Consider the following 56447-nt stretch of genomic DNA (forward strand, 5'->3'; position numbering starts at 1 on the left):
GGGTGATCGGCTGCGGGATGGCGACGGCATCCGGGCGCGAATGGATCTCCGGTTCGATCTGGAAGAACGAGAACAGATCGTCCAGGTACAGCGCTTGCCCGGCGACCTGCGAAAAGCCGATCAGCAGCCCTTCGAGCAGCTGGCGCAGGCGCAGGAAACTGCCGGCCAGGAACGTGAGGTCACCGATCGAGAAATCACCGCGTACCGTGCGCCAGGCGATGTAGGCATACGCCGCGTAGTAGCCCAGCGTCCCGAGTGCGGCCAGCAGCGTGCCCCAGATCGCGCGCTTGCGCGCGAGGGCGCGGTTGGCGAGGTAGAACTTCTCGGCCAGCCGTTTGTATCGGTCGATCAGGAAGCGATGGAGGTTGAAGATCTTCACCTCCTTCGCGGTTTCCACGCTGGCCCCGATCTGGCGCAGGTACTCCAGCTGCCGACGCTCGGGCGTCCACTGGAAATTGAGGCTGTAGCCGGCAGCGTTGAAATGCGATTCGCCGATGAACGCCGGGATCAGCGCCACCGCGAGCAGCAGGATCAGCCACGGCGCGTAGACAATCAGGCCGACTGCAAGGCTGGCCACGGTGATGCTGTCCTGCACCTGGCCGAACAGCTGGCTCATCAGGTTCATGCGGCCCATGGTCTGGCGGCGTGCGCGGTCCAGTTTGTCCTGCAGGTCAGGATCCTCGAAATCCTCCAGATCCAGCTCGGCGGCGTGTTCCATCAGGCGCACGCTGGTGACGTTGGTGAACAGCTCCGACAGCAACGTATCGGCGTAGCTGACCATGCGGCCGAGCAGGTCCGAGGCCATCGCAAGGCCGAATTCGAGTGCAAGCAGCCCGAGCAGCGGGTTGAGCAGCCCGCTGGAGAGCGCCTCGCCAAACGGCGGGAAGCCCACATCATGCTGGCTGAGCAGTACCGCCGCATCGATGATCAACTTGCCGACATACAGCATCGCCACCGGCAGCAACGCACGGATCACGCGCAGGCCGAGGCTGACCAGGGTCAGCCCCGGGCTGGTCTGCCAGACCTGGCGCAGGAATGGGGGCAGGTTGCGCATCGCATTGACGCGCTCACGCAGGCTGGGATTCTTCTGGCCGGGTGCGCCGGCAGCGGGGGAGGCGGGCATGGGCGGTATTGTGCGCGCCGTGACCGTGGTTGATGCATGAATTCAGTGCACGCGCAGACTGCGGGCGCTTACGGCAGGGGCGGCAGCAAGCCGGCGCCGAGGCGGTTCCAGGCGTTGATCACCGCGATGCCCATGCTCAGATCGCTGATGCCCTTCTCATCGAAATGCGGGGCCAGTGCGTCGTAGGCCGCATCGGACGGCGTTGCGCTGCTCAGCCGGGTCAGTGCCTCGGCCCAGCCCAGCGCGGCACGCTCGCGCGCATCGAAGAAGCGGCTCTCGTGCCAGGCCGGCAGCGTATCGAGCTTGCGCGGTTCGATCCCCCCCTTGCGCAGGGTGGTGCCGTGCATGTCCATGCAGTAGCCACAGCCATTGATCTGCGAGACGCGCAGGAACACCAGCTCCATCAACACAGGATCGATGGAGCTGTCGTGGACGGCCTTGCTGGTGGCCAGCAGGCCCTTGAAGGCCTCGGCGGCCAGACGGGTGTACGGAACGCGGGGCGAAGCGGACATGTGGGTACTCCATGACGGCCGCAATGGCCGTCTTCATCAGGAGGACGCGCCAGCCTCGCGCGCTGTGACACGCGCAGTGAGTTTTTCCGGATTGAGCACGCTGAGCACACGCACGATGCGCCCCCCATCGACCGTGATCATCGTGACCGAGTGCAGTTGGTCGCCGGCAAAGCGCAGGATCGCCGGCTCGCCGTTGACCTGGCCGAGCTGGGCTGGATGCTGGCCGTTGCGGCGCGCGATCGCCCAGTACAGCTGCGCGATGCGCTCGGCACCCAGCAGGGGGCGGATCGCCGCGGTCACGCGGCCGCCACCGTCGGAGATCATCTCGGCATTGGCATCGAGCAGCGAGCGGATCGCCGCCAGGTCGCCCTGCTGCGATGCATTCATGAAGCGCTCCAGCAGATCGCGGTGCTGCGCCGGCGAGACCGCGAAGCGCGGGGCCCCGGTCTGCAGCCGCTGCCGCGCCCGATGGACCAGCTGCCGGCAGTTGGCCGGGGCGTGCTCCAGCAGCGGGGCGATGTCCGGGTAGTCATAGTCGAACACGTCCTTGAGCAGGAAGGCGGCACGCTCGTCCGGCGTGAGCTGTTCCAGCAGCGCCAGGAACGCCACGGACACCTCGTCGGCCAGCGCGTGACGCTGGGCCGGGTCCTGCAGCGGGTCCGGGTCCAGGGTGATCTCCAGCGGCTCGGGCAGCCACGGCCCCACGTACTCCAGGCGCGCGCTGCGCCGGGCGCGCAGCCGGTCCAGCCCCAGCCGCGTGGTGGCGGTGACCAGCCAGCCCTCCGGGTCGCGGATCGCGGCAGTGTCGGCGCCCTGCCAGCGCAGCCAGGCGTCCTGGACGATGTCCTCGGCGTCGCTGCGGCTGCCCAGCAGGCGGTAGGCCAGGGCGAACAGGCGGGGGCGGTGGGTCTGGAAGGTATCGGTCGGGGTCATGCCGGGAGGACGCGGCAGGGCGGGCCGCTGTGACAAGGCTGGGCGGCCACTGTGCACCAAACGCCGCGGCCGCGAGCGATTCTCAACGCCGCGGGGCGGTAGTTGTTAAAATCGGCGGCTCAACCCCCGCCAGCCTCCAGCAAGCGAGCAAGTCGTGACATCGATCAAGCAGGAAGACCTCATCCAGTCCATCGCCGACGCGCTGCAGTACATCTCGTACTACCACCCGGTCGATTACATCAAGAGCCTCAACGCTGCTTACGAGCGCGAAGAGTCGCCGGCCGCGAAGGAGGCGATGGCCCAGATCCTGATCAACTCGCGCATGTGTGCCGAAGGCCACCGGCCGATCTGCCAGGACACCGGCATCGTCACCGTGTTCCTGGAAATCGGCATGAACGTGCGCTGGGACGACGCCACGATGGGCGTGGAGGACATGGCCAACGAAGGCGTGCGCCGTGCCTACAACTACCCGGACAACAAGCTGCGCGCCTCGGTGCTGGCCGATCCGGCCGGCAAGCGCATCAACACCAAGGACAACACCCCGGGCGTGGTCAACGTCAAGGTGGTGCCGGGTGACACCGTCGAGGTGATCGTCGCGGCCAAGGGCGGCGGTTCGGAAGCCAAGTCCAAGTTCGCCATGCTCAACCCGTCCGATTCGATCGTGGACTGGGTGCTCAAGACCGTGCCGACCATGGGCGCTGGCTGGTGCCCGCCGGGCATGCTCGGCATCGGCATTGGCGGCACCGCCGAGAAGGCGATGCTGCTGGCCAAGGAGTCGCTGATGGAGCCGATCGACATCAACGAGCTCAAGGCCCGTGGCGCCTCCAACCGTGCCGAAGAACTGCGCCTGGAACTGTTCGACAAGGTCAACGCGCTGGGCATCGGCGCGCAGGGCCTGGGCGGCCTGACCACCGTGCTGGACATCAAGGTCAAGGACTTCCCGACCCACGCGGCCAACCTGCCGGTGGCGATGATCCCGAACTGCGCGGCCACCCGCCATGCGCACTTCACCCTGGATGGCAGTGGCCCGGTAATGCTCGATCCGCCGTCGCTGGAAGACTGGCCGCAGATCACCTATGACGCTTCCAAGGGCACCCGTGTCGATCTGGACACGATCACCCCGGAAGACGTCGCCAGCTGGAAGCCGGGCCAGACCCTGCTGCTCAACGGCAAGCTGCTGACCGGCCGCGACGCCGCGCACAAGCGCATGGTGGAGATGCTGGACAAGGGCGAGCCGCTGCCGGTCGACCTCAAGGGCCGCTTCATCTATTACGTCGGCCCGGTCGATCCGGTGCGCGACGAAGTCGTGGGCCCGGCCGGCCCGACCACGGCGACCCGCATGGACAAGTTCACCCGCCAGGTGCTGGAACAGACCGGCCTGCTGGGCATGGTCGGCAAGGCCGAGCGCGGCCCGGCGGCGATCGAAGCGATCCGTGACAACAAGTCGGCCTACCTGATGGCGGTCGGCGGCTCGGCGTACCTGGTCTCCAAGGCGATCAAGGCGGCCAAGGTGGTGGGCTTCGCGGATCTGGGCATGGAAGCGATCTACGAGTTCACCGTGCAGGACATGCCGGTGACCGTGGCGGTGGATTCCACCGGCGAGTCCGTGCACCAGACCGGCCCGCGCGAATGGCAGGCCCGCATCGGCAAGATTCCGGTTGTGGTGGTCTGAGCATGCGCACCACGCTGTATGGATCGCCGAGTACCGCCGCCCTGGTCGTCCATTGGCTGTTGCTGGAGCTGCAGATCGAGCACGATCTGGTGCTGCTGGATTTCGACAAGCGCGAGCACAAGGATGCAGCGTATCTCGCCTTGAATCCCGCGGGCCTGGTGCCGACGCTGGTGCTGGACGGGCAGGTATTGACCGAAGCGGCAGCGATCGCGCTGCATCTGGCAGACCGCCATCCGGAAGCGGCCCTGCTGCCAGCCCCGGGGACTGCCGACCGCGCCGAGGCGTACCGCTGGATGTTCTGGTGCGCCAACACCGTGCAACCGGCGTATCGGGCGTGGTTCTACCCGCACGAAATGGCGGGCCCCGAGCACGTGGACGCGACCCGCCAGCGTGCGCGCGAGCGGTTGGAAGGCGCCTGGCAGCATCTGGCGGAGCATCTGTCCACGCGCGGCCCCTATGTGCTGGGCGAGTCGTTGAGCGTGGTCGATTTCATGCTGGTGATGCTGATGCGCTGGTCGCGCAACATGCCCACGCCCAGTGACACCTGGCCGGCATTGAAGGCCTACGCCGATCGTCTGAAAGCACGGCCGGCGTTCGCCGAGGTCTACCGGCGCGAGGGCATCACCGACTGGCGCTGAGTGGGGTCAGTCGACGTACTCGTCGAAGGTCCGTCGTGCACGGAATGGCATCAGGTGCTGGTTGAGCAGCCCCTTGGGCACGGTCTCCAGTTTCATGACGCCGTATTCCTGCGGCCATTCGCGCTGATCCCGGGGCAGTTTGAAGGTGCCCATCAGCATGTCCACCAGCGGCAGGTGGATGGCGTAGTTGACGTCGACGTACTCCTGCTGCCGCGCGTGATGCCAGTGGTGGTAGCGCGGCAGCACCAGCAGGTACTCCAGCCACCCGAAACGGATGCCCAGGTTGGCGTGGGCCAACACCGCCTGCAGACCCACCAGGATCACGTAGGCGTTGATCGCCGGGGTCGAGAAGCCGAGCACCAGCAGTGGCAGCAGCACGCAGCTGCGGGTCATGACGATTTCGACGAAATGGATGCGCGAGCCGGCCAGCCAATCCATGTGCCGGCTGGAGTGGTGCACGGCGTGGAAGCGCCAGAGCCACGGGGTGTTGTGATACGCGCGGTGCAGAAGTGCCTGGGCCATGTCCGCGACGAATACCGCGATCAGGAACTGCAGCCACACCGGCATCGACTGGATCAGCGTCTTGAGCGCAGGAAACGCGGCCAGTCCGGCGATGGTCGAGGTCGAGGCGGTCACCAGGATCAGGATGAACTGCACCAGCACGTGGCTCATGAAGAAATAGCCGACATCGGTACGCCAGCCCGGCCGTAGCGGCGAGAGTACGTGTTTGCCGAGGTAGCGCTCCAGCGGCACGAATACCAGTGCCGAGAAGAACAGCGACAGCACGAACCAGTCCAGACCCAGCGAGTAGGGTGTCTGCCCGATCGCATCGAACTGCACGTTCGTACCCCCCAGCAGCACCGCCAGGGTGGCGCTGCCGACGCCGATCGTGGCGATCCGCTTGTTGCGGTCGCGCAGTATCGCCAGGGTGCCCATGATGAAGGCGGCGGCCAGCCCGACCAGCAGCAGGTGGCGGGCGAACTGTTCGTTGTAGACCGCGCGGAACTCGCGGCTGGTCAGCAGGTCCGGAAAGTGGAAGCAGGCCACGCCCATCAGACTGAGCAGTCCCAGCAGAGCCGAGGCGTAGGCAAAGAACGAGCGTCGTGGTCGGGCCATCCGCTGGCATCCAGGTGAAAGGGCGGGGCTATTGTGAGCGTCGGAGCCGGCGTAACGGAAGAGGCAGTTGCGGCTGCGCTGGCAGCCCGGGTATTAATTCGGAAAACAAGCAGTGCTACATTCCGGGCATGCACACATGCCGGCCACGGCCGGATGCTTTCCACACGGAGCACGACGATGCCACGGATGCTTTTCGCCCTGCTGTTGATCCTGCTGGTCAGCGCCTGCAGCAGTGATGGCGATTTCCACGCCGCCCCGCCCAGCCTGCGCGAGGTCACCGCTGCCAACCAATGCATGCAGCAGTGCCAGCGCCAGTACGACGGTTGCATGACCAGCCGTACCGGGTTTGGCAGCGGCGACAGCTGTGGTGCCGGGGTGGCGACCCAGCGCGACGCGAAGTGCGACAGGATCGACAACCCGGACCTGCGTAAATCATGCCAGGCCAGCAGCGACTACTGCCGCAACCGGCTGCCCGCGCTGACCTGTGGCGAGGATATCAACCGGTGTACCAGCCGCTGCGGAGGCAGCTGAGGCGCGGTTTTACGCCGGCAGGATCTCCAGCACCGTCTCCGGCGGCCGGCACAGCCGTGCCCCACGCGGGGTCTCCACGATCGGGCGGTTGATCAGTTCCGGGTGGGCGACCATCGCCTCGATCAGCGCGGCATCGGAGAGGGCGGAGTCGTCCAACCCTAGCGAACCATAGGCCGGCTCCTTGCTGCGCAGCAACTCACGCGGAGCGATACTCATGCGCGTGATCAACGCAGCCAGCGTCGGGCGGTCCGGCGGCGTCTTCAGGTATTCGACCACCACTGGCTCGATGCCGTGCTCACGCAGAATCTCCAGCGCCCCGCGCGAGTTGCTGCAGCGCGGGTTGTGCCAGATCGTCACCGCCATCAATACCACTCCAGCAGCGATACACCCAGGCCGACATACGTGGCCTTGTGGTTGTAGTCGATCATGCTCTCGCCGTAGCCATCGAAGATCTGCACGTGGCCGCGCAGCAGGTTGCTGATCGGGAAGCCGTAATCGAGCTGCAGCGCACCGTGCGAGCGGTCGCCGCCGCGCAGCGAGTGACGCGCCATCAGCGAGACCTCGTGACCGTTCTTGTTCCAGGTCAGGGTGGCGTCACCGCGGCCCATGTAATCGGAGATGTCCGGGTTGTTGTCGTCCTTGCGGTCTTCCGGGATGCGATACCACGGGCGCAGTACCAGCGCCCAGTTTTCGCGGTCCAGGCCGACGGTGGCGATCACCCGGTTCCAGCTGCGCGACAGCGGGTCGGCGCGGCCGTTGGACATGTGGTTCACGCCGATCCCGCTCATGCGCCCGCGCCAGCCGCCGATCGAGTAGCCGTTGCGGAACATCATCATCACTTCCGGCTCGTAATTGGTCTCACGGAACGGACGCGAGTTGTCGGCGTTGTAGGCCTGCCAGCGCGAGCTCTGCGTGTAGCCGGCCCAGATGTCGCCGTTGTCGCCGAACAGGTTCTCCACGACCTTGGTCTTGAAGCTGAGCTGGAACTTCAGTTCCGCGCTGTCCAGCTGCTGCGAGGTGGTGACCGTGTTGACCGGATTGGGCGACTGCGGCATCTGGTTCTTGTCGCTGGTCCAGAACGCGGGCAGCAGGTAGACCGGCTTGTAGGCGCGCAGCTGGAAGGCGCCCAGCTTGGAGTCCTGCGCCAGTTCCCAGCGGCTGTCCAGCAGCGAACCCTTGCCGGCATTGGCCAGCGCGTCTTCATGGCCGTCGTTCTTGAACACTTCACCGAGGCGCTGCTTGACCCGTTGCGTCGCGGGCGCGTCGGCGTCGGCACTGCGGGAGGCCTGACGTTCTTCCCGGCGCTCCTGCTTGGCGGCGGTGGCAGCGGCATCGGCGGCCAGGGTGACCTCGGGCGTACGCCCGAACAGCGTGTCGTAGCAGGCCAGCCGCGCTGCGTCAGTGTCCACCAGGGCGCAGGCCTCCGGTGACGCCGGTTTCGGTGCCGCCTCCTGTGCTGCAGCGGGCAGGGCGGTGCCGGCCAGGGCCAGGGCAGTGAACAGGGCGGAACGGGAATAGGGCAGGGTCATGGGAGCAGGGCCGCGTGACAAAAATGAATGGGTCTGATCGCACAGTGTCGCCGCTGCCCGGCATTCCTGCCAGCACGCAACGCCATCGATCTGATCGGGTTTATGCCGGTCAGTGGTGTGGTCGGGGTGTGAAAGTGCGCGTGCCGTGGGGGATCAGAAGAACCACGCGAAGGCGAACAGCCCCAGCATCGCGATCACCAGCGCCAGCTTCAGGGCAAAGCCGAGCAGAATCCCCAGCCAGGTGGCAAGGCCCACTTTGGTGGACCGGCCCAGTTCGCGGGTGTGCCAGTACTCGCCCAGCAGCGCCCCGGCGAGCGGGCCGACGAACAGGCCGATCGGCATGAAGAACACCCCGACGATGCTGCCCAGGAAGGTTCCCCACAGGGCCTTGCGGCTGGCACCTACCCGCTGCGCGCCGACCACCGTGGCCAGGATGTCCACGGCGAAGGACAGCAGGGTCAACAGGCCCAGGACCGTCAGCGGCAGCCAGCCCACATGCACGAAATCGTCGGCCCATGCCGCCAGCACCAGCCCGGCGAACACCAGCGGGATGCCGGGCAGGGCGGGAAGGATCACGCCGGCGATGCCGACGAGCACCAGAACAGCGGCTAGCAGGTAGAAGATGAATGAATGGTCCATGCTGTCGAGTATGGTTCCTGAAATGGGGTTGACATCCGAAAGTTTTGACTAGTTGCTTTTTCGTTTTGCTCGGGTTAAGTTGCAGGCGCTGAGCTTGGCAAGGTCACCGTGGATCGTGGCCTGATGATGGTAGATCTTCCAGATCCGCTGCATCGTTGCACCCCGCTTCCCCCTTGCTGTCAGCCGCCTGTTCGGGTGTATCCAACAACAAGACAGTTAGGGAGTAGCTGAGATGGCTGAGAAGGGCACCGTCAAGTGGTTCAATGACGCGAAGGGTTTCGGGTTCATCAGCCGTGAGAGCGGCGAAGATGTGTTCGTGCACTTCCGCGCGATCGAGTCCCAGGGCTTCAAGAGCCTGAAGGAAGGTCAAGCGGTCGAGTTCGAAGTGGTCACTGGCCAGAAGGGCCTGCAGGCCGACAAGGTCAAGCCGCTCTGAGCGCAGACCGGGTCCTGCCTGGTTGAAACACGAAAAGCAAAAGGGCCCGCTTGCGCGGGCCCTTTTTTGTCGCGTGCAGGGCGGCTGCGCCAATCAGCGCAGGATCACCTTGCCGTTGACCACGCGGACGTAGGTGTTCTCGCGGATGCCGCCCAGATCGCGCTGGTTGACGACGACGGTGCGGCCGTCATCCATGCGCACGGTGATGTCGAACGTATCGCTGGTCACGTTCTTCTGGATCTGGTTGCCGGCCAGCGCGCCACCGACTGCGCCTGCGGCGGCAGCGATGTTCTTGTTGCCACGGCTGCCACCGGTGTGGTCGGAGATCTCATGGCCGGCGACCGCGCCGACGATGCCACCCAGCACCGCGCCGGTCGCGCTCGGTGCGCTGCGGCCCGACGCGACCTGGTTGATACGGGTCACGATGCCGCAATCGGCGCAGCGGTTGGTGTTGTAGTTGCCGCCGGCATTGCCGTAACCGTTGTTGTAGCCACTGCTGCCGTACCCCGGCGAGGTGGTGGCACAGCCAGCCAGGGCGACGGTGGCAACGGCAGCAGCGGCAATCAGTTGAATCTTCATGGTGTATCTCCTGGCCAGAGGGGTGGTCGAATGCGTCTGGTGCGCATGGAGCAGATCGTGTCCTGTGCTGCGTGAACAGCGTGCCAATCCGGGGGCGCCAGGGTGGCTGGAAGATGAATCAGCGGAAATCCTGGTGGCAGGCCTTGCAGTCCGCTTGGATCTTCTCGACCAGCGTGGCCATGCCCGGGCAGTCGGTCGGCGGTGCGGCCAGGGCCTCGTTGAGGGTGGCGCGCAGGGCGCTGGCGTGCTGCTGGAAGCCTTGGCTGTCCTTCAGGCCGGGAAAGGCCAGGTCCAGATCATTGGAGAGCGAGCGCAGCGTCTGCAGCCGCGGCACGGTGTCGGCCAAGCTGCAGCGATTCTGCGCCTGCGCCGCCTGAAGCAGTTCCACCTGGCGGTTCATCACGTGCATGAGCGAATCCGGGAAGGGGTCCTGGCGGGCCTGGATCGCCCGCGAGACCATCACCGTGGCGATCAGGCCGATCACCAGGCCAAGCAGGCCGACGAACAGATAGCGGTACGCGGCGGACGGGCGGCGCTGCGGGGTCACGGGGTCGTTCATGGTGAGGGCTTCGGTAAGGGTGGCTGCGGCGATGGTACGACGCGTCCTGTCCACGGCGCGTCCCGACCGGGCCTGCGCGCATTAAAATAGGCGCATGAACGACGTACTGCGCGAACGATTTGCCGGCATCGACCGGTTGTATGGAGTGGGCACCGTGGATCTGCTTGCCAGCCGCCGAGTGGCGGTGGTGGGCATGGGGGGCGTCGGCTCGTGGGTGGTCGAGGCGCTGGCGCGCACGGCGGTCGGGCACTTGACCCTGATCGATGCTGACGACATCTGCGTGTCCAACACCAACCGCCAGCTGCCGGCGCTGGCCGGGCAATACGGCCGCAACAAGGCCGAAGCGATGGCCGAGCGCTGCCGCGCGATCAACCCGGACATCAGCGTCGATGCGGTTGCCTCGTTCCTGACCGTGTCCAACATGGTCGAACTGCTGGACCGCGATTTCGATCTGGTGATCGATGCCTGCGACAGCTTCCGGGTCAAGGTCGAGACCATCGCATGGTGCCGCCGCCGCAAGCTGCCGATCCTGACCGTGGGCGCGGCCGGCGGTCGTACCGATCCCACCCTGGTGCGGATCCGTGATGTCTCGCGCACCGAACATGACGCGATGATGGCGCTGATCCGCAAGAAGCTGCGCAGCGATTTCAACTTCCCCAAGAACGCCTCGCGTTACTTCGGTGTGCCGGCGGTCTACTCACTGGAAAACGTGAAGTACCCGCAGGCCGACGGTACCGTGTGTGGCATCCGCCCGAACCTCGGCGCGGATGCGGCGCTGAAGCTGGACTGCGGCGCCGGGCTGGGCGCGGCGACGCATATCACCGGCGCGTTCGCGTTCGCGGCGGTGGGCAAGGCGCTGGAGATGTTGATGAAGCCGAAGAAGGGTGTGGTGCCCGTCGAGGCTTGATCCCGGCGGATCCAGCTGCCGCTCTCTGGTAGAGCCGACCATTGGTCGGCTGCTGTGGGCGACGTGTGGAGTTGCAGGCAACGCCGCGAAATGACATGGTCCATGCCATTGATACCGGCGCAGTCGCATGGATTTTCTCAAGACGCTCTTCAAGTCGTTCAAACGACGGCACATGCCCCTGCGTGGCGCTCCGGCGGACCCGCCCGCAAGCGCGAATGTTGATACGGAGGCGGTGACCCAGGCCAGCACGGAGGGTGATGCAGCCGATGAGGCAGCGCGACGTGCAACGAGCGATTGCCTCGACCGTCACTGGCAGTCCGTGGGCGCCGTCGAGCAGGACGTTCTGGGCCATGCCATCAGTCCCAGCTTCCTTGGCGGGCCCGATTGGCCTTCGACGCGGCAGGCCTATCGCATCGTGCGTCGGGGAGATTCCGTCATTATCGCTACGGACGGATTGTCGGATCCATTCGACAGTGCGCCTGAGCTGGGCAATGGTTTCGAGATGGAGCTCTTTCTCGAAACCGGGGATCTTGCCGAAGGGACTCGCGGCGCAGTCGGTGACGTAAGTCCGTTGATGCGCAGCTGGGCTTTCGATGTAGTGCGTACGGTTGCTTCGACCGTTGCCAATGCGGGTGGCATCCGGCACCAGCTGGAAACCTACAGGATGCTGTCACTGGAGTTGCCCGGTGCCAGCCAGGCGCCTCACCTCACCGACCAGATACCCGCGCGATTCGTCACCGAGGACGACTGCGTAGGTGTGCTGGTAGGTGCGCCGATACCGGATTTCGCGACACGGCTTGAAGACATGCCGCTTTCCCCGGTTACGTTGGTGCCCGTGGTGCTGATCACCGCAGCAGAACTTGAACACGTGCGCGTGGGAGGCCGGAAAGCCAGGGAAGCGCTGGTGGAGCAATTGACTGCCGCAGGGCATGGACACCGAAGTCGGTTGGACCGGCCAGATCTGGTCTGACGCGGCGCAGCGGGGATCGGCGAGGGCAACGGACGACGAGCCGGTCCAAACGTGCTGCTGCCATAGCCGGCCCCGGTCGCCGCTAGGACAACGCAAACAGGCGTCGCGCATTGGCCGTGGTCTGCGCGGCGATCGCCTCGGCCGGCTCCCCGCGCAGGCGCGCCACCGCCTCCAGGATCACCGGCAACCGTGCCGGCTCATTACGCTCACCACGAATCCCGGCATCGGGTTGGTCGGGCGCGTCGGTTTCCAGCAGCAGCTGCTCCAGGGGCATGCGGGCCACCAGCCGCTGCAGGCGCTGGGCGCGGTCATAGGTCAACGGGCCGCCCAGCCCGATCAGGAAGCCCTGCTTGTGCAGCTGCGCCGCCTGCTCTGGACTACCCGGGAAGCTGTGCACCACGCCACGCAGCCCGCCGATCTGCTTGATCGCCGCGATCACCGCATCCACCGCACGGCGCGCATGCACGATCACCGGCAGGTCGAAGTCGCGCGCCAGCCGCAGCTGGCCGAGGAAGTAGTGCTGCTGGGCGTCCGGGTCCAGCCCCTCGACGAAGAAATCCAGCCCGCACTCGCCCACTGCGCAGGGGCGCTCGCGTTCGAGCCACGCGCGCAGTTCCTCCAGGTGTTCGGGGCGGTGCTGGTCCAGAAACATCGGGTGCAGCCCGTAGGCCGGGTGCAGCCCGTCGGCCAGCCGGCACGCATCGCGCAGGCCGGGCCAACTGGCGGCAGTGACGGCGGGAACGACCTGGGCCATGACCCCGGCCGCGCGTGCGCGCGCGATCACCTCAGGGCGATCCGCATCGAACTCCCCCGCATCCAGGTGGCAGTGGCTGTCGATCAACCTCACGCGCGGCGCTTGGTCGGCAACGGCGGCGGAAGCTTGTCGCCGCGTCGCTTCCAGTTGGCCAGCAGCAGCGTGCCCAGGCCGAACAGGATTTCATCCACGAACGGCAGCGGGTCGGGAATCACCAGCGTCACCGCGAACAGCGCGGCGGTGATCTTGAACAGGGTGGGGTAGCGCAGCCGACGCGCCCATTCCAGCACCGGCAACAGTATGGGATTGGACATGAGGCACTCCTGGGCAGATGCTGTAAACGCTATCACGACCCCAAGGCTCACCGAACCTGAATGGGCGGCAGGATGTTCACGATCCGTGGAGATTCCGTTCAGGGTGGCCGTGCTGGAATTCACTCAAGAACGTTGCGGATCGTCCGCAAGGAGCCGGTTATGAAAAGTACAACTACTACTGCGTTGGTCGCTGCGGGTGCGTTGCTGGTTGGCGGTATCGCCACCGCTGCCTTCATGAAGGGCGGCAGTTCCTCGCCCGATGCGGTGACCGCTGCTCAGACCCGGCCCACTCTGGACACCACGCCACTCGCCGACGATGGCGCGCGCACCGACCAGCTGGCCATTGAAGACAAGGCCGGCAAGCTCGAGTACGCCGACATCGTCAAGGTCGATCCGCTGACCAAGAAGGAAAAGGCCTACGCCACCGTGATCGGCACCGAGCCGGTGCGCGAGACGTCCAGCACGCAGACGCCGCATGAAGTCTGCCAGGACGTGGTGGTGCAGGAACGCCTGCCCGAACGCGACGGCAACGTTGGCGGTACCGTCGCCGGTGCGGTCATCGGTGGCCTGCTGGGTAACCAGGTCGGTGGCGGCAATGGCCGCAAGGCAGCCACGGCCGCCGGTGCCGTTGCCGGCGGCATGATCGGCAACCAGGTGGACAAGCGCCATGTGGGTGGCCGCGTGGTCAACCGTACCGAGCGCCAGTGCCATACCGAAACCGCGACCTCCGAGTCGACCCGCGTGACCGGCTACAACGTCACCTACCGCAATGAAGACGGCACCACCGGCACCATGCGCATGGCCAGCAAGCCGGGCAACCGCATCCCGATGGGCACCACCAACGCGGTCACCGGTTACAACGTGACCTACCGTTACGACGGCGCCGAGAAGACCGTGAAGATGGACAACAAGCCGAGCAGCGATCGCCTGCCGGTGATCGACGGCCAGCTGGTCACCCAGACCGCTGCACTGGATGCGAACAGGCAGTAAGTTCCTGCCCCGTCAATGCACCACCAGCACGCCGGCATCTGCCGGCGTGCTGCGTTTTGGGGCGAGCCGCACGGCATGCCGATCAGTGCATCTGCGATCATGCCGGCACGCATGCGACACATGAGGACGCCATGAGCATTTTCGACCTCCAGCTGGAGACCGACCGTCTGATCCTGCGCCCACCGCGCGCCGAGGATTTCGATGCCTTCCTGCGCTTCTGCTCGGACCCGGAGGTGATGCAGCACCTGGGTGGCGTGCAGGCCCCGTCGCAGGCATGGCGCAGCTTCAGTTGCCTGGTCGGCAGCTGGCATCTGTACGGATTTTCGATGTTCTCGGTGATCGAAAAAAGCAGCGGTGAATGGGTCGGCCGCATGGGTCCGTGGCAGCCGCTGGACTGGCCGGGCACCGAGGTCGGCTGGAGCATCCGCCGCGAGAGCTGGGGCAGGGGCTATGCGCCCGAAGCGGCGGTGGCCAGCATGGACTGGGCGTTCGACACGCTGGGCTGGGAAGAGATCATCCACACCATCGATGCCGCCAACGAAAATTCCAAGGTCGTCGCGCGCAAGCTGGGCAGTTCGCTGTTGCGGATGGGCGAGCTGCCGCCACCGCATGCCGGCAAGCCGATCGAGATCTGGGGCCAGTCGCGCCAGCAATGGCAGCAGCGCCGCGCCACGCAGCGGTGATGCTGCACCCGCGCTTGGCAAAGGCGAGGCGGTGAGGCCAGACTCGGCATGGCGGGCAGGCCGCCCGCGATACATGGCCAAGAGGGTGCGATGACGTCGTTGCGGGCTCCATTGACGGTGTACGGCATGTCCGTGTCGGGCAACTGCCACAAGGTGCGGATGCTGCTGGAGCAGCTGGGGACGCGCTACCACTGGGTCGAGGTCGACAGTGCGCACGGCCAGACCCACACGCCGGATTTCCTGGCGATGAATCCCAACGCCAAAGTGCCGCTGGTGCAGCGCGACGACGGGCGCGTGCTGCCTGAATCCAACGCGATCCTGTACTGGCTGGCCGAGGGCACGCCGTACCTGACCACCGATGGCTGGGAGCGCGCGCAGACGCTGCGCTGGATGTTCTTCGAGCAGTACAGTCACGAGCCTTGCCTGGCGGTCGCACGTTTCATCAGCGGCTGGACACCCTTGGACTCGCCGCGCCGCAGCGAGCTGCCGCGCCTGCGCGAGCGCTCGGCACAGGCCCTGGCGGTGATGGAAGAGCACCTGGTCACGTCGCCTTGGTTCAGTGGCCGGGCCTACGGTATCGCCGATATCGCGTTGTTCGCCTACACCGATGTCGCGGCGGACGGCGGCGTCGCGCTGTCGCCGTACCCGGCGGTCCAGGGTTGGCTGCAGCGCGTGCGCGAGCAGCCGCGGTTCGTGCCCATGCCCACGCCGCTGCCGGAGGTGCAGGCCCTGTTCGCGCAGCCCATCTGAGGTCATCCGGTTGTCCACACCCGCAACACGTCACGGAGGGTGATGCATGTTTGCCGTGGTTCCCGATCCTATTCCCGCGCGCATGAAAGGCCTCAACCGGGCCGAGATCTGCGACGCCAACTTCATCGATTTCGTGCAGCAGTGGCGGGGTGATCCTGAGCCGACGCCAGCCCCCGGCAGTCCCATCCTGCCCGGCAGCACGCTGGACGCGCAGGGCTTTGCCGAACTGTTCGAATCCCAGCTGATCAGCCGCCACCTTGACCTGATGGCGCGCGTGCTGCGCGTGCAGAACAAGGTCTTCTACACCATCGGTTCGTCCGGCCATGAAGGCAACGCGCTGGTGGCACGCCTGGCCCGGCATACCGATCCGGCGTTCCTGCATTACCGCTCCGGCGGCTTCATGGCCGAGCGCTTCCGCAAGCTGCCGGGCATGGATCCGGTCATGGACGCGGCGCTCTCGTTCGCGGCCAGCCGGGACGATCCGGCCAGCGGCGGGCGCCATAAAGTGTGGGGCAGCAAACCGTTGTGGGTACTGCCGCAGACCTCCACGATCGCCTCGCACCTGCCCAAGGCCCTGGGCACCGCACTGGCCATCGAAAGCGGGCGACGCATCCGTCACACGCTGCCGATTCCCGAGGACAGCGTGGTGATCTGCTCCTTCGGCGATGCGTCGGCCAACCACGCCACCGCGCAGACCGCGTTCAACACGGCGGCGTGGGCGGCGTACCAGCGGCTGCCGGCGCCGATCCTGTTCGTCTGCGAAGACAACGGCATCGGCATTTCGGTCAAAACGCCGGACGGCTGGATCGCGCAGAGTTTCGCGCACCGCCCGGGCCTGGACTACTTCTTCGCTGACGGTCTGGATCTGGTCGAGGGCCACGCGCAGGTCGAGCGCGCGCTGGCGCATTGCCGGCAGACCCGCCGCCCGACCTTCCTGCACCTGCGCACCACGCGGTTGATGGGCCATGCCGGCACCGATTTCGAGATCGAATGGCGGCCGTTGCCGGAGCTGTGCGCCGCCGAGGCCAGCGATCCGCTGCTGCGCTCGGCGGCCATCGCCCTGCAGTCCGGGTGGATGACCGCCGCGCAGGTGCTCGATCTGTACGAGCGTGTGCGCGCGCGCTGTTTCGCGGCGGCCGCCGAGGCGGATCGACGCCCGAAGCTGACCGCTCTCGCCGAGGTCATTGCCCCACTGGCGCCGTACTCGCCGGCGGCGGTCCATGCCGAAGCCACGCGCGTGGCCGCTGATGACGCGCGTGCTGCCGCCTTCGGTGGTGCGGCGCAGCTGCCGGAAACCCATCCGCCGCGCCACCTGGCGATCCAGATCAACCAGGCCCTGCACGATCTGATGGCCAAGTACCCGGCCACGCTGCTGTTTGGCGAGGACGTCGCGCAGAAAGGTGGGGTGTACACGGTCAGCAAGGGCCTGCTCAAGGCGTTTGGCCCACGTCGCGTGTTCAACACCCTGCTGGACGAAACCATGATCCTGGGCATGGCGCAGGGCCTGGCCAACCTGGGCATGCTGCCGATACCGGAGATCCAGTACCTGGCCTACCTGCACAACGCGGCCGACCAGCTGCGTGGCGAGGCGTGCTCGCTGCAGTTCTTCTCCAACGATCAGTACCGCAACCCGATGCTGGTGCGCATTGCCGGGCTTGGCTACCAGAAAGGCTTCGGCGGGCATTTCCACAACGACAACTCGATCGCTGCGCTGCGCGACATTCCCGGCCTGGTGGTCGGCTGTCCGTCGCGCGGTGACGATGCGGCAATGATGCTGCGCACCTTGGCGGCGCTGGCGACCGTCGATGGCCGCATCGCGGTGTTCCTCGAGCCGATCGCGCTGTACATGACCAAGGACCTGCACGCGCCGGGAGATGGCCAATGGCTGTTCCCGTATCCGGCACCGGACCAGGCCCTGGTGCTCGGCGAGGGCCGGGTCTACGCGGCGGAGGCCAGTGACCTGGTCATCTTCACCTACGGCAATGGCGTGCCGATGAGCCTGCGGGCGGCACGGGCTATCGAGCAGCAACTGGGTTGGCAGGTGCGGGTGGTCGATCTGCGCTGGCTGGTGCCGCTCAATGCCGGTTTCATCGCTGGCCAGGCTGCCGATGCCCAGCGCGTGCTGGTGGTCGATGAGGGGCGGCACAGCGCGGGGGTGGGGGAGGGCGTGATCACCGCGCTGGTCGAGGCCGGGCTGGGGCACCTGCCGATCCGGCGGGTATGCGGGGCCGATACCTACACGCCGCTGGCGGGGGCAGCATTGTGCGTGCTTCCAAGCGACAATGCGGTATTGAACGCCGCCCTCGCGCTGGCGCAGGACCATTGATACATGTGTGGATTGGCAGGCATGTTGCTGCCCGCTCCGGCACGGGAGCAGGCAGCACTGGAAGAACAGGCGCGGCGCATGGGCGACGCATTGGTGCACCGTGGCCCGGATGACAGCGGGGTGTGGGCCGATGCCTCGGCCGGCATCGCGCTGGCGCACCGCCGGCTGAGCATCCTGGACCTGTCGCCGCTGGGCCATCAGCCGATGACCTCGGTGGATGGCCGTTATGTGCTGGCCTACAACGGCGAGGTCTACAATTTCGCCGAACTGCGCGCCGAGCTGGAAGCGCTGGGGCATGGCTTCCGCGGCCATTCGGATACCGAAGTGCTGCTGGCCGCGATCACCGAATGGGGCTTTGACGAGACCCTGCAGCGCAGCAACGGCATGTTCGCCATCGCGCTGTGGGACCGCGCCGAACGCTGCCTGTGGCTGGCCCGCGACCGGGTCGGCAAGAAACCGCTGTACTACGGCTGGGCCGGTGAAACGCTGGTGTTCGGCTCTGAGCTCAAGGCGCTGTGGCAGCACCCGGCCTTCGACAACGAGGTCGATCGCGATGCGCTGACCCTGCTGCTGCGGCTGGATTACATTCCCGCGCCGCACTGCATCCACGAACGCTGTTTCAAGCTGATGCCCGGCCGCGTGCTGCGGCTGGATGCCGAGGCGGTGGCCGCCGGCGCTGCCGCGCATCGCCCGGACCAGTTGCAGCAGCCGTTCTGGAACGCGCGCGAGCGCATGCAGCAGGCCCTGGCCGCGCCGTTCACCGGCAATGAGGCCGACGCCGAAGAGCGCTTGGATGCCGTGCTGCGCGACGCGGTCGCGCTGCGCATGGTGGCCGATGTGCCGGTCGGCGTCTTCCTCTCCGGCGGCACCGATTCCTCGGTGGTGGCCGCCCTGATGCAGGCGCAGTCGAGCCAGCCGGTGCACAGTTTCAGCATCGGCTTCACCGGTTCGGATCATGACGAGGCGCCGCTGGCCAAGTCGCTGGCCCAGCACCTGGGCTGCGATCACACCGAGCTGTATGTCAGCGGTGCCGACGCGCTCGCGGTGGTGCCCAGCCTGCCGGCGATGTTCGATGAACCCTTCGCCGATGCCTCGCAGGTGCCCACGGCGCTGGTCGCCAAGCTGGCGCGGCAGGGCGTGACGGTGGCGCTGTCCGGTGACGGCGGCGATGAACTGTTCTTCGGCTACACCCGTTACCAGCGGGCGATGCGCAACTGGCGCCTGCTGGGCAAGGTCCCCGCGCCGCTGCGGCGCTGGATGGCCAGCCATGCGCATACGCAGGGCGAGGCCTCGCGCACGGGTGGGCTGGCCGCGCTGCTGGCCGAGTCCGGCGCGCGCGGGATTGGCGATGTCTACCGCAACCGCATTTCGCGCTGGCGCGACCCGGTGGCGGCCGTTCGCGGTGCACAGGCGGCCGGCAGTTTCTATGACCTGGCCGATCCGCTGCACGGTGCCGGCTCGCCGGCGGACGCGATGATGTTGGCCGATTTCAGTACCTATCTGCCCGATGATCTGCTGTGCAAAGTGGACCGCACCAGCATGGCGGTCAGCCTGGAGGCGCGTGCACCGCTGCTGGACTGGCGGGTGGCCGAGTTCGCCTGGTCGCTGCCGATGGCGATGAAACAGCGCGACGGCGTCAGCAAGTACCTGCTCAAGCGCGTGCTGGGCCGCTACGTGCCGCAGGACATGGTGCACCGTCCGAAGCGTGGCTTCGGTGCCCCGGTCAGCGCGTGGCTGAAGGGTGACCTGCGTGGCTGGGCCGATGAACTGCTGGATCCGGCGCGGTTGGCCGAGGAGGGCGTGTTCAACGTCGAGGCGGTGGCGCCGCTGTGGCAGCAGTTCAAGCAGGGCGAGCGCAAATGGCACACGCATCTGTGGAACGTGCTGATGTTCCAGGCCTGGCAGGCGCATTGGCGCAACGCACGCGCCGACGTGACACGCGCATAGCGCCCCCTGTGCTGTCAGGTCTGGGCGGAAGGCAGCCACCCATGGGGTGGCTCTACCGGATGTGGTGTCGGCTGTAGAGCCACGCCATTCGTGGCTGACGTCGCCTTCACCGTTGCCGAAGGTGGGCCCGCCTAGGCTGGGCCTTTCCCCCAACGGAGCGAACGTGATGGCCGAATACAAGATCGCCGTACTGGTCGGCAGCCTGCGCAAGGGCTCGCACAATCAGGCGTTGGCCCACGCGCTGGAGAAACTGGCCGCCGGCAAGGCGGTGTTCTCCTATGTGGAGATCGGTGACCTGCCGTTGTACAACCAGGATTTCGACAAGGACTACCCGAGCCAGGGCCTCCGCCTGAAGCAGCAGATCCGGGATGCCGATGCGGTGCTGTTCGTCACCCCCGAATACAACCGCTCGGTCCCGGGCGTGCTCAAGAACGCCATCGACCTGGGCTCGCGCCCGTATGGCGACAGCGCCTTCGCCGGCAAGCCCGCAGCGGTGATCGGCGCCTCGATCGGGGTGATCGGCACTGCGCTGGCCCAACAGCACCTGCGCAACATCCTGGCCTACCTGGACATGCCGGTGCTGGGCCAGCCCGAGGCCTTCCTGCACTTCAAGGAAGGGCTGATCGACGCCCACGGCACGATCAGCAACGAGGGCACCAGGGACTTCCTGCAGGGCTTCGTGGACACGTTCATTGCCTGGGTCGGCACCCACGGCGGCACGCACTGATCCACCGCGAGGGGGTCATGCATCTGCGATAATGGCGTGGACGGACGTCGCAAGGGCGTCCGTCGCACGCGATGCGACGGCCCCGGCCGATCGTACCGGCAGGCGCCGGTATCCCCAGCTCATCCACTGTTTATCCACAGGTTTGTGCATGGCTGCGGGGCTCGCCGCGTGCCTACCATGTCCCACGCCTCACACTGCAGGAAGTACGCCCCCCATGTCCGCCCGTTCTGGCTTCCGTTCCGACCGCAAAGACCGCGGTGACCGCTTTGATCGCGATGAGATGCGCATCGACGCCCTGCGCGTGCCGCCGCATTCGATCGAGGCCGAACAGGCGGTGCTGGGCGGGCTGATGCTGGCCCCGGAGAGCTATGACCGGGTCAACGACCAGCTGACCGAAACCGACTTCTACCGCCGCGATCACCAGATGATCTACCGCGCGATCCGCGAGCTGTCCGAACGTGACCGCCCGTTCGATGCGGTGACGCTGGGCGAGTGGTTTGAATCGCAGGGCAAGATGGAGCTGGTCGGTGATGGCGCGTACCTGATCGAGCTGGCCAGCACCACGCCGTCGGCCGCCAACATCAGTGCCTACGCGGAGATCGTCCGTGACAAGGCGGTGCTGCGTCAGCTGATCCAGGTCGGCACCGACATCGTCAACGACGGCTTCCAGCCCGAAGGCCGCGAAAGCAGCGAGCTGCTCTCGGCAGCGGAAAAATCCGTGTTCGCGATCGCCGAGCAGGGCGCGCGCGGCCGTACTGATTTCGTGGCGATGCCCGGCGCGTTGAAAGACGCGTTCGAAGAGCTGCGCAACCGCTTCGAGAACGGCGGCAACATCACCGGCCTGCCGACCGGCTACACCGATTTCGATGCGATGACCGCCGGCCTGCAGCCGACCGATCTGATCATCCTGGCTGCGCGCCCGGCCATGGGCAAGACCACGCTGGCGCTGAACATCGCCGAGTACGCCGCGATCAAGTCCAAGAAGGGCGTGGCGGTGTTCTCGATGGAAATGTCGGCCTCGCAGCTGGCGATGCGTCTGATTTCCTCCAACGGCCGCATCAACGCCCAGCGCCTGCGTACCGGTCAGCTGGAAGATGAGGATTGGAGCCGGGTGACCGGTGCGATCCGGATGCTGAAGGAAACCAAGATCTTCATCGACGATACGCCGGGCGTGTCGCCGGAAATCCTGCGTTCCAAGTGCCGCCGCCTCAAGCGCGAGCACGACCTAGGCCTGATCGTGATCGACTACCTGCAGCTGATGAGCGTGCCGGGCAACAGCGAAAACCGCGCGACCGAAATCTCGGAGATCTCGCGTTCGTTGAAGGGCCTGGCCAAGGAACTCAACGTGCCGGTCATCGCGCTCTCCCAGCTCAACCGCTCGCTGGAAACGCGTACCGACAAGCGCCCGGTGATGGCCGATCTTCGTGAATCCGGCGCTATCGAGCAGGATGCGGACATGATCGTGTTCATCTACCGCGACGACTACTACAACAAGGAAACCTCGCCGGACAAGGGCCTGGCCGAGATCATCATCGGCAAGCACCGAGGCGGTCCGACCGGCTCGTGCAAGCTCAAATTCTTCGGCGAATACACCCGGTTCGACAACCTGTCGCACGATTCGGTGGGGTCGTTCGAGTAACGCCGAAGGCGTTACGGTAGTGCCGGCCGCTGGCCGGCTCCTATGGAACTGTCATCGTGCAGAGCCGGCCAGTGGCCGGCTCTGCCGTTTCATCGGCGTATCCCGGGCTTCGTCGCAAACCCGTTGCAGTGCGCCCGCGCAGGGCGCGATGGTGGTCTCCGGGCGGCAGGGTGCCGCCAACGGAGACCGACGATGAAGACCCTGTTCGCCTTGGGCGTGTGGTGCCTGCTGTTCGTGCTGTGCTGGCCGCTGGCGATCCTGGCCCTGGTGGCGTGGCCGTTCGTGTGGCTGTTGAGCCTGCCGTTCCGCCTGGTGGGCATCACCTTCTCGGCGCTGTTTGCCTTCCTGGGTGCACTGTTGATGCTGCCGGCGCGGGTCCTGGGCGGCGGGCGCACGGCGACGGCCTGAACAACACCGCGATCGGGTAGTGCCGGCCGCTGGCCGGCTGCTCTTCTGTCGGGATGGCGTGGAGCCGGCCAGCGGCCGGCACTACCTGTCGCCCACAAAAAACCCCGCCGAGGCGGGGTTTTTCGTTACGCCACCAACAAGGCTCAGTTGGCCTTGTGGATCGCGCGCTTGCTCACGGCCATCGCGGCGTCATGCACCACTTCCGACAGCGACGGGTGGGCGTGGCAGATGCGCGCCAGGTCGTCGGCCGAACCGCTGAACTCCATGGTCAGCACGCCTTCGTGCACCAGCTCGGAGACGTTCGCGCCGACCAGGTGCATGCCCAGGATGCGGTCGGTCTCGGCATGCGCCAGGACCTTCACGAAGCCGGTCGGCTCGATCATCGCCACAGCACGGCCGTTGGCGGCGAACGGGAAGCTGCCCGCCTTGTACGGGATGCCTTCGTCCTTGAGCTGCTGCTCGGTCTTGCCGACCCAGGCCAGCTCCGGCTCGGTGTAGATGACCCACGGGATGGTGTCGAAGTTGACGTGGCCCGGCAGGCCCGCGATCAGCTCGGCCACGGCGATGCCTTCTTCGAAGCCCTTGTGCGCCAGCATCGGGCCGCGCACGCAGTCACCGACCGCCCAGACGCCATTGACGCCGGTGTGGCAGTGCGCGTCCACTTCGATCTGGCCACGCTCGTTGATCTTGACGCCGGTGCCTTCGGCCAGCAGGCCCTTGGTGGCGGCGCGACGGCCAACGGCCACCAGCAGCTTGTCCACGATCAGGCTCTTCTCGCCTTCACCATCGGTGTAGGTCAGGGCGACTTCCTTCTTCTTGCCCTTGCCGGTCACCTCGGCCTTGGACACCTTGGCGCCCAGCCGGATGTCCAGGCCCTGCTTCTTGAATTCCTTCAAGGCGGTCTTGGCCACTTCGGCATCGGCGGCCGCCAGGAAGTCCGGCAGGGCTTCCAGGATGGTCACTTCCGAACCGAGGCGCTTCCAGACGCTGCCCAGTTCCAGGCCGATCACGCCGGCACCGATCACGGCCAGGCGGGCGGGGACTTCGGTGAAGTCCAGGCCGCCGACGTTGTCGACGATGGTCTCGCCGTCGAACTTGGCGAACGGCAGTTCGATCGAATCCGAACCGGCGGCGATGATGACGTTGGTGCCCTTCAGCTCGACTTCCGAGCCGTCGTGCTGCTTCACCTTGACGATGTTGCCCGGCTGCAGTTCACCGAAACCGTAGTACGCGGTGACCTTGTTCGCCTTGAACAGCATGGCGATGCCGCCGGTGAACTGCTTGACGATCTTGTCCTTGCGGCCAACCATCGCCTCGACGTCCATCTTGGCGTCCTTGAAGCTGATGCCGTGGTCGCCAAAGATGTGGCCCATGTTCCAGAACTGGCGCGAGGAATCCAGCAGCGCCTTGGACGGGATGCAGCCCACGCGCAGGCAGGTGCCGCCCAGGGCCGGCTTGCCGTCCTTGCCCAGCGCAGCGTCGATGCAGGCGGTCTTCAGACCCAGCTGCGCGGCGCGGATGGCGGCATGGTAGCCGGCCGGACCGGCACCGATGACGACGACGTCGAATTGTTCAGCCATTGATAGTTCCTTGTTTCTTTACCAGAACCCCTCCGCGCAGGCGCGGAGGGGTGGGAGGTCTTACAGGCCGAACAGCATGCGGCCCGGGTTTTCCAGCTGGTTCTTGATGTCCACCAGGAACTGGACCGAGTCCTTGCCATCGATGATGCGGTGATCGTAGGACAGCGCCAGGTACATCATCGGCGCGATCACGACCTGACCGTTCTGGGCGATCGGACGCTCCTTGATGGCGTGCATGCCCAGGATGGCGCTCTGCGGCGGGTTGATGATCGGGGTCGACAGTAGCGAGCCGAAGGTGCCGCCGTTGGTCACGGTGAAGGTGCCGCCCTGCAGTTCTTCCAGGCTCAGCTTGCCGTCACGGGCCTTCTTGGCGTAGTCGGCGATGGTCTTTTCGATGTCGGCGAACGACATGCGCTCGACGTTGCGCAGGACCGGGGTCACCAGACCCTTCTCGGTCGACACGGCGATCGAGATGTCCGAGTAACCGTGATAGATGATGTCGTCACCATCGATCGAGGCATTGACCAGCGGGAAGCGCTGCAGGGCGTTGGCGGCGGCCTTCACGAAGAAGCTCATGAAGCCCAGCTTGATGCCGTGGGCCTTGACGAACTCGTCCTGCAGATCCTTGCGCGCGGCCGAGACCTTGGACAGGTCGACCTCGTTGAAGGTGGTCAGCATCGCGGTGCCGTTCTTGGACTGCATCAGGCGTTCGGCGATGCGCTTGCGGATGCGGGTCATCGGCACGCGTTCTTCCGGTCGTGCGCCACCGGACTTGCCGGCGCCACCGTTGCGGGCGAAGTTGACGATGTCTTCCTTGGTCACCGCGCCGCGACGGCCGGTGCCGTCCACGTCGGCCGGGTTCACGCCTTCAGTGATGGCGGTGAAGCGGGCGCCCGGGGGCAGGGAGTCGGCAGCGGACTTGGCGGCCGGCGCCGGCGCTGCGGCAGCGGCCGGAGCAGCCGCCTTGGCCGGTGCGGCCTCGGCCTTCTTCTCTTCCGCGGCCGGAGCCGGGGCATCGGCCACGGCGCCTTCTTCGATGATCGCTACGACCTGGCTGGAGGTCACGGTGGCGCCCACCTCGAACTTGATCTCCTTCAGCACGCCGTCGACCGGCGACGGCACTTCCAGGACGACCTTGTCGGTTTCCAGATCAAGCAGGTTTTCATCGCGCTTGACGGCATCGCCGACCTTCTTGTGCCAGGTGGCGATGGTGCCGTCGGCGACGGATTCGGGCAGTACCGGGGCTTTGACTTCGGTGGCCATGCGGGAGCTTCCTGGTTTGTCTTTTCTAGAATGAGGGGGAGAGTTATTCAGCGACCGAGTCGTTGAACGGGTTGACCAGGGCATCGGCGATCAGCTTCTGCTGTTCGATGATGTGGTCAGCCATGTGTCCAGCGGCCGGCGATGCCGAACGGGCGCGACCTGCGTAATGGATGCTCTGGCCATCGGCCAGGCACGCCTGCAGGTGGTGACGGATCTGGTACCAGGCACCCTGGTTCTGCGGTTCTTCCTGACACCACACCACATCGGCCGCCTTGCCGTACTTCTTCAGCTCTGCTGCCAGTGCCACGCGCGGGAACGGATACAGCTGCTCCACGCGGATGATGGCGACATCGTCCTGGCCACGCTTGGTCTGGTCTTCCAGCAGGTCGTAGTAGACCTTGCCCGAGCACAGCACCACGCGCTTGACCTTCTTGGCGTCTGCGTTGGCATCGCCGATCAGGTGCTGGAACTCGCCGTTGGCCAGTTCGTCCAGGGTCGACACGGCCAGCTTGTGGCGCAGCAGCGACTTGGGCGACATCACGATCAGCGGCTTGCGGGTGGTCATGCGCATCTGGCGGCGCAGCATGTGGTACGCCTGCGCCGGGGTCGACGGCACGCACACCAGCATGTTCTCCAGCGCGCACAGCTGCAGGAAGCGCTCCAGACGCGCGGAGCTGTGTTCCGGCCCCTGGCCTTCATAACCGTGCGGCAGCAGCAGGGTCAGACCGGTGATGCGGCCCCACTTGGCTTCGCCGGCGGCGATGAACTGATCGATTACGACCTGGGCGCCGTTGGCGAAATCGCCGAACTGGCCTTCCCAGATGCACAGGGTGTTCGGATCGGTGGTGGAGAAGCCGTACTCATAGGCCATCACCGCTTCTTCGCTGAGCAGCGAATCGATGATGGTGGCCTGTTCCGGCGACTCGACCAGCTGGCGCAGCGGCAGGTAGTAGTTGTCGGTCTTCTGGTCGTGCAGGATCGCGTGGCGGTGGGTGAACGTACCGCGGCCCACGTCCTGGCCGACCAGGCGCAGGTTGTTGCCTTCATCGAGGATCGTGGCGTAGGCCAGGTTCTCGGCAAAGCCCCAGTCGCCCGGGATCTCGCCGGCGGCCATCTTGCGGCGGTCGTCATAGACCTTGGCCACGCGCGAGTGCAGTTCCACGCCTTCGGGCACGGTGTTGATCATCTGCGCCAGCTGCTTGACCTTCTCCATGCCGACCGCGGTGGAGACCGCGTCGGAGAGCTTGCCGTTGAGCAGCTTGGGCCAATCCACATACATCTTGCTTGTGGCCGGGGTCTTTTCGACCTGGGCCAGCTCGGTGGTGACTTCGCCGGCATCGAGCTTGTTGCGGTAGGCATCGACCAGCGCCTTGCCGCCACCGGCTTCGATCACGCCGGCAGCTTCCAGCGCCGCAGCGTACAGCTCGCGGGTGGTCTGGTGCTTGCGGATCACCTGGTACATCAGCGGCTGGGTGATCGCCGGTTCGTCGGCCTCGTTATGTCCCCAACGGCGGTAGCACATCAGATCGATGACCACGTCCTTGGCGAACTTCTGGCGGAACTCGAAGGCCAGCTGGGCAGCAAACACCACGGCTTCCGGATCGTCGCCATTCACGTGCAGCACGGGGGCGGCGATCATCTTGGCCACGTCGGTGGCGTAGCGCGTGGAGCGCGTATCCAGCGGGTTGGAGGTGGTGAAACCGACCTGGTTGTTGACCACGATGTGCACCGTGCCACCGACGGCGAAGCCGCGGGCCTGGGACATCTGGAACAGCTCCATCACCACGCCCTGGCCGGAGAAGGCCGCGTCGCCGTGGATCAGGATCGGCATCACCTGCTTGCGGGCGGTATCGCCACGACGTTCCTGGCGCGAGCGCACGCTGCCGGCCACGACCGGGTCGGCGATTTCCAGGTGCGACGGGTTGAACGCCAGCGCCAGGTGGACGGCGCCGCCCGGGGTGGAGACGTCGGCCGAGAAGCCCATGTGGTACTTCACGTCACCCGCCGAGGCGTGGTCGTCGTGCTCGAACTTGCCTTCGAACTCGTCGAACAGCTTGCGCGGGCTCTTGCCGAGGGTGTTGACCAGCACGTTCAGGCGGCCGCGGTGGGCCATGCCGATCACCACGTCCTTGACGCCATCCTTGCCGGCGTCACGGATGATGGTGTCCATCATCGGGATCAGCGCATCGCCGCCTTCCAGCGAGAAGCGCTTCTGGCCGACGTACTTGGTGTGCAGGTAGCGCTCCAGACCCTCGGCAGCCGTCAGGCGCTCCAGGGTGCGGCGCTGGGTGTCCGCGTCCAGGTTGTAGCTGCCACCGGCCAGTTCCAGGCGCTGGTACAGCCACTGGCGCTGCTCGACCTCGGAGATGTGCATGAATTCCGCACCGATCGAGCCGGTGTAGGTCTTCTTCAGGCGCTCCAGCAGATCGCGCAGTTTCATGCGCGGCTGGCCGGCGACACCGCCGGTGCTGAACTCACTGCCCAGGTCGCTTTCCGACAGGCTGTGGAACGGCAGACCCAGATCCGGCGGATTGGTCGGTGCGGTCAGGCTCAGCGGGTCCAGGCGGGCGGCCATGTGACCACGCGAACGGTAGGCGGTGATCAGGCGACCGACATTGCGCTCGCGCTCGTCGCCGGCACCGGCGGCCGTGCCGCTCTTGACGGCATTCCTGGCGGCGTCGGCAATGTGGGCGATGACGGCCGAATGCGGAATATCACCGGCTTCGCGGCCCTGGAAGCCGTCGAAGTAGGTCTTCCATTTGGGATCGACACTGTCCGGAGAAACGAGGTACTGCTCGTACAGATCCTCGATATAGGAGGCGTTGCCGCCGGCGAGCTGCGAAGATTGCGCAAACTGCTTCAGTTGATTGTCCACGATGGAGAGTCGGATTCGCTTGTGGGGTAAGGCTTCGATGATCCGGCAGGGAAAAGTGAATAGCCCTGCGCGGGCGGTATCTAACACCCCAAATTGTACCCCCATCGAGACAGGAAGGGGCACCGTACGGGCCAGTGCGGGGCCCGCGGTGTCATTCCCAGACAGGTTCGGGACCGGGGTGTGAGCTACAGCCCGAGCGCGCGCAGCTCGCTGCAATCACGCGAACGTTCCCATACGCGCTGCAAACCGTCCTGCAACGGCCGCGAACGTGCCGGCTGGGACACACCCGCCTCGCCGTCGAAGCGATGCCCGCTACTACGAAAGTAGTAGTCGCCGGCGTCATTGAGCAGGCAGGCCGATGCCGTCGTGCGGTCGATCGGATCGCTCACTTCGCGCACCCGGAAGACGCTCGGCAGGCGCTGCAGCAGGCTCAACACGGGCGAGCCGGCCTGACGGATGGCGGCACTGTCGTGGACGATCAGCCAGGCCTGTTTGTCGTGGCGGGCGGTGGCGTAGCGGCGCAGTGCTTCCAGCACCGGCGGTGCATCGAGCAGACCGGGGTCGAGCTGGCGGCTGTGGATCCAGAGCTGGCGGCGGGCGCGGTGGACCAGCGCGGTGGTGATTGCCACGGCGTCCTCGGCCCGGTCGATCGCGACCGCCCCGGAAAGGACAAGCCGCATGTGCTGGTGGGCGATACCGGCCTCTTCGAAGACCTCGCCCTCGGGCAGGAAGCCCTGCCGGGTATAGAACACGCGGGCCGGCAGCTGCGCATGCAGCCCGACCCCGCGCCAGCCACGGGCGCGGGCCTGATCGATCAGGGCCTGCAGCAGTGCGTCGCCGACGCCTTTGCCGCGCCAGGCCGCAAGCACCGCCATCCGGCCGATCCGGCCCTCCGGGGTGAGCCGGCCCGCACCGATCGGCGTGCCGACGGTGTCCCGGGCCAGGACGTGCACGCTCAGGGGATCGAGCGCGTCGATCTCCAGCTCGGCCGGTACCTGCTGTTCGTCGACGAACACGGTGAACCGCACCCGGTGCAGCGCGGCGTGCTGCGCCGGGTAATCGACCACGTCAACCTGGAAACCGGGGGCGGCCATGGCGGGCGGGCGGATCAGCCGCGCGGCGGCTCGTCCTTGCCGTCGGCCTCGTCGCTGTCGTCGAAATCGACGATCACTTCGATGCCGTCGTCGTGGATGGTCACCTCGTGCACGTCGGCCTGGATGGCCTGGTCATCGATGACCTCGACCGCCTCGGTGCCGTCGACGATGTCGTACTCGGCGACGTAGTCGTCTTCGTCCTCGAACCCGGCATCGTCCACCAGCTGGTAGAAGCCGCCGGCGACCAGCGCCTGCACGGCATCACGGCCCTTGGCCGAGAGCTTCTGGTACAGCGCCGCGCCGATCTTTTCGGTGCCGGCCAGTACCTGCGCATCCTTGACCGGCAGGGCGAAGTCCAGGCCGCTGCAGTACAGGCTGGCGCCACGCTTGGCACGGCGCCAGGCCAGCCGCGCCCACGGGTGGCGCTGCAGTTCCACGCCCGCGCCGAGGGCGGCTTCGATCTCTTCGCGCGGCAGCGGTTCGCCGTGTGCCATCACTTCCCCGGCGGCGCGGTAGGTGGTGATGAAGCGGCCGAACCAGTCGCCCAGCTTGTCCGGGTCGTTCATGCGGATCGCATTGAGCGCTTCGACCACGCGGTTCATCGAGACCACGTCGATCTCGGTCGGGTCCTCGGGCACCTTCAGGTCCGGATCCTGGTAGCGGATGGCCTCGTCGGCACCGTCGATCAGGGTATCGAGGTAGTCGCTGATCAGCTCGGCCGAGGCCGGGGCACGCATGCCGAAGGAGAAGGTCAGGCAGGGGTCTTCGGCGACGCCGTTGTGCGGCACGTTCGGCGGCAGGTACAGCATGTCACCGGGAGCCAGCACCCAGTCGTGGGTCGGCTTGAAGCGGCGCAGCAGCTTGAGTTCGACGTCGTCGCGGAACTCCAGCGGCGGGCGCTTGCCCTTGATGGATTCGCTGGCGTCGATCTGCCAGCGGCGGTGTCCATGGGCCTGCAGCAGGAAGACGTCGTACTGGTCGACATGCGCGCCGACCGAGCCGCCGGTGGCGGCGAAGCTGATCATCACGTCATCCATGCGCCAGCGCGGCAGGAAGTTGAAGTGGCTGATCAGGGCGCGCACGTCGGCGTCCCACTTGTCCACGTCCTGGACCAGCAGGGTCCAGTCGTGGTCGGGCATGCCGGGGAACTCTTCTTCCTGGAACGGGCCGGTACGCACGCTCCAGCCATCGGTGGCGCGGTCGTGGGTGATCAGGCGCGACAGCGCGCCTTCCTCGCAGGCCAGGCCGGCGAGGTCTTCGGGCTGGACCGGCGTTTCGAAATCGGGGAACGCGCCACGGATGAGCAGCGGGCGCTTCTGCCAGTAATCGCGCAGGAAGGTGGCAGCGGGCATGCCCAGCGGCAGGCCGGGGCGGGCCTGGATGTCGATGACGGGGGTTTTGGTCTTGCGTGCGGCCATGGGGGAGATCCTTGCAGCGTATAGACGGGTATTCGGGGGCGCGACGGTGCCGTGCCCATGCCTTCAGATCGCTTTGGCCAGGTCCGCCGCCAGGCCGATGTAGCCGCCCGGCGTCAGGGCGCGCAGGCTCTGCTTGGCATCGGCCGGCAGTTCCAGGGATTCGACGAAGGCCTGCATCGACTCGGTCGTGATGCCCTGGCCGCGGGTGAGCGCCTTGAGCTGCTCGTAAGGGTTGGGCAGGCCGTGGCGGCGCATGACGGTCTGCACGGCTTCGGCCAGTACTTCCCATGCGGCATCCAGATCGGCGTCCAGGCGTTCCGGGTTCACGGTCAGCTTGCCCAGGCCCTTGGCCAGCGAGTCCAGGGCGACCTGGGTGTGGCCGAAGGCGGTGCCGACCGCACGCAGCACGGTGGAGTCGGTCAGGTCACGCTGCCAGCGGCTGATCGGCAGCTTGGCGCTGAAATGCTCGAACAGGGCGTTGGCGATGCCGAAGTTGCCTTCGGCGTTTTCGAAATCGATCGGGTTGACCTTGTGCGGCATGGTCGACGAGCCGACTTCGCCTTCCTTGAGCTTCTGCTTGAAGTAGCCCAGCGAAATATAGCCCCAGACGTCGCGGGCCAGGTCGATCAGGATGATGTTGGCGCGGCGCGCGGCATCGCCGATTTCGGCGACGTTGTCGTGCGGTTCGATCTGGGTGGTGTACGGGTTGAACACCAGGCCGAGGCTCTCCACGAAGCGCTGGGCGAAGGCCGGCCAGTCCACGTCCGGGTAGGCGATGACGTGGGCGTTGTAGTTGCCCACCGCGCCGTTGATCTTGCCGGTCAGCTCCACCGCGGCGATCTGGCGGCGCTGACGCTCCAGGCGGGCGACGACGTTGGCCACTTCCTTGCCCAGGGTGGTCGGCGAGGCGGTCTGGCCGTGGGTGCGCGACAGCATCGGCTGCGCGGCCTGGGCGTGGGCCAGGGCACGCAGCACGCCGGCGATGTTGTCCAGCGAGGGCAGCAGCACTTCGCGGCGGGCCTGCTCAAGCATGAGGCCGTAGCTGAGGTTGTTGATGTCTTCGCTGGTGCAGGCGAAATGCACGAACTCCAGCGCCGGGCCCAGCTCGGCATCGGCGGTGAGCTGCTCCTTGATGAAGTACTCCACGGCCTTGACGTCGTGGTTGGTGGTGCGCTCGATCTCCTTCACCCGCGCGGCGTGGGCCGGGGCGAAGTCGTCGGCGAGGGCGCGCAGGCGGGCGGTGGCAGCGGCCGAGAACGGGGCCAGTTCGACGATGCCCGGCTCATTGGCCAGCGCCAGCAGCCATTCCACTTCCACCTTCACGCGGGCCTTGATCAGGCCGTATTCGGAGAAGATCGGGCGCAGGGCGTCGACCTTGCCGGCGTAGCGGCCATCGAGCGGGGACAGGGCGAGCAGGGCAAATTCGGACATGGCAGGGCGCAGATCGGTGGCAGCGGGGGCCGCCATTCTACGCTGCCCCGGCGTCCTCGGCCTGTGCCATGCGCACCGTCACCGCCTGGATCCGGTGCCCGGCCATGCGCTTGATCGTGAACAGGTGTCCGTCGATTTCCAGCTGTTCGCCTTCCTCGGGCAGGCGCTGGAGCTGGTGCACGATCAGCCCGCCCACCGAATTCAGATGGTCGGGCGCGCTCAGGTCATGGCCCAGCAGGCGCTCCAGCCGGAAGATGGAGGTCGAGCCGGCCACCAGCAGGGTGCCGTCCGCGCCGCGGGTCGGGGCATCCTTGACGATATGCGGGTGCTCGTCCTCGATATCGCCGACCACCACTTCCAGCAGGTCTTCCAGGGTGAAGTAGCCCAGGATGCGGCCGTGTTCTTCCACGCACAGTGCCAGGTGGGTGGTGCCGGTGCGGAAGCGTTCCAGCACCAGCGGCACCGGGGTCTCCAGCGCGATCAGGTTGGCCGGGCGCAGCAGCGGGCGCAGGTCGTCGGTCGGATGGCCGCGGGCGATCTCCACCAGCAGGTCCTTCATGTGCAGGATGCCGAGCACTTCCTCGCCGTCGCGGTCGAACCACGGGTAGCGGCTGTAGCGGCTCTCGGCGAACTCGGCCATGACATCGGCCAGGCTCATCCCGTCGCGGAACGAACGCATATGGTCGCGCGAGCGCATCAGGTCGCCGGCCACCAGTTCGGGCAGTTCCAGCGCGTGGCTCATCAGGGTGAGGTCCTGGTCCGGCGCGCTGCCAGTGGGTTGCTGGCGGCCCACGATGAGCTTGAGTTCCTCGCGCGAGTAACGGTGCGAGGTGTGCTCCACATCCCCCCAGCCGGCCGCTCTCAGCAGCGCGTTGGCGCTGTTGTTGAGCAGCCAGATGGCCGGGTACATCGCCCAGTAGAACAGGTACAGCGGTGCGGCCGTCCACAGCGACATCGCTTCCGGGCGGCGGATCGCCATCGATTTCGGGGCCAGTTCGCCGAGCACGATGTGCAGGAACGAGATGATGCTGAAGGCGATGATGAAAGCGGTCAGGCGAGACGCTTCCGGGGTCAGCCCCAGCGTATCGAACAACGGCTGCAGCAGATGCGCGAACGCCGGTTCACCCACCCAGCCCAGGCCCAGCGAGGACAGCGTGATGCCCAGCTGGCAGGCGGACAGATACGCATCCAGGTGCGCGTGCACGTTGAGCAGCAGACGACCGCGCCAGCCGTTTTTTTCTGCAAGGCCGACGGCCTGGGTGTGGCGCAGCTTGACCAGGGCGAACTCGGCGGCCACGAAGAAGCCGTTGAGCACCACCAGCAGCAGCGCCAGCGCAAGGAGCAGGAGGTTGCCGATCATCCACGGCTCCGCAGCACGGCTGCCAAGGCGAGAACGGCACCCGCGGTCGCCGGGGTGGCGAGGGCGGTCATCGGTGCGTGCGCGGCGGCACGCCCGGTACTACTGTCGGGATCGTCACCCATGGGGGCGGCAGTCTGTCTGAATGGAAACGAATCCCGAGTCTAGCCGATCAGTCGCTTTCTTGGGTTTCAGCGGCGCTTGAGGGTATCGTGATGTGCGCCGCCAGCCAGGGAATCAGGCCCGTTGCCAGCCGCAGGTTCCCTTTCATCCACGAAAGACGTGCGGAGTTGATGCAATGAGCAAGGGTTTCAGGATTGAACACGACAGCATGGGCGAGCTGCAGGTGCCCGCTGATGCGTTGTGGGGCGCGCAGACCCAGCGCGCCGTCGATAATTTCCCGGTGTCGGGCCAGCGTATGCCGCGTGGTTTCATCCGCGCGCTCGGCCTGGTCAAGGGTGCTGCGGCGAACGTCAACGTCGAGCTGGGCCATCTGCCGCGCAACATCGGCAAGGCCATCGAAGCCGCTGCGGCGGACGTTGCCGACGGCCGCCACGACGCGCACTTCCCGATCGATGTGTACCAGACCGGTTCGGGCACCTCCTCGAACATGAATGCCAATGAGGTCATCGCCACGCTCGCCAACCGCGCGGGCAAGGCCGGCAAGACCGCGGTGCATCCCAACGATCACGTCAACCAGGGGCAGAGCTCCAACGATGTGATTCCCACCGCGCTGCGTGTCTCCGCGCTGCTGGGCGTGCATGAGCAGCTGCTGCCTTCACTGGTGCACCTGCGCAAGACCATCGACAAGCGCGGCCGTGCGCTGCGCAAAGTGGTCAAGACCGGTCGCACCCATCTGATGGACGCGATGCCGCTGACCTTCGAGCAGGAATTCGGTGCGTGGTCGGCGCAGTTGTCCTCCGCACAGGATCGCATCGAGGACAGCCTCAAGCGGCTGCGGCGCCTGCCGCTGGGCGGCACGGCGATCGGCACCGGCATCAATGCCGATCCGCGGTTCGGCACGCTGGTGGCCAAGCAGCTCAAGCAGCAGACCGGCATCAAGTTCGACAGCGCTGAGAACAAGTTCGAAGGCCTCGCCGCGCAGGACGATGCGGTTGAACTGTCCGGCCAGCTCAATGCGTTGGCGGTGGCGCTGATCAAGATCGCCAACGACCTGCGCTGGATGAATGCCGGTCCGTTGGCCGGGCTGGGCGAGATCGAACTGCCGGCGCTGCAGCCAGGCAGCTCGATCATGCCGGGCAAGGTCAATCCGGTAATCCCGGAAGCCACCGTGATGGTGTGCGCCCAGGTGATCGGCCACCACACCGCGATCACCGTGGCGGGCCAGACCGGCAACTTCCAGTTGAACGTGACGCTGCCGTTGATCGCGGCAAATCTTCTCGATGGCATCACCCTGCTGGCCAACATCACCCGTCTGCTCGCCGACACCGCGATCGCCGGGCTGAAAGTGCGCGAGGATCGCGTCCGCGAGGCACTGGATCGCAACCCGATCCTGGTGACTGCGTTGAACCCGATCATCGGCTATGAGAAGGCGGCGGCGATCGCCAAGCGTGCCTACAAGGAACAGCGCCCGGTGCTGGACGTGGCCAAGGAAGACAGTGGCCTGTCCGAAGCCGAACTGCGCAGGCTGCTGGATCCGGCGGCACTGACTGCCGGTGGCATCCATGGCGGTGGTGGCGGGGCCGGTTGACCGCTCGCACTACCTGAAACGAGAAACGGGCCGAACGGCCCGTTTTTTGTGCGTGAGCCCCGCAGCGGCCGGCGGGCCCCAGGGCAAAATCAAGGAGGAGGCCGTCGCCGCCAGGCGGCGGACGGGGGACATTTGCCCTGGGGCCTGCCGGTCACTGCGGGGCTCGCGCACAAACTCAGTGGCGATCGGCCTGCAGATTACCGAAGGTCTCGGTGTAGTCCTTGAATTCCGGGATCTTCGTGATCAGGTCCGGCGGGATCGGCTGCATGCCCTCGGGGACCTGGATCTTCACCGAGCGCTTGGCCGGGTCCGGCGGGGCATCGGTCAGGGTGTTCTGGCGCAGCACCTGCAGCTGGCCGAACATGACCTGCAGCATCGCGTGCTGCTCCTGGTTGAGCGGGATCTCGATCTCATCGATCTTCATGTGCCCGTTGGGCAGGATGATGATGTTCGGCGCAGGCGCGCGGCGCACGGTAACCATGCCGTCACTGACGGTGATCTTGGGCTTGCTGCGCTCGGCGCGGTGATTGCGGTACTCCTGATCGCAACCGGTGGCGACCAGGCAGAACAGGGCGAACAGCAACAGACTCAGCTTCTTCATGAGCAGGGCAACGCATGCGACGGGAGGGGAGATTGTAGTCCTCCCGCACTGGGAAGGGCCTGCCTGCGACGCATCGTCGCAGGCAGTGCCGGGATTACTTGCCGCAGTCGTCGATGTCGCTCTGGTCCATCGTCGCGTACGGCTGGAAGGCCGGCAGCGCGGCGGCCAGCGCCTGCTGCCTGGCCATCATGCCCGGCAGCAGCCCACACAGCTTCTGGGCCTGGTCCTCGATCTTCTTGGCCTCTTCATTCACCCGTGCCTCGATCCCCTGGGTATCGCCGGAGAACATGCCCTTGATAGCTTCACCGGCGGCTTTCACGCCCAGATTGGCACCGGCGACGCCGATTTCCATGCCGGCATTGGCGAGCTGCTCGACCTGCTTGCGGTAGTCCAGCAGCAGCGCACGCTGGTGGGCGTCCACGGTGACCGGCTTGCCGTCGATGAGCAGGTCGCCCTGGGGGCTGATCTCCGCCTTCGGAGTCTTCCCGTTGGCGATGGAAATGTTGCCCTGGCTGATCTCCCGGCGGGCCTTCTCGGTGGCCTCCTGCACGGTCTTGCCGATGCCATCGGTATCCAGCGCGCTGGTCGCCGGGGCGGCGGCGCTCTGGTCGGCAGGCGCCTTGCCCTTGCCACTGTCGGGGGCGGTACAGGCTGCGATCGGCAGGCACAACAGCAGGGCAGGCAGCAGCAGTCGAGTCGTCATGATGCGTATCCGTCGGAGGAGAAGAGAGGCTTACTTGCCGCGCGGCAGTTCAACCCGGCCGCGTACGTTGCTGTGGCGGATATCGCCGCTGCCGCTGTTGGCCACGCGCAGGTCGCCGCCGACATCGCGGACGGTGACATCGCCCGATCCATGACGGCCCACGGTGACGCTGCCGCCGATATCGCGCAGGTCGGTGTCGCCGGAGCCGACGGTACCGACGCGCACGTCGCCCTTGGCTTTGCGCACATCGGTATCACCGGAGCCGACCACGCCGATCTCGACGTTGCCACCGACGGTGTCCAGCTCGAAGTCGCCCGAGCCGATCGTGCCGACCTTGGCGTCCCCGCGGATGTTGCGGGCCTTGAAATCGCCGGAACCGACCGAGAGCAGGTTCAGCGCACCGGCACCGTCGAGGATGACATCGCCCGAGCCGACCGCTGCGGTCACCAGGCCGTTGATCTCCTGAAGCTTGATGTCACCCGAGCCGACGTCTGCGCTCAGCGAGTGCGCACCGGTGACGCTGGCATCGCCCGAGCCGACCTTGAGCTGGACCAGGATCGAGTCCGGTACGGTGCCGCGCATGTCCAGGTAGGCATAACTGCTGCCGCTGACGGTGAGTGTGTTGCGGGCGTCGCGCTGCAGGCGGACGACGAGCTTGTCGCCGACCTTCTGCTGGGTCACGGTCAGTTCGCGCAGCCAATCCGCATTGGAGGCGCAGGCGCGCCCCCCGAGCTGGGCCGCGCCCGGGCCAGCCTGCAGCACCAGATCGTGCTGGTTCACTTCGAACACCACCGCCTTGGCGCCGGCCAGGTCGAGCTTCAGGTCACGGGCTTCGTTGAACTTGCACTGGGGCTCATTGGCGAGCGCGGTCAGCGGCAGCAACAGCAGGGAAGCAACGGCGAGCGTGCGGATCATGGGTGGTTCCTCGATGAAGGGCAGGGATCAGATTTCGCCGGCGCGGCGGCGCAGGCGGATGGCCAGGAACAGGAACACCACGCCGACGGCGGCACCAATCCACAGTTCCGGCATCGCGAAGGCAGCCAGCTGATGGCTCGGGCCCAGCTCATTGACCAGGTTGTCCATGTTGCCGCCGTTACCGCTGAACATCGATTCGCCGCGGTAGAACTGGTCGGTGGCCGGTACCGCGCTGAGAAGCAGGCGGCCGACGATGTGCTTCCAGAACCAGCCACCGGTCAGGTCGAACAGGGTCATGACCTTGGTGGTGCTGACGATGATGCCGGCGAACAGCGGCAGCATGACGGCCCACAGGAACGGCTTGGTTTTGGCCCACGCCGAGCACAGCAGCAGCCAGCCGACGGTCGGCAACGCCCAGAGCAGGTAGACCGGAATCCAGGACAGATGGCCGGCGATGATGGTCAGCGGGCTGGCCGGTCCCCAGATCAACATCATCGGGTCGCCGCCGTGGGCGATCACCACGATGGAGATCATCACCAGGAAGCCGAACATGGTCAGGGCCGAGGCGATCACCGCGATGATCGGGGCGATCAACAACGCGCTCAGCGCCTTGGACAGGACCGTGGACGTATCCGACAGCGGCAGCGACTTCCAGAACAGGATGCTGCGGTCGCGACGGTCGTCGTACAGGGCGCCCAGGCAGTAGAAGAACACCACGAAGGCCAGCACGATCAGCGGCCAGCCCGAGCTCAGGATCAGGGTCAGATCCAGGCCATTGGCCAGGTCCTGCAGGTTCTTGGCATCGAGCTTGCTGGTCAGCAGGCTCAGGTCCAGGCCGTTGATGCTGACGTTTTCGTCGTTGAGGTGGATGCCGCCGCTCTTGACCGCACGGTGCATGGCGACCAGGCCGAACACGATGCCGAGCAGGCTCATCACCAGCGAGATGCCACCGGCGATCACCGGCGCATACAGGAACCCGCCGCGGTTTTCCCAGTACTCACGCTTGAGCAGCCACTTGAACGCGCTGGCCTTGCTGATGGGGTGGTTGACGGTGTTCATGCGTAGGTTCCCTTCATGATGGCCACGAACAGATCCGCCAGCCCGGGGCTGCGGATTTCGCCCAGGGGCGTGAGCTGGGCGCGTGGCACCCCGTCGAACAGCAGGACGGTCTTGCCGAAGGGCAGGGCGCGTTCATCGATCGGCTTGAGCGCGCGTGCGGCCTCCACGGCGTCGGCCGGGACCAGCACTTCGGTATAGCGTTCGCCGATGTCTTCCATGTCGGTGGTGAGCACGATGCGGCCATCACGGATGAACATCACATCGGTGAGGATGTGTTCGATCTCTTCCACCTGGTGGGTGGTGACGATGATGGTCTTCTGCTCATCGAAGTAGTCCTCCAGTAGACGCTGGTAGAACTCCTTGCGGTACAGGATGTCCAGGCCCAGGGTCGGCTCGTCCAGCACCAGCACCTTGGCGTCGATGGCCATCACCAGGGCCAGGTGCAGCTGCACGATCATGCCCTTGGACAGTTCGCGCACGCGCTGCTTGGGATGCAGCTTGGTGGAGGCCAGGAAGCGCTCGCAGCGCGCACGGTCGAAACGCGGATGGGTGCCGGCGACGAAGTCGATCGCCTCGCGCACCTTCATCCAGCGCGGCAGCACCGCCACGTCGGCGATGAAGCACACCTCGTTCATCAGCGCGTTGCGCTGCTCGGTCGGGTCCAGCCCGAGTACGCGCAGTTCGCCTTCCACCGAGGTCAGGCCGAGCAGCGCCTTGAGCAGGGTGGTCTTGCCGGCGCCGTTGGGGCCGATCAGGCCGGTGATGCGGCCGGGCGCGATCGTGAAGCTGGTGTTGTCCAGCGCCACGGTCTGTTTATAGGCCTTGCGCAGGCCTCGAGCGGAAATGACGACATCACTTGCAACGGCATTCATGAGGATTTCCCCTGGGGCAGCAATTCGTCGAGGTTCAGGCCCAGGCGCTGGATGCGCTCCAGCACCAGTGGCCATTCTTCATTGAGGAAGCGGTCGCGCTCGCTGCTGCGCAGCTGCGTGGCCGCTTCTTCGGTCATGAACATGCCCAGGCCGCGGCGCTTCTCGACCAGGCCTTCATCAGCCAGTTCCTGGTAGGCGCGCGATACGGTGATGGGGTTGAGCTGGTACTCGGCGGCAACCTGCCGGACCGAGGGCAGGGCGTCGCCAGGCTTGATGATGCCGTCAAGCATCATGGCGATCACGCGCTCCTTCAGCTGGCGGTAGATCGGAGCACCATCGCTCCATTGAATATCGCTCATGGTCAGCTCCGTGGGTTCAGCGACTGCGCGAATGAGAAGTAAGGCATGGACAGGGAGCTGTGCAGCCGGCGGGGGGGCGTGGGGGCGCCGTTGGCGGTCCCTGCCTCGATGACGCCTGCGTCCTGCGGGCCTTCAAACATATCGGTGCTGGCGGCAGGGCTGCCAGCGTCACCGGACGGGAGGCCGAACCAGCCAAGCAGCAGCAACGCCGAAGCGGCGGTGATGGCGGTGGCGGAATGGCGGTGGCGCATGCGGTTCATGGGCTTCCCCTGTCTAGGTGACTGGTGTTGTATGCAACTATAACACCGGCACGCCCAAGGTCAACAGGGTGGCGTACCCAACTGATGGCAGGGGGCGTATGACAGGCATGCGTTGGTCGTAACGTATTGAATTTAAATGGATAGGTGTCTGCGTGGGCGGACGTTTTCCGCCAGCGCACATTCATTGATGTCAATGGTATGGCAAGCCATGGGCGCATTCAGGCGATCCTCGCAGGATCCGTGTCACCGCGCTGACACGGCCAGAAGCGGCAAAGCGGCCCCTGAACACGGGGCCCTCCAGTGGACCGGCCCACGGCCATCCGGCGGCAAAAAGGGCGGTGATATAGTGCCGCCTCAGTCTTGGCGGCCCTTGCCAGGCCGGTTGAGCCCCCGTTTTCCCACCTTGGAGTGTCGCGATGCATTACGTGTCTTTGTTGTCCCCCGTCCGTCGCGACCTTGCCCGGCGCGGGTCGTTGTTGCTGCTGGCCGTCGGCCTGCTGGCTGGCGCGTCGGCCCAGGCGACCGACCTGCTGGATGTGAGCTACCGCCCACTGGCGGGCAAGGGTGAGGTCAATCTGGCCAAGCAGTACGGTGGCAAGGTGCTGTTGGTGGTCAATACGGCCAGCAAGTGCGGTTTCACCCCGCAGTACGAAGGCCTGGAAGCCCTGCAGCGCAAGTACAGCGCACGCGGGTTCTCGGTGCTGGGCTTCCCGTCCAATGACTTCAAGGGCCAGGAGCCGGGCGACGAGGCACAGATCCAGGAGTTCTGCACGCTGACCTACGGCGTGAAGTTCCCGATGTTCCAGAAGGTGGTGGTCACCGGGCCGGAAGCGACGCTGCTGTATCGCAGTCTGGCCACCGCTACGGGTGTATCGCCGGGCTGGAACTTCCACAAGTATCTGATCAGTCGCGATGGCCGGGTGGTGGCACAGTTCCCGAGCAAGGTCACGCCGGACGATCCGAAGCTGGTCGCGGCGATCGAACGTGAACTCTCTGTCACCGCCAACAAGCGCTGACGATATCGACATCTCGGACGCGCGTGCGACAATGGTTGCTTTCGCGCCGACGTCGGCGTCCAGTCACTTCCAGGAATGCAGCGAATGAAGATGGGAATGCGCGGCGCCGCGGCGTCGGTTCTGATTCTGGCGATGGGTGCCACCGGTACCGCGATGTCGCAACAACCAGCCGCCCGCGCGGCTGTCAAGGAGACTTCCACTTTGAACACCCAACGCGAAAAGCTTGGCTACGCCATCGGTATCGATGTCGCCAATTCGTTCGGTCCGATTTCCAGCGAGATCGACCTGGCCGCCCTGCGCCGCGGTGTGACCAACGCTTTTGAAGGCAAGCAGCCGTTGATCAGCCAGGAAGAAGCGCAGAAGACCGACGCTGCCCTGCGCCAGGCCGTGATGGCCAAGAACGGCCAGCCGGTCCCGGGTGTTGCGCCGGGCACTGCCCCGCCGAAGGTGGACCGTGAAAAGGTCGGCCTCATGCTGGGCAGCTTCGCCGTGGGCCCGTCGCTGGCGCCGCTGAAGGACGATCTGGACCTGGACGCGCTGTTCGACGCGGTCAGCACCACGTTCAACAATGGCACCCCGAAGATGACCGCCGAGCAGGCCAAGGCCACGCTGGAAGGCTTCATGAAGGGCAAGCAGGCTGAGATGGAGGCCAAGGCTTCCGCGCAGGGCGATACCAACCGCGTGGAAGGCAACAACTTCCTGGCCAAGAACAAGACCGTGCCGGGCGTGGTGACCACCGCGTCGGGCCTGCAGTACCAGGTGCTGCGTCCGGGTTCGGGCGAGCGCCCGATGCCGACCAGCAAGGTGCGTGTGAACTACGAAGGCAAGCTGCTCGACGGCACCGTCTTCGACAGCAGCTACCAGCGCGGCCAGCCGATCGAGTTTGGTCTGGACCAGGTGATCAAGGGCTGGTCGGAAGGCGTCTCGCTGATGCCCACCGGTTCCAAGTACCGCTTCTGGATCCCCGGCGAGCTGGCGTACGGCCCGCAGGGCACCCCGGGTGGTCCGATCGGTCCGAACGCGACGCTGACGTTCGACGTCGAGCTGCTGAACGTTCTGCCGTAACGGATCTGGAGCACTACCGCCCATGCGCGTTGCGATTTTCGGTACCGGCTACGTCGGTCTTGTCACGGGTACCTGCCTGGCCGAGGTTGGCCACCAGGTGATCTGTGTCGATATCGACCAGGCCAAGGTCGACGGCCTCAACAACGGGATCGTCCCGATCTATGAGCCCGGCCTGGAACCGATGGTCAAGGCCAACCACGATGCGTCGCGGTTGACCTTCACCTCCGACGCCGCCGCCGCGATCGCGCATGGCCAGGTGATCTTCATTGCCGTGGGCACGCCACCGGACGAGGACGGCAGTGCCGACCTGCAGTACGTGCTGGCCGTGGCCCGCACCATCGGCCGGCACATCACCGTGCCGGTGGTGGTGGTGAACAAATCGACCGTGCCGGTAGGCACGGCCGACAAAGTCCGTGAGGCCATCGCACAGGTGCTGGCCGAGCGCGGCGTGGAGATCGCGTTCGACGTGGTCTCCAACCCCGAATTCCTCAAGGAAGGTGACGCGGTCGCCGACTGCATGCGGCCGGACCGCATCGTGGTGGGCGCGTCCAATCCCGAATCGGTCGCGCTGATGCGCCGCCTGTATGCGCCGTTCAACCGCAACCACGACCGCGTGGTGGAAATGGACGTGCGCTCGGCGGAGCTGACCAAGTACGCGGCCAACGCAATGCTGGCGACCAAGATTTCGTTCATGAACGAAATCGCCAACATCGCCGAGAAGGTCGGTGCCGATATCGAGCAGGTCCGTCAGGGCATCGGCTCGGATCCGCGCATCGGCTGGCACTTCATCTATCCCGGCGCCGGCTACGGTGGCTCGTGCTTCCCCAAGGATGTGCAGGCGCTGGCCCGGACCGCGCAACAGCACGGCCATGAGCCGAAGCTGCTCAATGCGGTAGAAGCCGTCAACGAGCATCAGAAGGGGCATCTGTACGCCCTGATCCAGCGCCACTACGATCGTGGCGAGGACGAAGGCGTGCGCGGCAAGACGTTTGCCGTGTGGGGCCTGGCGTTCAAGCCCAACACCGATGACATGCGTGAAGCCTCCAGCCGCCGCCTGCTGGCGCAGCTCTGGGAGGCCGGTGCGCACGTGCGTGCCTATGATCCGGAAGCGACCGAAGAAGCGCGCCGCATTTTTGGCGAGCGCGATGATCTGGTGTTCTGCGACAACGCTTACGACGCGCTCGAGGGCGCCGATGCGCTGGTCGTGGTGACCGAATGGAAGCAGTTCCGCAGCCCGGATTTCGTCCGCCTGCGCGAGAGGCTCAACGATGCGGTCGTCTTTGACGGCCGCAATCTGTACGACCCGCAGGACATCGAAGCCGCGGGCCTGGCTTACTACGGCATCGGCCGGGGACGTTCGTTGAATGCATGAGTCCACACCCTCCGAGCGCGAACAGGCACTGGAAGCACGCCTGATCGAGCTGGAAATGCGCGTCTCCTTCCAGGAGCAGGCGCTGGCCGAACTGAGTGAGGCGCTGGCCGATGCGCGCATGGAAGGCAACCGCAATGCCGACCTGACCCGCATCCTGCTTGAAGACCTCGGCAAGGTCCGCACCGCGTTGTATTCCGATTCGGCCGAAGAGCCGCCGCCTCCGCATTACTGATCTGACGTCATGAGCGATACTCTCCGCGACCAGCTGCTGGGCCTTGGCTTCAAAGCCCCGGCCAAACCCGAACGAACCAACGACCGCAAGCCCGATCGTCGACCCGACGCGCGCCGCGATGGCCGCCCGGCCGGCAAGCCGCAGGGCGCACGCCCGGCCGGCAAGCCCGGTGAGGGCCAGCGCCCCGCCCGCGACGGCGACCGCCGGCCGCAGGGCAAGGGCCGCCCCGCTGGCGCCCGGCCGCCGCAGGGCGCACCGGGCAAGCCGCGCTCGCGCGAGGACATCGACCTCGCCAAGGCGTATGCGATCCGTGCGCAGAAGGAAAAAGACGACCGTATCGAGGCCGAGCGCCTGAAGCAGGAAGAAGCCCGTCTGCGTCGCGAAGCCAAGGCCAAGCTGGAGGTCCTGCTGGAAGGCAAGTCCCTCAACGCCGAAGCGGCCGACATCGCGCGCCACTTCCCGTACGGCGGCAAGATCAAGCGTATCTACGTCACCGCCGACCAGCTCAAGGCACTCAATGCCGGCGAGCTCGGCGTGCTGCAGCAGAACGGCCGCTATGTGCTGGTGACTGCTGCGGTGCTCGCCGAAGCTGAAGCGGTGTTCGCACCGTCGGTGGCGCTGAAAGTCGATCCGGATGCGCCAGCCGGGGACGATCCGTACGCCGACCCGCAGTACCAGGTGCCCGACGACCTGGTCTGGTGATTCCGCCGGGATCGCGGCCCACGCGATCCTGCTTCTGCAGGGATGCACATGAAGGCTGATCCAAGTCGCGGCTATGTGCCGCACATCGACGGGCTGCGTGCCATCGCAGTGCTGGCGGTGATCGTCTTCCACCTGGACCCGGCCTGGTTGCCCGGTGGGTTCACCGGCGTGGACGTGTTCTTCGTGATCTCCGGCTTCGTGGTCAGTGCCTCGGTGCACCGGCTGTCGCCGTTGCCGCTGGGGCAATCGCTGCTGCGCTTCTATTCGCGCCGGTTGCGCCGCATCGCGCCGGCGCTGCTGAGTTGCCTGTTGCTGACCGGGGTAGCCAGTGTGCTGCTCATCCCCGAGTCGTGGTTGAGCGAAGCCAGTGACATGACCGGTCTGATGGCCTTCGTGGGCCTCAGCAACTGGGTACTGGTCGGCGTGGGCACCGACTACTTCGCGCCGCGCGCGGAGTTCAACCCGTTTACCCATACCTGGTCGCTGGGCGTGGAAGAGCAGTTCTACCTGCTGTTCCCGCTGCTGTTCCTGTTCTGGAGCCGGGGAGGGCGCGGGCGGACGATCAGCGTGGCCCTGTTCGCGCTGGCGAGCGCGCTGTCCATCGGTCATGCCATCCATGCGGCCAGCCACCCGGAATACGCGGTTCGAGCCTTTTATGCCACTACCACCCGGTTCTGGCAGCTTGGTGCAGGCGTGCTGTTGTTCCAGCTGCTGCACCTGCGCGAACGCGGTCCGGACGCGGCCCGCGCGCTTGGCCGTGCGCGCCTGGCATGGTCGCTGCTGGCCTTGGTCGCGTTGGGTACGCTGGGCTGGAACCTGTGGTCGGCGCGGGCGGGGCATTCGCCCTGGCCGGACGGACTCTGGGCGGTCCTGGCCAGCGCCGGGCTGCTGCTGGCCTTGCACTACCACCCTCAAGCGTTGATCGGCCGGCTTCTGTCCAGCCCGCCGCTGCGGCGGATCGGGCTGTTGTCCTACTCGCTTTACCTGTGGCATTGGCCGGTGTTCGTGCTGATGCGCTGGACGGTAGGGCTGGAGACCGTCGGCCAGCGCGTGTTCGCCACAGCAGTGGTGGCGCTGCTGGCCTGGGTGTCCTGGCGTTGGGTCGAGCGGCCGTTCCGCGGGCCGTTGTCGCAGCGCCTCACCACCCGCCGGTGGGTGGTGGTGGGCGTGGCGGCCCTGTTCATTGGCGGGGGCCTGCAGGCCGTGCTGTATTCCCAATCGGCACGGCTGTCGCTGAGTACGGTCAGCCGCCATCCATTGGACTGGTACCCGGACGGAAAATCCGTCGCGGCAGACTACCCGGGCTGCGAACTGCGGGTGGGCAAGGCGCGCTTCGAGGCCGGTCGTGCCCGCACGTTCTCACGCGGTGAGTGTGATCGCCCGGTGCCTCCGGGCATGCCGCGCAACGTGTTCGTGGCCGGCGATTCGCACGCGATGGCCTACAACGAACTGCTGCGCCGCCTGGCGCTGGAGACGGGCGCAACGGTGTGGCAATACGGCCGCGGCGGCTGCCCGCAGTTGGGCCTGCAGGAATGGCGTTGGGCTGCGCCGGACTGCCAAGGCTATGACACGGCGGTGCGTGCCGATATCGCGCGCCATGCAATGCCCGGCGACGTGGTCCTGCTGGCCTCGCTGCGGGTGCCGCGTTTGTCCGATCAGTTCATCCTGTTCGACGCGCGCGAGCAGCGCGACAGCGAACACAGCGAGCAGGGGCGCGTTGGGCGTGCGGCCGAAGCCGAACGCGCGATTGCGAACTGGCGCCCGCTGGCCGAGGCCGGTGTGCGCGTAGTGCTGGAAGCGCCCAAGCCGGTACTGCCCGCACCGCCCTACCGCTGCTCGGATCGGTTCAACGCCGACAACGCGGTGTGCCGCAATGGCCTGCAGGTGCAGCGCGACTGGATGGAAGACTATCGCGCCCCGGCGCTGGTTGCGCTGCAGCAGGTGGCCACCGGCTTGCCCGGCGCGGTGATCTGGGACCCGTTGCCGATCCTGTGCGACACCGATGCCTGCCGCGCGCAACGCCACGGACAACCGCTGTTCTTCGATGGCGATCACCTGAGCGGCTACGGCAACCGGTTGCTGCTGCCCTCGTTGCAGGCAACGCTGGCGGCCACGCCTAACTGACAGCAGGGCCGATGGCAGCAATGGGGCGCTGGCATCGCAGCGCCCCCGGATCGCGTTACTCCGTGATCGGCCCGGCGACTTCCTGACCGGCCTGCCAGACCGCGCCAATGCGCTGCGTGTTGGCGATATCCAGCAGCGGATCGGCATCGAGCACCAGCAGGTCGGCGCGCTTGCCCGCGGCAATGCGGCCGCGGTCGGTCAGCCCCAGCAAGGCTGCCGCCTGCGTGGTGGCGACCTGCAAGGCGTCGGAGGGCGTCAGCCCGGCCTCCACCAGCAGCTGCAGTTCGCGGTGTTCGGCCACGCCGATCACCCGCTGCGGCATCGCGCCGGCATCGGTGCCGAAGCCGAGCTTCACCCCGGCCGCATGCAGGCGACGCACGTTGTCGAGATTGGTCGCGACCGCCTTGCGTGCGGCGGGCACCCCACTGCCGGCCAGTTGCGCACGCTGCCACTCCGGCTGCGACCAGCGCGCCAGCACATCGGCGTGCAGTGCCTGGCGCACGAAGGGCTGCTGCAATGCCAGCGGATGCTCGGCATACCCGTAGTTCGCCTCGTCGATGGCGATCGTGGGGATGTACCAGGTGCCCTGGTCGCGCATCTTCCGCGCCAACATCGGGTCCACCGCCCGGTCGCGGATACCGTGGGCGAGGATGTCGACCTTGGCATCGACCAGGTCGCGGGCCTGCTCCAGATCGTGGATGTGCGCGGCGACCTTGAGCCCGCTCGCATGCGCTTCGGCGATGGCGGCGCGATACACCTCCGGGGTCATCATCGGGCGCTTGCCACCGAGGTCGTCCACCCACAGCTTGATCAGGTCCACGCCATCGGCATGCTGGATGGCCACGGCCGCGCGCGCTTCTTCGGCGTTGCGCGGGCGTGCCACCGGATCGTGGCTCAGGCCCATGGTGTCGGCCGGCGGCGCACCCTCCGGGGCGCCGATACCGCCGCCGGCACCATACAGCTGTGCGCCCAGGCCGGGATCGGTGTTCACCGCGTTGCGGATGGCGAAAAAGTCCGCGCCGTTCATGCCCAGCGCGGTCACCGTGGTGATGCCGTAGCGCTGGAACTGGCGCAGGTCGCGCACCACGTTGTCATGGGTGTAGAAACGGTCACCGTGCTCCAGCCCCTGCGTATTGCCGACGTGGGCATGGTCGCTGACCAGCCCGGGCAACAGGGTCTTGCCGGTGTAATCGATGCGGCGCGCACCAGTGGCGGCCGCCGGCAGCGGGGTGCCGACATGCACGATCCGCGCCCCGTCGATCAGCACTGGCGTGATGCCGAGGTCGCGGGTGCCATCGAAGACGCGCGCATTTTCGAACAGGATCGGCTCGGCCGCGGCGGGCAGGGCAGTGGTGGCGGCAAGCAGCAGCGCCCACAGGCGGGTCGGTCGCATCAGCGGCTCCAGTCAGGGGGAGCCCTGAGCCTACCCCATCCGGAGGCTCGGGTTGCCGGACTGTGGCCGGTACGCCCGGGAGCGGACGATCAGCGCGTGCGCGCCCGCAGCAGCGGCAGACTGATCGCAAAGAAGCACAGCAGGGCGCCAGCCAATGCAAAGCCACTGCCCGCGAGGAACGCGGTACGGCCCTGATCGATCGGCCACAACTGGCCCGCGATCAGCGCGCCGAGCACGCCGCCCACCCCGGAGGAGAAACCGTACAACAAGCCCTGGCCATGGCCGTTGAGGCGGCCGGGGAAGTAGGTCGCCAGCATCTGCATCGCGGCGGCGAAGAAGGCGGCAAAACCGAGCGCATGCGCAGTCTGGGCGAGGAGCATCACCGGCAGGTTCTCCGGGAACAGCGCGGTCACCGCCCAGCGCACCGTGGAACTGAGCAGGGCGATCAGCAGCATCCAGCTGGCGTCATAGCGGCGGAAGAAGCGGCCGATGGTGAAGAACACACCCACTTCGAACACCACCCCGACCGTCCACAGCACGCCCAGCGTGGAGGTCGCATAGCCGTGGTGATCCATGTAGACCGAGAAGAACGTGTAGTAGGGGCCGAACGAGAGCTGCTCCATGAAGGCGGCCAGGAAGAACGCCAACACCTGCGGCTTGCGCACGATCGCCCAGAACCCGCTCGCGTCGCCGTCGCTACGCTGCAGGTTGCGTGCGTAGTGGTTGGCAAAGCCCGAGGCGGTGAGAAGGCCAAACAGCGGCAGCATGAGCCACGGCAGCAGATGCGCATTGCCGGCACCCCCGTCACCTTCGATGATCCAGCCGAACAGCATCACCACCGCGATGAAGCCGAGCGAGCCCCATACCCGGATCAGGCCGTAGCGGTGGCTGTCGCTGCCCAGGTGGGTCAGCGTGATGGATTCGAACTGCGGCATCACCGCGTTGTAGAAGAAACAGAACGCGATCATCGCCGGGTACAGCCACGGCTGCGGCAACGGCATCAGGAACGCGCAGAAGGTCAGCAGGGTGAGCACGCAGCCCAGCCGCAGCCAGAAGATCGGGCGCGGCGAGGCGGCGGCGAGGGAGGTCCAGGTCGTGGGGGCCACGATGCGGGTGGCGTACCAGATGCCCATCATCACGCTGATCGCGGTCACGCTCATGCCGCGCGAGGTCAGGAACAACGACCAGTACGGTGTGAACGCGCCCAGAGCGGCGTAGTAGAACAGGTAGAACGAGGACAGGCGGACGGCCGGTACGGCGTCGCGGGGGAGGGCGGTCATGCGGGATCTCGGAGGGCGCGCACCCGCCAACAGTGGGTGCCTACCCGTGCATTATGCCGGTAGCACCCGGCCGTGGGCCGGGTGACACACTCAGTCCGGATCGTAATCCAGATTGGAGGCCAGCCAGCGCTCGGCCTGTACACGGTCCACGCCCTTGCGCTTGGCGTAATCGACCACCTGCTCGCGGGTGACACGGCCGACCACGAAATACTGGCTCTGCGGGTGGCTGAAGTAGTAGCCCGACACCGCCGCGGTGGGCAGCATCGCAAAGCTCTCGGTCAGCTGCATGTCCGCGTTGCGCTCGGCATCCAGCAAGCGGAACAGCGTGGCTTTCTCGCTGTGCTCGGGGCAGGCCGGGTAGCCGGGCGCAGGGCGGATGCCGGCGTACTTCTCGGCGATCAGCGATTCGTTGTCCAGCTGCTCGTCGGGCTGGTAGCCCCAGTAATCCACGCGCACGTGCTGGTGCAGGCGCTCGGCCAGGGCCTCGGCCAGGCGGTCGGCCAGCGCCTTGAGCAGGATCGCGTTGTAGTCGTCGTGGTCGGCCTCGAAGCGGGCCACGTGCGGGTCGATGCCGATGCCGGCGGTCACCGCGAACGCGCCGATCCAGTCCCGCTTGCCGCTGTCGGCCGGGGCGATGAAATCGGCCAGGCAGAAATCCGGGCGCTCGACCGGCTTGTCCACCTGCTGACGCAGGAAGTGCAGCACGGCCGGGCCATTGTCGGTACGCAGGTGCACGTCATCGCCAACGCTGTTGGCCGGCCACAGGCCGAACACGGCCTTGGCGGTCAGCCACTTCTCCTCGACGATGCGCGTGAGCATCGCGCGGGCATCCTTGTACAGATCGGTGGCCTGCGGGCCGACGATTTCATCGGTGAGGATCGCCGGGAACTTGCCGGCCAGTTCCCAGGCCTGGAAGAACGGGGTCCAGTCGATCACCTCGACCAGGTCAGCCAGTGGGTAATCATCGAGCACATGCAGGCCCGGCTTGCGCGGCGCCGGCGGTGTGTAGGTGGCCCAGTCGCCCACGAACCGCTGGGCGCGTGCCTTTGCGAGGGTGACCAACCGCTTGGCGTCGCCACGATTGCGGTGGCGTTGGCGGATGTCGGCGTAGTCGGCCTCGTTGGCGGCCACGAACGCATCGCGCAGCTCACGCGAAATCAGCGATTGCGCCACGCCGACCGCGCGCGAGGCGTCCTTCACCCACACCGTGGGCGCCTTGTAGTGCGGGTCGATCTTCAGTGCGGTGTGCGCGCGCGAGGTAGTCGCGCCGCCGATCATCAGCGGCATCGTGAAGCCCTGCCGCTCCATCTCGCGGGCAACGTGGCTCATCTCCTCCAGCGAGGGCGTGATCAGCCCGGACAGACCGATAATGTCGGCGTTCTCCGCACGCGCGGCGTCCAGGATCTTCTGCGCAGGCACCATCACGCCCAAGTCGATCACGTCGAAGTTGTTGCAGGCCAGGACCACGCCGACGATGTTCTTGCCGATGTCGTGCACGTCACCCTTGACCGTGGCCATGATGATCTTGCCGTTGCTCTTGGCGGTGTCGCCGCTGCGGGCCTTTTCCGCCTCGATGTACGGCAGCAGGTACGCCACCGCTTTCTTCATCACGCGTGCGGATTTGACCACCTGCGGCAGGAACATCTTGCCGGCGCCGAACAGGTCGCCCACGATGTTCATGCCGTCCATCAGCGGCCCTTCGATCACATCCAGCGGACGGGTGGAGCGCGCACGCGCTTCTTCGGTGTCCTGCTCGACCCACGCATCCATGCCGTGCACGAGCGCATGGGCAAGGCGGTCATTGACCGGCTTCTCGCGCCAGGCCAGGTCTTCGCCGCGCACTTCGCCCTTCTTGCCCTTGTAGCGCTCGGCGATCTCCAGCAGGCGTTCGGTGCCATCGCTGCGGCGGTTGAGGATCACATCCTCCACGCGCTCGCGCAGCTCGGGGTCCAGGTCATCGTAGATTGGCATCGCGCCGGCATTGACGATGCCCATGTCCATACCCGCGCCGATGGCATGGAACAGGAATACCGAGTGGATCGCCTGTCGCACGGTTTCATTGCCGCGGAACGAGAACGACACGTTGGAGACGCCGCCGGAAACATGGCAGTGCGGCAACGTCCGCTTGATGATGCGGGTGGCTTCGATGAAGTCGACCGCGTAGTTGTCGTGCTCTTCGATGCCGGTGGCGACGGCGAAGATGTTCGGGTCGAAGATGATGTCCTGCGGCGGGAAGCCGACCTGCTCGGTCAGGACCCGGTAGGCGCGGGTGCAGATCTCGACCTTGCGCGCGCAGGTATCGGCCTGGCCCTCTTCATCAAAGGCCATCACCACGGCCGCTGCGCCGTAACGCAGCACCTTGCGTGCCTGTTCGATGAACTGCGCTTCGCCTTCCTTGAGCGAGATCGAGTTGACCACGCTCTTGCCCTGCAGGCACTTCAGCCCCGCTTCGATCACGCTCCACTTGGAGGAGTCGACCATCACCGGAATCCGGGCGATGTCCGGCTCGGACATGATCAGGTTGAGGTAGCGCGTCATCGCCTTTTCGGAATCGATCAGACCCTCGTCCATGTTGACGTCGAGAATCTGCGCGCCGTTGGCGACCTGCTGGCGCGCCACTTCCACCGCCTCTTCATAGCGCTCTTCCTTCACCAGCTTGCGGAACTGCGCGCTGCCGGTGACGTTGGTGCGCTCACCGATGTTGACGAACAGCAGGTCGGGGGTGATGACCAGCGGCTCGAGACCGGACAGGCGGGTAGGGCGGGAAGACGTCATGGGCAGGCTGGCACGGGCTGGCGGAGGAGGGTCAACGACAACGGGAGCGTGGGGCGGACGCGGTCATGCCGCATCTTCCAGCGGTGGTGCGGGCAGGCGGCGCGGCGGCAGATCGGCCACTGCCTCGGCAATCGCGCGGATGTGCGCCGGGGTGGTGCCGCAGCAGCCGCCCACCAGGTTGAGCAGACCGGCGCTGGCGAATTCGCGCAGCGTGGTGGCCATTTCTTCCGGGGTTTCGTCGTACTCGCCGAAGGCGTTGGGCAGGCCGGCATTGGGATGCGCACTGACCAGGCACTCGGCCACGGTGGACAAGGTCTCCACGTGGGGGCGCATGTCGCTGGCACCGAGCGCGCAGTTCAGCCCGATCGACAGCGGCCGGCCGTGCGCGACCGAGGCGTAGAACGCCTCTGCCGTCTGCCCGGACAACGTGCGCCCGGACGCATCGGTGATCGTGCCGGAGATCATCACCGGCAGCCGCCCACCGCGCGCATCGAACACCTCTTCGATGGCGAACAGTGCCGCCTTGGCGTTGAGCGTGTCGAAGATGGTTTCCACCATCAGGGTGTCGGCGCCACCGTCGATCAGGCCATCGATGGCTTCGCGGTAGGTCTCGCGCAGGGCATCGAAGCTGGTATTGCGGAAGCCGGGATCGTTCACGTCCGGGCTGATCGACGCGGTGCGGCTGGTCGGGCCCAGCACGCCGATCACGAACCGCGGCTTGCCCGGCGTGGTCGCCGCGACCGCATCACAGCAGGCGCGCGCTACCGCGGCGCCGGCCTTGTTGAGCTCGTAGACCAGATGTTCAAGGTGGTAGTCGGCCTGGCTGACCGAGGTCGCATTGAACGTATTGGTCTCGACCAGATCGGCGCCGGCCTCCAGGTACGCGGTGTGGATGCCGCCGATCACCTCGGGGCGGGTCAACAACAGCAGGTCGTTGTTGCCCTTCAGGTCATGCCCCTGCGGCGCGTCGCCGGATGCGGCATGGTCGCAGCCGGGACCGTGCTGATGGTCGTAACCCTCGGCGAAACGCTCGCCGCGGTAGTCGTCCTCTTCCAGCCCATGCCGCTGGATCATCGTGCCCATGGCGCCGTCAATGATCAGGATGCGCTGGGCCAGCGCCGTTTCCAGCGCATGCACGCGGTCGGGGTGGAGCCAGGGCAGGGATGACATGGGCAGACCTCAGGGCTTGCTGGCAATCAGCGAAATGACTTCGAAATGCGGCGGGCGCTTTTCGCGGGTCACGGTTTCCAGGCTGGAGACGACCAGGCCGGCCTTCTCCACGAACTTGCGCAGTTCCTTGTCGCTGAAACCGAGGTTGACGTGGCCATACGCATCCACGGCCGCACGGTGCTCGTGACGGGCCAGGCTGCACAGCAGCAGGCGCCCGCCCGGGCGCAGCACGCGCGCACCCTCGGCGACGGCCTGGGCCGGCTTGGCCGCGTAGGTCAGTGCGTGCATCAGTACCACCAGGTCGAAGCTCTGGTCGGGGAAGGGCAGGGCATGCATATCGCCTTCGCGCACTTCCACGTTGGCCAGCCGGCGCAGGCGCTCGCTGGCAGCAGCGACCACGCGCGCGCTGGTGTCGATACAGATGTAGCGCTTGGCGTGCGGCGCCACAAGCTCGGCCAGTACGCCGTCACCGGAGGCGATGTCGAGCACGTCACCGGTTTCCAGCAGCGGCAGCGCGGTGCGTGCCAGCGCTTCCCAGGTACGGCCCGGGGAATAATGGCGTTCCATGTCGCCAGCGACGCTGTCGGCCCAGTTCTGGTCCGCCGCACGGCTGGCCATGACGGCAGCAACGCGTTCAGCATCCTGGCGCAGCAGCGGGTCGTCGCTGCCGGTGCTCAGGGCATGCCACAATGCGCGCTGCGCCGGGTCGAGCGCAGCGTCATCGAAGCGGTAATACGCCGAGACGCCCGAGCGACGGTCGCGCACCAGGCCGGCTTCCTTGAGCCGAGCCAGATGGGTGGACACCCGCGGCTGCGCCAGCGTGGTGATGGCCGACAGCTCGGCCACAGTGAGTTCTTCCTGTTCCAGCAGCGCCAGCAGGCGCACCCGGGTGGCGTCGGCGAACACTTTCAGCCGGACGGACCAGTCCTCGAGATCCATAAATATCTACCTATCGCGATATAGAGATATTTTCGTCCTTTGGCGGCGGTGCGGTCAAGTCAGGCGTCCTTTCCCCGCCCCCCGGTACAATCGCCCGACCGGGTCGCGCGCACTGCGGCCCTTATCACTCTGTACCCGGGAGGGTGTTGTGGATTTCAGCTTTACCGAAGAGCAGTTGATGCTGCAGGACGTTGCGCGCCGAATCGCGCAGGAAAAAATCGCGCCCAGCGCCGAACACCACGACCGCACCGGCGAGTTCCCGCTGGAGAACATCCGCCTGCTCGGCGAGAACGGTCTGATGGGCATTGAAGTGCCCGAAGCCTACGGCGGTGCGGGCATGGACCCGATCGCCTACGTCCTGGCGATGGTGGAGGTCGCCGCCGGGGACGCTGCGCATTCGACGATCATGTCGGTCAACAACTCGCTGTTCTGCAACGGCATCCTGACCCATGGCAGCGAAGCGCAGAAGCAGAAATACGTTCGCGCCATCGCCGAAGGTGAAGCCATCGGCGCGTTCGCGCTGACCGAGCCGCAGTCCGGTTCAGACGCGACGGCCATGCGCTGCCGCGCGGTCAAGCAGGCCGACGGCACCTACGTGATCAATGGCAAGAAGAGTTGGATCACCTCCGGCCCGGTGGCCAAATACATCGTGCTGTTTGCGATGACCGATCCGGAACAGGGTGCGCGTGGCATCACCGCCTTCATGATCGACACCGACAAGGCCGGCTTCCACCGCGGCAAGACCGAGCCGAAGCTGGGCATCCGTGCCTCGGCCACCTGTGAAATCGAGTTCCAGGAGTACGTGGCGGACGCCGATGACGTGCTGGGCAAGGAAGGCGAGGGCTTCAAGATCGCCATGGGCGTGCTCGACGCCGGCCGTATCGGCATCGCCTCGCAGGCGATCGGCATCGCCCGTGCGGCGTACGAAGCGACGATCGCATACGTGAAGGACCGCAAGGCCTTCGGCGCGGCGATCGGCACCTTCCAGATGACCCAGGCCAAGATCGCCGACATGAAGTGCAAGCTGGATGCAGCGCTGCTGCTGACGCTGCGCGCGGCGTGGGTGAAGGGCCAGGGCAAGCGCTTCAGCAACGAAGCGGCGATCGCCAAGCTGACCGCCTCCGAAGCGGCCATGTGGATCACCCACCAGGCCGTGCAGATCCACGGCGGCATGGGCTATTCCAAGGAAATGCCGCTGGAGCGTTACTTCCGTGATGCCAAGATCACCGAGATCTACGAGGGCACCTCGGAAATCCAGCGCTTGGTGATCGCGCGCAACGAGACCGGTCTGCGCTGATCGATGGGAAGGCGGCGCCCTTCCGGCGCCGCTGGTCCGTCCGGGGCCTCTGAAGTGACCTGGAGGCATTGCGGACGCTCCAGCGTCGGATCAAGGTAGGTGCAGACGGTTGGTCGGCACGTGGGGTAGTGCAGAATGTGCGGTCCCGTTCTGCAGGTTACCCCATGGTTATTTATCGAGGCGCAGGGTTCCTGACCCTGCTCACCCCCATCGCCGCCCTGCTGCTGTTGATGTGGCTCTGGCCGGATCCTGCTGTTGCCAAGGGCAATACTTCACTGGCGCAGCTGTTGATCGGATTCGGCATCGGCGCAGCGATCAATGTCGTGCTCGGCATCGTGCTCAATCGCGGCCCGCGCGCGGCGGGCGAGCATGCCCGCCATCATTTCTTCTACATGCCGATGCAGTGGCCGTCGTTGGCGATCGTGGTCGCCTGTGCAGCGGTGGCACTGCTGCGCTGAGGCCGTTTGGTAGTGCCGGCCGCTGGCCGGCAACCAGGCGGTCCTTGTCTGGCAGGTGCCCGGAGCAGCCGGCCAGCGGCCGCCATTACCTGGTCCCCGATGCGTGCCTCCGGTCAGCCACACATGGCGTGGCTCTACCCGTCATGCACCGCACACAAAAAAGCCCCGGCTCGCGCCGGGGCTTTTTCATTCCAGCGTGACCACCCACGGTGGTCACCTGCCGGTGGGGCAACCGTGGCTGCCCCTGTCCATCAACGATCCGGACGGTGCGCCGTATTGGCTTCGCCCTGGCGTTCCAGGAACTCCTTGGACGGTTCGTCCAGCTTGTCACCCAGCATGCGGCGGACCACCACGAAGAACACCGGGATCATCAGCAGACCCAGGAACGTGGCGAACACCATGCCGCCGATCACGCCGGTACCGATCGCGTGACGTGCGTTGGCG

At 66.3% G+C, this 56447-nt stretch carries 54 protein-coding genes (2 of these 54 cut by a window edge); 23 read left to right on the plus strand and 31 right to left on the minus strand.

What is annotated here, in order from left to right; all coding sequences use genetic code 11:
• The 3 genes from EDF74_RS14835 to EDF74_RS14845 all read right to left on the minus strand — a co-directional run.
• Window positions 1–1123, minus strand: partial view of an ABC transporter ATP-binding protein gene (locus EDF74_RS14835; protein WP_123730776.1) — the 5' portion only. Its footprint begins 749 nt before the window's first position; 1123 of the gene's 1872 nt are visible here — the first part of the coding sequence; its start codon is at window positions 1121–1123; its stop codon lies beyond the left edge, outside the window.
• Window positions 1124–1191: 68 nt separating this feature from the next.
• Window positions 1192–1635, minus strand: a complete 444-nt coding sequence (locus tag EDF74_RS14840; RefSeq protein WP_123730777.1) for a carboxymuconolactone decarboxylase family protein — start codon at window positions 1633–1635, stop codon at window positions 1192–1194.
• Window positions 1636–1671: 36 nt separating this feature from the next.
• Window positions 1672–2568, minus strand: a complete 897-nt coding sequence (locus EDF74_RS14845; protein ID WP_123730778.1) for an RNA polymerase sigma-70 factor — start codon at window positions 2566–2568, stop codon at window positions 1672–1674.
• A gap of 154 nt (window positions 2569–2722) precedes the next feature.
• Between EDF74_RS14845 and EDF74_RS14850 the strand changes: the two genes are divergently transcribed.
• Entirely contained in the window at window positions 2723–4240 is a 1518-nt protein-coding gene (locus EDF74_RS14850; RefSeq protein WP_123730779.1) for a fumarate hydratase, read from the plus strand.
• 2 nt (window positions 4241–4242) lie between these two features.
• The gene (locus tag EDF74_RS14855; protein WP_123730780.1) at window positions 4243–4878 is read left to right on the plus strand and encodes a glutathione S-transferase family protein; all 636 of its coding nucleotides are present in this window, start codon (window positions 4243–4245) and stop codon (window positions 4876–4878) included.
• A 6-nt stretch (window positions 4879–4884) separates the two neighbouring features.
• Here EDF74_RS14855 and EDF74_RS14860 read toward each other — a convergent pair whose 3' ends face one another.
• A complete protein-coding gene (locus tag EDF74_RS14860; protein WP_123730781.1) occupies window positions 4885–5994 on the minus strand; it encodes a sterol desaturase family protein in 1110 nt (369 codons plus the stop codon).
• Between the two features lie 177 nt (window positions 5995–6171).
• Between EDF74_RS14860 and EDF74_RS14865 the strand changes: the two genes are divergently transcribed.
• The gene (locus EDF74_RS14865; RefSeq protein WP_148045964.1) at window positions 6172–6525 is read left to right on the plus strand and encodes a hypothetical protein; all 354 of its coding nucleotides are present in this window, start codon (window positions 6172–6174) and stop codon (window positions 6523–6525) included.
• 9 nt (window positions 6526–6534) lie between these two features.
• Here EDF74_RS14865 and arsC read toward each other — a convergent pair whose 3' ends face one another.
• The 3 genes from arsC to EDF74_RS14880 form a co-directional block, all read right to left on the minus strand.
• Complete coding sequence (gene arsC, locus EDF74_RS14870; protein WP_123730783.1) at window positions 6535–6888, minus strand: arsenate reductase (glutaredoxin); 354 nt, start codon at window positions 6886–6888, stop codon at window positions 6535–6537.
• On the minus strand, window positions 6888–8054 hold the full coding sequence (locus EDF74_RS14875; RefSeq protein ID WP_123730784.1) for a phospholipase A: 1167 nt from the start codon (window positions 8052–8054) through the stop codon (window positions 6888–6890). The genes arsC and EDF74_RS14875 overlap by 1 nt, the downstream gene beginning before the upstream one ends.
• Window positions 8055–8207: 153 nt before the next feature.
• Window positions 8208–8693, minus strand: coding sequence for a DUF456 domain-containing protein (locus EDF74_RS14880; RefSeq protein WP_123730785.1), 486 nt, complete (start codon window positions 8691–8693; stop codon window positions 8208–8210).
• Window positions 8694–8925: 232 nt separating this feature from the next.
• On the opposite strand from EDF74_RS14880, the gene EDF74_RS14885 reads away from it, so the two are divergent.
• Window positions 8926–9129 (plus strand): cold-shock protein, encoded by a 204-nt coding sequence (locus tag EDF74_RS14885; protein WP_019185917.1) that lies wholly within the window; start codon window positions 8926–8928, stop codon window positions 9127–9129.
• 93 nt (window positions 9130–9222) lie between these two features.
• Here EDF74_RS14885 and EDF74_RS14890 read toward each other — a convergent pair whose 3' ends face one another.
• Window positions 9223–9708 carry a glycine zipper 2TM domain-containing protein gene (locus EDF74_RS14890; RefSeq protein ID WP_123730786.1) on the minus strand — a complete coding sequence of 162 codons (486 nt, stop codon included), beginning with the start codon at window positions 9706–9708 and terminating at the stop codon, window positions 9223–9225.
• Between the two features lie 118 nt (window positions 9709–9826).
• On the minus strand, window positions 9827–10267 hold the full coding sequence (locus EDF74_RS14895) for a cytochrome c (protein WP_123730787.1): 441 nt from the start codon (window positions 10265–10267) through the stop codon (window positions 9827–9829).
• 94 nt (window positions 10268–10361) lie between these two features.
• On the opposite strand from EDF74_RS14895, the gene EDF74_RS14900 reads away from it, so the two are divergent.
• Window positions 10362–11174: a tRNA threonylcarbamoyladenosine dehydratase gene (locus EDF74_RS14900; RefSeq protein WP_123730788.1), complete on the plus strand. Its 813-nt coding sequence runs from the start codon at window positions 10362–10364 to the stop codon at window positions 11172–11174.
• A 127-nt stretch (window positions 11175–11301) separates the two neighbouring features.
• On the plus strand, window positions 11302–12144 hold the full coding sequence (locus tag EDF74_RS14905; protein ID WP_123730789.1) for a Suppressor of fused protein (SUFU): 843 nt from the start codon (window positions 11302–11304) through the stop codon (window positions 12142–12144).
• A gap of 82 nt (window positions 12145–12226) precedes the next feature.
• Here the strand turns inward: EDF74_RS14905 and EDF74_RS14910 are convergent, their stop codons facing one another.
• Entirely contained in the window at window positions 12227–12991 is a 765-nt protein-coding gene (locus EDF74_RS14910) for a TatD family hydrolase (RefSeq protein ID WP_123730790.1), read from the minus strand.
• Window positions 12988–13212: a DUF6116 family protein gene (locus EDF74_RS14915; protein WP_123730791.1), complete on the minus strand. Its 225-nt coding sequence runs from the start codon at window positions 13210–13212 to the stop codon at window positions 12988–12990. The genes EDF74_RS14910 and EDF74_RS14915 overlap by 4 nt, the downstream gene beginning before the upstream one ends.
• Window positions 13213–13371: 159 nt before the next feature.
• On the opposite strand from EDF74_RS14915, the gene EDF74_RS14920 reads away from it, so the two are divergent.
• The 8 genes from EDF74_RS14920 (at window position 13372) to EDF74_RS14955 (ending at window position 22682) form a co-directional block, all read left to right on the plus strand.
• Window positions 13372–14202 (plus strand): glycine zipper 2TM domain-containing protein, encoded by an 831-nt coding sequence (locus EDF74_RS14920; RefSeq protein ID WP_123730792.1) that lies wholly within the window; start codon window positions 13372–13374, stop codon window positions 14200–14202.
• Window positions 14203–14333: 131 nt separating this feature from the next.
• On the plus strand, window positions 14334–14885 hold the full coding sequence (locus EDF74_RS14925; protein WP_123730793.1) for a GNAT family N-acetyltransferase: 552 nt from the start codon (window positions 14334–14336) through the stop codon (window positions 14883–14885).
• Window positions 14886–14975: 90 nt separating this feature from the next.
• Complete coding sequence (locus tag EDF74_RS14930; RefSeq protein WP_123730794.1) at window positions 14976–15635, plus strand: glutathione S-transferase family protein; 660 nt, start codon at window positions 14976–14978, stop codon at window positions 15633–15635.
• 46 nt (window positions 15636–15681) lie between these two features.
• Window positions 15682–17961, plus strand: a complete 2280-nt coding sequence (locus EDF74_RS14935; protein WP_123730795.1) for a thiamine pyrophosphate-dependent enzyme — start codon at window positions 15682–15684, stop codon at window positions 17959–17961.
• A 3-nt stretch (window positions 17962–17964) separates the two neighbouring features.
• Window positions 17965–19908 carry an asparagine synthase (glutamine-hydrolyzing) gene (gene asnB, locus EDF74_RS14940; RefSeq protein WP_123730796.1) on the plus strand — a complete coding sequence of 648 codons (1944 nt, stop codon included), beginning with the start codon at window positions 17965–17967 and terminating at the stop codon, window positions 19906–19908.
• Window positions 19909–20074: 166 nt separating this feature from the next.
• Window positions 20075–20635: an NADPH-dependent FMN reductase gene (locus tag EDF74_RS14945; protein ID WP_123730797.1), complete on the plus strand. Its 561-nt coding sequence runs from the start codon at window positions 20075–20077 to the stop codon at window positions 20633–20635.
• Between the two features lie 214 nt (window positions 20636–20849).
• On the plus strand, window positions 20850–22274 hold the full coding sequence (locus EDF74_RS14950) for a replicative DNA helicase (protein WP_121037974.1): 1425 nt from the start codon (window positions 20850–20852) through the stop codon (window positions 22272–22274).
• 192 nt (window positions 22275–22466) lie between these two features.
• On the plus strand, window positions 22467–22682 hold the full coding sequence (locus tag EDF74_RS14955) for a hypothetical protein (protein ID WP_123730798.1): 216 nt from the start codon (window positions 22467–22469) through the stop codon (window positions 22680–22682).
• 143 nt (window positions 22683–22825) lie between these two features.
• Here EDF74_RS14955 and lpdA read toward each other — a convergent pair whose 3' ends face one another.
• The 7 genes from lpdA to EDF74_RS14990 form a co-directional block, all read right to left on the minus strand.
• Complete coding sequence (gene lpdA, locus EDF74_RS14960; RefSeq protein ID WP_121037968.1) at window positions 22826–24262, minus strand: dihydrolipoyl dehydrogenase; 1437 nt, start codon at window positions 24260–24262, stop codon at window positions 22826–22828.
• A gap of 60 nt (window positions 24263–24322) precedes the next feature.
• Window positions 24323–25525, minus strand: coding sequence for a dihydrolipoyllysine-residue succinyltransferase (gene sucB, locus EDF74_RS14965; protein ID WP_121037965.1), 1203 nt, complete (start codon window positions 25523–25525; stop codon window positions 24323–24325).
• A gap of 43 nt (window positions 25526–25568) precedes the next feature.
• Window positions 25569–28400: a 2-oxoglutarate dehydrogenase E1 component gene (locus EDF74_RS14970; protein WP_123730799.1), complete on the minus strand. Its 2832-nt coding sequence runs from the start codon at window positions 28398–28400 to the stop codon at window positions 25569–25571.
• A gap of 185 nt (window positions 28401–28585) precedes the next feature.
• Window positions 28586–29494, minus strand: a complete 909-nt coding sequence (locus tag EDF74_RS14975) for a GNAT family N-acetyltransferase (protein WP_123730800.1) — start codon at window positions 29492–29494, stop codon at window positions 28586–28588.
• 14 nt (window positions 29495–29508) lie between these two features.
• Window positions 29509–30912, minus strand: coding sequence for a cupin domain-containing protein (locus tag EDF74_RS14980; protein WP_123730801.1), 1404 nt, complete (start codon window positions 30910–30912; stop codon window positions 29509–29511).
• 63 nt (window positions 30913–30975) lie between these two features.
• Window positions 30976–32343, minus strand: coding sequence for an adenylosuccinate lyase (purB, locus tag EDF74_RS14985; RefSeq protein ID WP_123730904.1), 1368 nt, complete (start codon window positions 32341–32343; stop codon window positions 30976–30978).
• 37 nt (window positions 32344–32380) lie between these two features.
• Complete coding sequence (locus EDF74_RS14990; RefSeq protein ID WP_123730802.1) at window positions 32381–33703, minus strand: hemolysin family protein; 1323 nt, start codon at window positions 33701–33703, stop codon at window positions 32381–32383.
• A 295-nt stretch (window positions 33704–33998) separates the two neighbouring features.
• Here EDF74_RS14990 and EDF74_RS14995 point away from each other — a divergent pair, with 295 nt between their 5' ends.
• Window positions 33999–35411: a class II fumarate hydratase gene (locus tag EDF74_RS14995; RefSeq protein WP_123730803.1), complete on the plus strand. Its 1413-nt coding sequence runs from the start codon at window positions 33999–34001 to the stop codon at window positions 35409–35411.
• A 175-nt stretch (window positions 35412–35586) separates the two neighbouring features.
• Here EDF74_RS14995 and EDF74_RS15000 read toward each other — a convergent pair whose 3' ends face one another.
• The 7 genes from EDF74_RS15000 to EDF74_RS15030 all read right to left on the minus strand — a co-directional run bounded on the left by EDF74_RS15000 (window position 35587) and on the right by EDF74_RS15030 (window position 40180).
• Window positions 35587–36012 (minus strand): hypothetical protein, encoded by a 426-nt coding sequence (locus tag EDF74_RS15000; RefSeq protein ID WP_123730804.1) that lies wholly within the window; start codon window positions 36010–36012, stop codon window positions 35587–35589.
• Between the two features lie 94 nt (window positions 36013–36106).
• The gene (locus EDF74_RS15005) at window positions 36107–36715 is read right to left on the minus strand and encodes a DUF2884 family protein (protein WP_123730805.1); all 609 of its coding nucleotides are present in this window, start codon (window positions 36713–36715) and stop codon (window positions 36107–36109) included.
• Window positions 36716–36745: 30 nt separating this feature from the next.
• Window positions 36746–37630: a hypothetical protein gene (locus tag EDF74_RS15010; RefSeq protein WP_123730806.1), complete on the minus strand. Its 885-nt coding sequence runs from the start codon at window positions 37628–37630 to the stop codon at window positions 36746–36748.
• 27 nt (window positions 37631–37657) lie between these two features.
• Window positions 37658–38689, minus strand: coding sequence for a hypothetical protein (locus EDF74_RS15015; RefSeq protein ID WP_123730807.1), 1032 nt, complete (start codon window positions 38687–38689; stop codon window positions 37658–37660).
• Window positions 38686–39561 carry an ABC transporter ATP-binding protein gene (locus EDF74_RS15020; protein ID WP_123730808.1) on the minus strand — a complete coding sequence of 292 codons (876 nt, stop codon included), beginning with the start codon at window positions 39559–39561 and terminating at the stop codon, window positions 38686–38688. The genes EDF74_RS15015 and EDF74_RS15020 overlap by 4 nt, the downstream gene beginning before the upstream one ends.
• Window positions 39558–39920 carry a GntR family transcriptional regulator gene (locus EDF74_RS15025; protein WP_019185943.1) on the minus strand — a complete coding sequence of 121 codons (363 nt, stop codon included), beginning with the start codon at window positions 39918–39920 and terminating at the stop codon, window positions 39558–39560. The genes EDF74_RS15020 and EDF74_RS15025 overlap by 4 nt, the downstream gene beginning before the upstream one ends.
• A gap of 2 nt (window positions 39921–39922) precedes the next feature.
• Entirely contained in the window at window positions 39923–40180 is a 258-nt protein-coding gene (locus EDF74_RS15030) for a hypothetical protein (protein WP_123730809.1), read from the minus strand.
• 416 nt (window positions 40181–40596) lie between these two features.
• Between EDF74_RS15030 and EDF74_RS15035 the strand changes: the two genes are divergently transcribed.
• From EDF74_RS15035 to EDF74_RS15060, 6 genes are all read left to right on the plus strand, one after another.
• Entirely contained in the window at window positions 40597–41196 is a 600-nt protein-coding gene (locus tag EDF74_RS15035) for a glutathione peroxidase (protein WP_184997260.1), read from the plus strand.
• An 84-nt stretch (window positions 41197–41280) separates the two neighbouring features.
• Complete coding sequence (locus EDF74_RS15040; protein WP_123730811.1) at window positions 41281–42261, plus strand: FKBP-type peptidyl-prolyl cis-trans isomerase N-terminal domain-containing protein; 981 nt, start codon at window positions 41281–41283, stop codon at window positions 42259–42261.
• Window positions 42262–42283: 22 nt separating this feature from the next.
• Window positions 42284–43633, plus strand: a complete 1350-nt coding sequence (locus EDF74_RS15045; protein WP_123730812.1) for a UDP-glucose dehydrogenase family protein — start codon at window positions 42284–42286, stop codon at window positions 43631–43633.
• Window positions 43626–43865: a SlyX family protein gene (locus tag EDF74_RS15050; protein WP_019185948.1), complete on the plus strand. Its 240-nt coding sequence runs from the start codon at window positions 43626–43628 to the stop codon at window positions 43863–43865. The genes EDF74_RS15045 and EDF74_RS15050 overlap by 8 nt, the downstream gene beginning before the upstream one ends.
• 9 nt (window positions 43866–43874) lie before the next feature.
• Complete coding sequence (locus EDF74_RS15055) at window positions 43875–44567, plus strand: DUF2058 domain-containing protein (protein WP_123730813.1); 693 nt, start codon at window positions 43875–43877, stop codon at window positions 44565–44567.
• Between the two features lie 48 nt (window positions 44568–44615).
• The gene (locus EDF74_RS15060; RefSeq protein WP_123730905.1) at window positions 44616–46691 is read left to right on the plus strand and encodes an acyltransferase family protein; all 2076 of its coding nucleotides are present in this window, start codon (window positions 44616–44618) and stop codon (window positions 46689–46691) included.
• Between the two features lie 55 nt (window positions 46692–46746).
• Here EDF74_RS15060 and EDF74_RS15065 read toward each other — a convergent pair whose 3' ends face one another.
• The 5 genes from EDF74_RS15065 to EDF74_RS15080 form a co-directional block, all read right to left on the minus strand.
• Complete coding sequence (locus EDF74_RS15065; protein ID WP_123730814.1) at window positions 46747–48084, minus strand: amidohydrolase family protein; 1338 nt, start codon at window positions 48082–48084, stop codon at window positions 46747–46749.
• Window positions 48085–48173: 89 nt separating this feature from the next.
• Window positions 48174–49364: an MFS transporter gene (locus EDF74_RS15070; protein ID WP_123730815.1), complete on the minus strand. Its 1191-nt coding sequence runs from the start codon at window positions 49362–49364 to the stop codon at window positions 48174–48176.
• Window positions 49365–49454: 90 nt separating this feature from the next.
• On the minus strand, window positions 49455–52139 hold the full coding sequence (gene metH / locus EDF74_RS15075; RefSeq protein ID WP_184997269.1) for a methionine synthase: 2685 nt from the start codon (window positions 52137–52139) through the stop codon (window positions 49455–49457).
• A 63-nt stretch (window positions 52140–52202) separates the two neighbouring features.
• Window positions 52203–53309 (minus strand): homocysteine S-methyltransferase family protein, encoded by a 1107-nt coding sequence (locus EDF74_RS18265; RefSeq protein ID WP_184997271.1) that lies wholly within the window; start codon window positions 53307–53309, stop codon window positions 52203–52205.
• A gap of 9 nt (window positions 53310–53318) precedes the next feature.
• On the minus strand, window positions 53319–54248 hold the full coding sequence (locus EDF74_RS15080) for an ArsR/SmtB family transcription factor (protein ID WP_121037902.1): 930 nt from the start codon (window positions 54246–54248) through the stop codon (window positions 53319–53321).
• 112 nt (window positions 54249–54360) lie between these two features.
• Here EDF74_RS15080 and EDF74_RS15085 point away from each other — a divergent pair, with 112 nt between their 5' ends.
• Together EDF74_RS15085 and EDF74_RS15090 are read left to right on the plus strand one after the other, a co-directional pair.
• A complete protein-coding gene (locus tag EDF74_RS15085) occupies window positions 54361–55545 on the plus strand; it encodes an acyl-CoA dehydrogenase family protein (RefSeq protein ID WP_428999175.1) in 1185 nt (394 codons plus the stop codon).
• 164 nt (window positions 55546–55709) lie between these two features.
• Window positions 55710–56003 (plus strand): hypothetical protein, encoded by a 294-nt coding sequence (locus EDF74_RS15090; protein ID WP_088434642.1) that lies wholly within the window; start codon window positions 55710–55712, stop codon window positions 56001–56003.
• 251 nt (window positions 56004–56254) lie between these two features.
• Here EDF74_RS15090 and EDF74_RS15095 read toward each other — a convergent pair whose 3' ends face one another.
• Window positions 56255–56447, minus strand: partial view of a multidrug efflux RND transporter permease subunit gene (locus tag EDF74_RS15095; RefSeq protein WP_123730817.1) — the 3' end only. 2981 nt of this gene lie beyond the right edge of the window; the window shows 193 of its 3174 coding nt (coding positions 2982–3174); its start codon lies beyond the right edge, outside the window — the gene reads right to left on this strand; it ends in the stop codon at window positions 56255–56257.

The sequence above is a fragment of the Stenotrophomonas rhizophila genome (genome assembly GCF_003751305.1).
Taxonomy (GTDB): domain Bacteria; phylum Pseudomonadota; class Gammaproteobacteria; order Xanthomonadales; family Xanthomonadaceae; genus Stenotrophomonas; species Stenotrophomonas rhizophila_B.

Coding starts and splice junctions, on each gene's coding strand:
- EDF74_RS14855 (WP_123730780.1), top strand. CDS start 4,243: ATGCGCACCACGCTGTATGGATCGCCGAGTACCGCCGCCCTGGTCGTC.
- EDF74_RS15065 (WP_123730814.1), bottom strand. CDS start 48,084: ATGCGACCGACCCGCCTGTGGGCGCTGCTGCTTGCCGCCACCACTGCC.
- EDF74_RS14905 (WP_123730789.1), top strand. CDS start 11,302: ATGGATTTTCTCAAGACGCTCTTCAAGTCGTTCAAACGACGGCACATG.
- EDF74_RS14980 (WP_123730801.1), bottom strand. CDS start 30,912: ATGGCCGCACGCAAGACCAAAACCCCCGTCATCGACATCCAGGCCCGC.
- EDF74_RS14865 (WP_148045964.1), top strand. CDS start 6,172: ATGCCACGGATGCTTTTCGCCCTGCTGTTGATCCTGCTGGTCAGCGCC.
- EDF74_RS14900 (WP_123730788.1), top strand. CDS start 10,362: ATGAACGACGTACTGCGCGAACGATTTGCCGGCATCGACCGGTTGTAT.
- EDF74_RS14860 (WP_123730781.1), bottom strand. CDS start 5,994: ATGGCCCGACCACGACGCTCGTTCTTTGCCTACGCCTCGGCTCTGCTG.
- EDF74_RS18265 (WP_184997271.1), bottom strand. CDS start 53,309: ATGTCATCCCTGCCCTGGCTCCACCCCGACCGCGTGCATGCGCTGGAA.
- EDF74_RS14945 (WP_123730797.1), top strand. CDS start 20,075: ATGGCCGAATACAAGATCGCCGTACTGGTCGGCAGCCTGCGCAAGGGC.
- EDF74_RS14920 (WP_123730792.1), top strand. CDS start 13,372: ATGAAAAGTACAACTACTACTGCGTTGGTCGCTGCGGGTGCGTTGCTG.
- EDF74_RS14990 (WP_123730802.1), bottom strand. CDS start 33,703: ATGATCGGCAACCTCCTGCTCCTTGCGCTGGCGCTGCTGCTGGTGGTG.
- EDF74_RS15080 (WP_121037902.1), bottom strand. CDS start 54,248: ATGGATCTCGAGGACTGGTCCGTCCGGCTGAAAGTGTTCGCCGACGCC.
- EDF74_RS15020 (WP_123730808.1), bottom strand. CDS start 39,561: ATGAATGCCGTTGCAAGTGATGTCGTCATTTCCGCTCGAGGCCTGCGC.
- EDF74_RS15005 (WP_123730805.1), bottom strand. CDS start 36,715: ATGACGACTCGACTGCTGCTGCCTGCCCTGCTGTTGTGCCTGCCGATC.
- EDF74_RS14935 (WP_123730795.1), top strand. CDS start 15,682: ATGTTTGCCGTGGTTCCCGATCCTATTCCCGCGCGCATGAAAGGCCTC.
- EDF74_RS14840 (WP_123730777.1), bottom strand. CDS start 1,635: ATGTCCGCTTCGCCCCGCGTTCCGTACACCCGTCTGGCCGCCGAGGCC.
- EDF74_RS14975 (WP_123730800.1), bottom strand. CDS start 29,494: ATGGCCGCCCCCGGTTTCCAGGTTGACGTGGTCGATTACCCGGCGCAG.
- EDF74_RS14875 (WP_123730784.1), bottom strand. CDS start 8,054: ATGACCCTGCCCTATTCCCGTTCCGCCCTGTTCACTGCCCTGGCCCTG.
- asnB (WP_123730796.1), top strand. CDS start 17,965: ATGTGTGGATTGGCAGGCATGTTGCTGCCCGCTCCGGCACGGGAGCAG.
- EDF74_RS14845 (WP_123730778.1), bottom strand. CDS start 2,568: ATGACCCCGACCGATACCTTCCAGACCCACCGCCCCCGCCTGTTCGCC.
- EDF74_RS15010 (WP_123730806.1), bottom strand. CDS start 37,630: ATGATCCGCACGCTCGCCGTTGCTTCCCTGCTGTTGCTGCCGCTGACC.
- EDF74_RS15050 (WP_019185948.1), top strand. CDS start 43,626: ATGCATGAGTCCACACCCTCCGAGCGCGAACAGGCACTGGAAGCACGC.
- EDF74_RS14995 (WP_123730803.1), top strand. CDS start 33,999: ATGAGCAAGGGTTTCAGGATTGAACACGACAGCATGGGCGAGCTGCAG.
- EDF74_RS15015 (WP_123730807.1), bottom strand. CDS start 38,689: ATGAACACCGTCAACCACCCCATCAGCAAGGCCAGCGCGTTCAAGTGG.
- EDF74_RS15060 (WP_123730905.1), top strand. CDS start 44,616: ATGAAGGCTGATCCAAGTCGCGGCTATGTGCCGCACATCGACGGGCTG.
- EDF74_RS14950 (WP_121037974.1), top strand. CDS start 20,850: ATGTCCGCCCGTTCTGGCTTCCGTTCCGACCGCAAAGACCGCGGTGAC.
- EDF74_RS15025 (WP_019185943.1), bottom strand. CDS start 39,920: ATGAGCGATATTCAATGGAGCGATGGTGCTCCGATCTACCGCCAGCTG.
- purB (WP_123730904.1), bottom strand. CDS start 32,343: ATGTCCGAATTTGCCCTGCTCGCCCTGTCCCCGCTCGATGGCCGCTAC.
- EDF74_RS15000 (WP_123730804.1), bottom strand. CDS start 36,012: ATGAAGAAGCTGAGTCTGTTGCTGTTCGCCCTGTTCTGCCTGGTCGCC.
- EDF74_RS15090 (WP_088434642.1), top strand. CDS start 55,710: ATGGTTATTTATCGAGGCGCAGGGTTCCTGACCCTGCTCACCCCCATC.
- arsC (WP_123730783.1), bottom strand. CDS start 6,888: ATGGCGGTGACGATCTGGCACAACCCGCGCTGCAGCAACTCGCGCGGG.
- EDF74_RS14885 (WP_019185917.1), top strand. CDS start 8,926: ATGGCTGAGAAGGGCACCGTCAAGTGGTTCAATGACGCGAAGGGTTTC.
- metH (WP_184997269.1), bottom strand. CDS start 52,139: ATGACGTCTTCCCGCCCTACCCGCCTGTCCGGTCTCGAGCCGCTGGTC.
- EDF74_RS14880 (WP_123730785.1), bottom strand. CDS start 8,693: ATGGACCATTCATTCATCTTCTACCTGCTAGCCGCTGTTCTGGTGCTC.
- EDF74_RS14955 (WP_123730798.1), top strand. CDS start 22,467: ATGAAGACCCTGTTCGCCTTGGGCGTGTGGTGCCTGCTGTTCGTGCTG.
- EDF74_RS15055 (WP_123730813.1), top strand. CDS start 43,875: ATGAGCGATACTCTCCGCGACCAGCTGCTGGGCCTTGGCTTCAAAGCC.
- EDF74_RS15045 (WP_123730812.1), top strand. CDS start 42,284: ATGCGCGTTGCGATTTTCGGTACCGGCTACGTCGGTCTTGTCACGGGT.
- EDF74_RS15030 (WP_123730809.1), bottom strand. CDS start 40,180: ATGAACCGCATGCGCCACCGCCATTCCGCCACCGCCATCACCGCCGCT.
- EDF74_RS14930 (WP_123730794.1), top strand. CDS start 14,976: ATGACGTCGTTGCGGGCTCCATTGACGGTGTACGGCATGTCCGTGTCG.
- lpdA (WP_121037968.1), bottom strand. CDS start 24,262: ATGGCTGAACAATTCGACGTCGTCGTCATCGGTGCCGGTCCGGCCGGC.
- sucB (WP_121037965.1), bottom strand. CDS start 25,525: ATGGCCACCGAAGTCAAAGCCCCGGTACTGCCCGAATCCGTCGCCGAC.
- EDF74_RS14895 (WP_123730787.1), bottom strand. CDS start 10,267: ATGAACGACCCCGTGACCCCGCAGCGCCGCCCGTCCGCCGCGTACCGC.
- EDF74_RS15035 (WP_184997260.1), top strand. CDS start 40,597: ATGCATTACGTGTCTTTGTTGTCCCCCGTCCGTCGCGACCTTGCCCGG.
- EDF74_RS14925 (WP_123730793.1), top strand. CDS start 14,334: ATGAGCATTTTCGACCTCCAGCTGGAGACCGACCGTCTGATCCTGCGC.
- EDF74_RS14890 (WP_123730786.1), bottom strand. CDS start 9,708: ATGAAGATTCAACTGATTGCCGCTGCTGCCGTTGCCACCGTCGCCCTG.
- EDF74_RS14915 (WP_123730791.1), bottom strand. CDS start 13,212: ATGTCCAATCCCATACTGTTGCCGGTGCTGGAATGGGCGCGTCGGCTG.
- EDF74_RS15070 (WP_123730815.1), bottom strand. CDS start 49,364: ATGACCGCCCTCCCCCGCGACGCCGTACCGGCCGTCCGCCTGTCCTCG.
- EDF74_RS15040 (WP_123730811.1), top strand. CDS start 41,281: ATGAAGATGGGAATGCGCGGCGCCGCGGCGTCGGTTCTGATTCTGGCG.